The organism is Photorhabdus viridis (genome assembly GCF_040256935.1).
In the GTDB taxonomy this organism is placed as follows: Bacteria; Pseudomonadota; Gammaproteobacteria; order Enterobacterales; family Enterobacteriaceae; genus Photorhabdus; species Photorhabdus viridis.
In genome coordinates, this window is sequence record NZ_JBEJZY010000012.1 from 57,672 (window position 1) to 115,342 (window position 57,671).

The 57,671-nt window shown below is 44.0% G+C and carries 46 protein-coding genes and 1 other RNA gene (2 of these 47 cut by a window edge); 36 read left to right on the plus strand and 11 right to left on the minus strand.

The annotated features are described in order from the left end of the window. The 3 genes from gspE to nadC all read right to left on the minus strand — a co-directional run. Positions 1–370 carry the start of a type II secretion system protein GspE gene (gene gspE / locus ABR397_RS06880; protein WP_350305111.1) on the minus strand. The gene continues 1,076 nt to the left of window position 1, outside the view, so the window shows 370 of its 1,446 coding nt (coding positions 1–370); the start codon lies at positions 368–370; its stop codon lies off the left edge, out of view. A 41-nt stretch (positions 371–411) separates the two neighbouring features. Then, a complete protein-coding gene (gene ppdD / locus ABR397_RS06885; RefSeq protein ID WP_350305062.1) occupies positions 412–837 on the minus strand; it encodes a prepilin peptidase-dependent pilin in 426 nt (141 codons plus the stop codon). A gap of 201 nt (positions 838–1,038) precedes the next feature. Further along, entirely contained in the window at positions 1,039–1,929 is an 891-nt protein-coding gene (gene nadC, locus ABR397_RS06890) for a carboxylating nicotinate-nucleotide diphosphorylase (RefSeq protein WP_350305063.1), read from the minus strand. A gap of 167 nt (positions 1,930–2,096) precedes the next feature. Here nadC and ampE point away from each other — a divergent pair, with 167 nt between their 5' ends. The 10 genes from ampE to acnB all read left to right on the plus strand — a co-directional run bounded on the left by ampE (position 2,097) and on the right by acnB (position 15,422). Continuing rightward, on the plus strand, positions 2,097–2,951 hold the full coding sequence (gene ampE, locus ABR397_RS06895) for a beta-lactamase regulator AmpE (RefSeq protein WP_350305064.1): 855 nt from the start codon (positions 2,097–2,099) through the stop codon (positions 2,949–2,951). 284 nt (positions 2,952–3,235) lie between these two features. Continuing rightward, positions 3,236–3,760: a hypothetical protein gene (locus tag ABR397_RS06900; protein ID WP_350305065.1), complete on the plus strand. Its 525-nt coding sequence runs from the start codon at positions 3,236–3,238 to the stop codon at positions 3,758–3,760. 8 nt (positions 3,761–3,768) lie between these two features. Beyond that, complete coding sequence (locus tag ABR397_RS06905) at positions 3,769–3,990, plus strand: helix-turn-helix domain-containing protein (RefSeq protein WP_350305066.1); 222 nt, start codon at positions 3,769–3,771, stop codon at positions 3,988–3,990. 344 nt (positions 3,991–4,334) lie between these two features. Next, positions 4,335–4,610, plus strand: a complete 276-nt coding sequence (locus ABR397_RS06910) for a hypothetical protein (protein WP_350305067.1) — start codon at positions 4,335–4,337, stop codon at positions 4,608–4,610. 48 nt (positions 4,611–4,658) lie between these two features. Continuing rightward, positions 4,659–5,027, plus strand: a complete 369-nt coding sequence (locus tag ABR397_RS06915; protein WP_350305068.1) for a hypothetical protein — start codon at positions 4,659–4,661, stop codon at positions 5,025–5,027. Between the two features lie 489 nt (positions 5,028–5,516). Next, positions 5,517–6,281 (plus strand): pyruvate dehydrogenase complex transcriptional repressor PdhR, encoded by a 765-nt coding sequence (pdhR, locus tag ABR397_RS06920; protein ID WP_350305069.1) that lies wholly within the window; start codon positions 5,517–5,519, stop codon positions 6,279–6,281. A 188-nt stretch (positions 6,282–6,469) separates the two neighbouring features. Further along, positions 6,470–9,133, plus strand: coding sequence for a pyruvate dehydrogenase (acetyl-transferring), homodimeric type (gene aceE / locus ABR397_RS06925; protein ID WP_350305070.1), 2,664 nt, complete (start codon positions 6,470–6,472; stop codon positions 9,131–9,133). A 13-nt stretch (positions 9,134–9,146) separates the two neighbouring features. Beyond that, entirely contained in the window at positions 9,147–10,739 is a 1,593-nt protein-coding gene (aceF, locus tag ABR397_RS06930; RefSeq protein WP_350305071.1) for a pyruvate dehydrogenase complex dihydrolipoyllysine-residue acetyltransferase, read from the plus strand. Positions 10,740–10,945: 206 nt separating this feature from the next. Beyond that, the gene (gene lpdA, locus ABR397_RS06935; RefSeq protein WP_350305072.1) at positions 10,946–12,373 is read left to right on the plus strand and encodes a dihydrolipoyl dehydrogenase; all 1,428 of its coding nucleotides are present in this window, start codon (positions 10,946–10,948) and stop codon (positions 12,371–12,373) included. A gap of 451 nt (positions 12,374–12,824) precedes the next feature. Then, a complete protein-coding gene (acnB, locus tag ABR397_RS06940) occupies positions 12,825–15,422 on the plus strand; it encodes a bifunctional aconitate hydratase 2/2-methylisocitrate dehydratase (protein ID WP_350305073.1) in 2,598 nt (865 codons plus the stop codon). 344 nt (positions 15,423–15,766) lie between these two features. On the opposite strand, the gene ABR397_RS06945 is transcribed toward acnB, so the two are convergent. Continuing rightward, a complete protein-coding gene (locus tag ABR397_RS06945) occupies positions 15,767–16,063 on the minus strand; it encodes a Dabb family protein (protein WP_350305074.1) in 297 nt (98 codons plus the stop codon). A gap of 378 nt (positions 16,064–16,441) precedes the next feature. Between ABR397_RS06945 and ABR397_RS06950 the strand changes: the two genes are divergently transcribed. Both ABR397_RS06950 and mscS read left to right on the plus strand, forming a co-directional pair. Beyond that, the gene (locus ABR397_RS06950) at positions 16,442–16,813 is read left to right on the plus strand and encodes a YacL family protein (protein ID WP_350305075.1); all 372 of its coding nucleotides are present in this window, start codon (positions 16,442–16,444) and stop codon (positions 16,811–16,813) included. Positions 16,814–16,945: 132 nt separating this feature from the next. Then, positions 16,946–17,818, plus strand: coding sequence for a small-conductance mechanosensitive channel MscS (mscS, locus tag ABR397_RS06955; protein WP_350305076.1), 873 nt, complete (start codon positions 16,946–16,948; stop codon positions 17,816–17,818). Between the two features lie 121 nt (positions 17,819–17,939). Here the strand turns inward: mscS and ABR397_RS06960 are convergent, their stop codons facing one another. Continuing rightward, the gene (locus tag ABR397_RS06960) at positions 17,940–18,320 is read right to left on the minus strand and encodes a hypothetical protein (protein WP_350305077.1); all 381 of its coding nucleotides are present in this window, start codon (positions 18,318–18,320) and stop codon (positions 17,940–17,942) included. Positions 18,321–18,555: 235 nt separating this feature from the next. Here ABR397_RS06960 and argO point away from each other — a divergent pair, with 235 nt between their 5' ends. Next, on the plus strand, positions 18,556–19,179 hold the full coding sequence (argO, locus tag ABR397_RS06965; RefSeq protein WP_350305078.1) for an arginine exporter ArgO: 624 nt from the start codon (positions 18,556–18,558) through the stop codon (positions 19,177–19,179). A gap of 114 nt (positions 19,180–19,293) precedes the next feature. Then, complete coding sequence (locus ABR397_RS06970) at positions 19,294–20,013, plus strand: oxidative stress defense protein (RefSeq protein ID WP_350305079.1); 720 nt, start codon at positions 19,294–19,296, stop codon at positions 20,011–20,013. Here the strand turns inward: ABR397_RS06970 and ABR397_RS06975 are convergent. Beyond that, a complete protein-coding gene (locus ABR397_RS06975; RefSeq protein ID WP_350305112.1) occupies positions 20,010–20,912 on the minus strand; it encodes a LysR family transcriptional regulator ArgP in 903 nt (300 codons plus the stop codon). The genes ABR397_RS06970 and ABR397_RS06975 overlap by 4 nt on opposite strands. 127 nt (positions 20,913–21,039) lie before the next feature. On the opposite strand from ABR397_RS06975, the gene rpiA reads away from it, so the two are divergent. Continuing rightward, positions 21,040–21,699: a ribose-5-phosphate isomerase RpiA gene (gene rpiA / locus ABR397_RS06980; RefSeq protein WP_350305080.1), complete on the plus strand. Its 660-nt coding sequence runs from the start codon at positions 21,040–21,042 to the stop codon at positions 21,697–21,699. A gap of 277 nt (positions 21,700–21,976) precedes the next feature. Continuing rightward, a complete protein-coding gene (gene serA, locus ABR397_RS06985; protein WP_350305081.1) occupies positions 21,977–23,218 on the plus strand; it encodes a phosphoglycerate dehydrogenase in 1,242 nt (413 codons plus the stop codon). Between the two features lie 49 nt (positions 23,219–23,267). Here the strand turns inward: serA and ABR397_RS06990 are convergent, their stop codons facing one another. The 3 genes from ABR397_RS06990 to zapA form a co-directional block, all read right to left on the minus strand. Then, the gene (locus ABR397_RS06990; RefSeq protein ID WP_350305082.1) at positions 23,268–23,864 is read right to left on the minus strand and encodes a 5-formyltetrahydrofolate cyclo-ligase; all 597 of its coding nucleotides are present in this window, start codon (positions 23,862–23,864) and stop codon (positions 23,268–23,270) included. A 37-nt stretch (positions 23,865–23,901) separates the two neighbouring features. Beyond that, a non-coding RNA gene (ssrS, locus tag ABR397_RS06995) (6S RNA) lies at positions 23,902–24,087 on the minus strand. 118 nt (positions 24,088–24,205) lie between these two features. Next, positions 24,206–24,535, minus strand: a complete 330-nt coding sequence (gene zapA, locus ABR397_RS07000; protein ID WP_046975469.1) for a cell division protein ZapA — start codon at positions 24,533–24,535, stop codon at positions 24,206–24,208. Positions 24,536–24,721: 186 nt separating this feature from the next. Here zapA and ABR397_RS07005 point away from each other — a divergent pair, with 186 nt between their 5' ends. The 7 genes from ABR397_RS07005 (at position 24,722) to gcvP (ending at position 34,036) form a co-directional block, all read left to right on the plus strand. Next, positions 24,722–25,297, plus strand: a complete 576-nt coding sequence (locus tag ABR397_RS07005) for a YecA/YgfB family protein (protein ID WP_350305083.1) — start codon at positions 24,722–24,724, stop codon at positions 25,295–25,297. A gap of 48 nt (positions 25,298–25,345) precedes the next feature. Then, positions 25,346–26,662: a Xaa-Pro aminopeptidase gene (gene pepP, locus ABR397_RS07010; RefSeq protein ID WP_350305084.1), complete on the plus strand. Its 1,317-nt coding sequence runs from the start codon at positions 25,346–25,348 to the stop codon at positions 26,660–26,662. An 8-nt stretch (positions 26,663–26,670) separates the two neighbouring features. After that, on the plus strand, positions 26,671–27,849 hold the full coding sequence (ubiH, locus tag ABR397_RS07015; protein ID WP_350305085.1) for a 2-octaprenyl-6-methoxyphenyl hydroxylase: 1,179 nt from the start codon (positions 26,671–26,673) through the stop codon (positions 27,847–27,849). Positions 27,850–27,887: 38 nt separating this feature from the next. Continuing rightward, positions 27,888–29,120, plus strand: a complete 1,233-nt coding sequence (gene ubiI / locus ABR397_RS07020) for an FAD-dependent 2-octaprenylphenol hydroxylase (protein ID WP_350305086.1) — start codon at positions 27,888–27,890, stop codon at positions 29,118–29,120. Between the two features lie 358 nt (positions 29,121–29,478). Beyond that, positions 29,479–30,573, plus strand: coding sequence for a glycine cleavage system aminomethyltransferase GcvT (gcvT, locus tag ABR397_RS07025; RefSeq protein WP_350305087.1), 1,095 nt, complete (start codon positions 29,479–29,481; stop codon positions 30,571–30,573). Between the two features lie 107 nt (positions 30,574–30,680). Further along, entirely contained in the window at positions 30,681–31,073 is a 393-nt protein-coding gene (gcvH, locus tag ABR397_RS07030; protein ID WP_350305088.1) for a glycine cleavage system protein GcvH, read from the plus strand. An 86-nt stretch (positions 31,074–31,159) separates the two neighbouring features. After that, complete coding sequence (gcvP, locus tag ABR397_RS07035) at positions 31,160–34,036, plus strand: aminomethyl-transferring glycine dehydrogenase (RefSeq protein ID WP_350305089.1); 2,877 nt, start codon at positions 31,160–31,162, stop codon at positions 34,034–34,036. 174 nt (positions 34,037–34,210) lie between these two features. Here gcvP and ABR397_RS07040 read toward each other — a convergent pair whose 3' ends face one another. Together ABR397_RS07040 and ABR397_RS07045 are read right to left on the minus strand one after the other, a co-directional pair. After that, on the minus strand, positions 34,211–34,960 hold the full coding sequence (locus ABR397_RS07040; RefSeq protein WP_350305090.1) for an SDR family oxidoreductase: 750 nt from the start codon (positions 34,958–34,960) through the stop codon (positions 34,211–34,213). A 427-nt stretch (positions 34,961–35,387) separates the two neighbouring features. Then, positions 35,388–36,239, minus strand: coding sequence for a hypothetical protein (locus tag ABR397_RS07045; protein WP_350305091.1), 852 nt, complete (start codon positions 36,237–36,239; stop codon positions 35,388–35,390). A gap of 1,296 nt (positions 36,240–37,535) precedes the next feature. Between ABR397_RS07045 and ABR397_RS07050 the strand changes: the two genes are divergently transcribed. The 13 genes from ABR397_RS07050 to ABR397_RS07110 form a co-directional block, all read left to right on the plus strand. Then, a complete protein-coding gene (locus ABR397_RS07050; protein ID WP_350305092.1) occupies positions 37,536–38,969 on the plus strand; it encodes an NAD(P)/FAD-dependent oxidoreductase in 1,434 nt (477 codons plus the stop codon). Next, a complete protein-coding gene (locus tag ABR397_RS07055) occupies positions 38,966–39,817 on the plus strand; it encodes a HemK/PrmC family methyltransferase (protein WP_350305093.1) in 852 nt (283 codons plus the stop codon). The genes ABR397_RS07050 and ABR397_RS07055 overlap by 4 nt, the downstream gene beginning before the upstream one ends. Before the next feature lie 24 nt (positions 39,818–39,841). Beyond that, positions 39,842–41,116: an aminotransferase class I/II-fold pyridoxal phosphate-dependent enzyme gene (locus ABR397_RS07060; RefSeq protein WP_350305094.1), complete on the plus strand. Its 1,275-nt coding sequence runs from the start codon at positions 39,842–39,844 to the stop codon at positions 41,114–41,116. Positions 41,117–41,159: 43 nt separating this feature from the next. Further along, on the plus strand, positions 41,160–41,516 hold the full coding sequence (locus ABR397_RS07065; protein ID WP_350305095.1) for a chorismate mutase: 357 nt from the start codon (positions 41,160–41,162) through the stop codon (positions 41,514–41,516). Next, a complete protein-coding gene (gene pabB, locus ABR397_RS07070) occupies positions 41,497–43,563 on the plus strand; it encodes an aminodeoxychorismate synthase component I (protein WP_350305096.1) in 2,067 nt (688 codons plus the stop codon). Before ABR397_RS07065 ends, pabB begins: the two co-directional genes overlap by 20 nt. After that, the gene (locus tag ABR397_RS07075; protein ID WP_350305097.1) at positions 43,560–44,432 is read left to right on the plus strand and encodes a prephenate dehydrogenase dimerization domain-containing protein; all 873 of its coding nucleotides are present in this window, start codon (positions 43,560–43,562) and stop codon (positions 44,430–44,432) included. The genes pabB and ABR397_RS07075 overlap by 4 nt, the downstream gene beginning before the upstream one ends. Before the next feature lie 22 nt (positions 44,433–44,454). Continuing rightward, positions 44,455–45,987, plus strand: a complete 1,533-nt coding sequence (locus tag ABR397_RS07080; RefSeq protein WP_350305098.1) for an MFS transporter — start codon at positions 44,455–44,457, stop codon at positions 45,985–45,987. 390 nt (positions 45,988–46,377) lie between these two features. Further along, a complete protein-coding gene (locus tag ABR397_RS07085) occupies positions 46,378–47,634 on the plus strand; it encodes a hypothetical protein (RefSeq protein WP_350305099.1) in 1,257 nt (418 codons plus the stop codon). 677 nt (positions 47,635–48,311) lie between these two features. Beyond that, positions 48,312–52,760 (plus strand): C-type lectin-like domain-containing protein, encoded by a 4,449-nt coding sequence (locus tag ABR397_RS07090; RefSeq protein WP_350305100.1) that lies wholly within the window; start codon positions 48,312–48,314, stop codon positions 52,758–52,760. Beyond that, positions 52,753–54,012 carry a hypothetical protein gene (locus ABR397_RS07095; protein WP_350305101.1) on the plus strand — a complete coding sequence of 420 codons (1,260 nt, stop codon included), beginning with the start codon at positions 52,753–52,755 and terminating at the stop codon, positions 54,010–54,012. The genes ABR397_RS07090 and ABR397_RS07095 overlap by 8 nt, the downstream gene beginning before the upstream one ends. Before the next feature lie 15 nt (positions 54,013–54,027). Continuing rightward, a complete protein-coding gene (locus tag ABR397_RS07100) occupies positions 54,028–54,681 on the plus strand; it encodes a hypothetical protein (protein ID WP_350305102.1) in 654 nt (217 codons plus the stop codon). Positions 54,682–54,685: 4 nt separating this feature from the next. After that, positions 54,686–57,157, plus strand: coding sequence for a pentapeptide repeat-containing protein (locus tag ABR397_RS07105; protein WP_350305103.1), 2,472 nt, complete (start codon positions 54,686–54,688; stop codon positions 57,155–57,157). Between the two features lie 477 nt (positions 57,158–57,634). After that, positions 57,635–57,671: the 5' portion of a hypothetical protein gene (locus tag ABR397_RS07110; RefSeq protein ID WP_350305104.1), read on the plus strand. The gene runs 209 nt beyond the window's last position; 37 of the gene's 246 nt are visible here — the first part of the coding sequence; the start codon lies at positions 57,635–57,637; the stop codon falls past the right edge of the window.

Sequence of the window (57,671 nt, forward strand, 5' to 3'; positions counted from 1 at the left end):
TATCAGATGCACGCCGTTGAATTGCAGTTAATAAAGTTTGATTAATAAGTTGAATGACTGGTGCGTCATTCTCATCTGCATTGATATCAGTTGTGAGGGGTAATAAAGATGTCTCCTCCTCGGGTAAGTGATTGAGTGAAATATTTTGGTGCAATACTGATTCAATTTTTGCCCGTGGCCAAATCTCTACATTAACGATACGTCCGGAAATAAAGCGTAATGCTGATAATAAATCATCATTAAGTAATTCGCTGCTGGCAATTGTTATCGTATTATCATCTTTTTTTATCACAACAGATTGATGGCGCTGACAAATATCATGAATTTCTCTTTCTATCAATGTATTTTCTGTTTCTGAAGGTGAGTTCATTATTGTTTCCTGCGTAAATATATGTTTATAAGAATGATGAATTAAAATTTGAATACTTCCTGACACCGGTTCTTTAATGATACACTTGCTGACTCACATTTATTAATCCATCTAATCGTACCTATTTGTATATTTTGTGTCGGACTTAAGATAACCTTGATGTCTTTCAGGCTTTGCTGACCATTAATAGTAATTTCTCCATCTTTAACTGAAATGCTTCCGATATATCTGCTATTATGGTTATTGGGAATTGATGCTGCCCCTGAATTGCAACCTTTAAAATCTTCAGTTTCAAAACTGCAAAGTTCTATGCCTGACTTGTAAGGTACAATAGCCTGTAACATATCTGTTAAGGCGGCTTTCTGAATATATCCCTGATAACTGGGAATACCGATAGCACTTAAGATGGAAATAATGGCAATAGCAACCATAATTTCCATTAATGTGAATCCTTGTTGTTGGCTCATGTTTTTTCTCCACGTTGTTGTATTGCGACATAAATAATGAAGGAACAGGAAAAAAATAAAATAGAATATATAGAGATTATGGAATTGACTCGAAAAAAAATTTTTGGATTGCAATGTTTTCAAAAATATTTACGGTGGTGTTCGCAAATCTGTTAGTTATGGATTGCTGATTTACACCACCATCAATATTATTGTTGATGTTTACTGAAAGCGCATAGATAGATCTAATGCTTTGATATGTTTGGTTAATGCTCCAACGGAAATGAAGTTAATGCCTGTTTCGGCATAGCTGCGCAGGGTATCCAGGGTTATATTACCTGATACTTCTAAAGCGGCTTTACCTGATGTGATAGCGACGGCTTCTTTCATCATTGGAATAGTAAAATTATCTAACATAATAATATCAACATTGGCTTTCAGTGCCAGAATCAGTTCATCCAAGGTTTCGACTTCAACTTCAACAAGGACATCAGGGTGAGAATAACGGGCTTTATCTACGGCTTGTTTAATAGAACCGTTGGCAATAATGTGGTTTTCTTTAATAAGGAAAGCATCAAATAACCCAAGACGGTGATTATTTCCCCCACCGCAAAGTACTGCATACTTTAGGGCTGTGCGTAATCCTGGCAGTGTTTTGCGGGTATCGAGTAGCTGGGTTTTTAAACCGGCAAGAAGGCGGACATAATGACTGACTTCTGTTGCAACACCAGAGAGAGTTTGAATAAAGTTCAGAGCGATGCGTTCACCGGTCAGCAATACAGGTGCAGGGCCCCGTAATACACAGAGTTTTTGGTTGGCGGTGATTACATCACTGTCTTTTACCAACCATTCAATGGAGGTTTGGTCACCTAACTGAGTGAAAACTTCATTCAGCCATTGTTGCCCACAGAAAATACCTTCTTCCCGGGTAATAATTATTGCTGTGGCTTGTTTATCTGCCGGAATTAACTGACCGGTAATATCAGAAGTGAAATCTGTATTACCGCCCAGATCTTCTTTTAGTGCGAGGGTTACACTGGCAGGAATGTCGTTCTGTAAGCGCTCCATCAGAACAGCACGGCGCTGATCTGCACTGTAATTTTGTTTTGTCATTAAAAAGCTCCAGAAGTGATAACAATATTGATGGTCTTAACATGCTACCCTGTTGTGTAGTGAACAACTACTATCTTGGTTTTGTTATCAGATTGCCTCCAGAGAAGTTTGGTGGCCCTTATTTCGATTGGATACATTATCAGCAATTGTTGCAGGAGTAGGAAAGAATGACCCTCTTTATACTGTTGTTAGTGTTGGCATGGGAACGAGTGTTTAAAATGGGTGAACATTGGCAATTGGATCATCGTCTTGAACCATTTTTTACCAACATGAAGTCTTTTTCATTATGGAAAAGCCTATTGATGACATTAGCTGTCATGCTACTTACATGGCTATTGATTGAAATGTTTGATGATCTTATATTCGGGATCTTTGAGCTGATTTTATGGGTGTTGATTTGTTTACTGTGCATAGGCGCGGGGCGCTTACGGCATGATTATCGTGAATATTTTCGTATTGTTCATCAGGGGGACAGGAAGCAATTAAGAGAACATCTCGCTCGCCTCGCCATCATTCATGGTTTAACCTCTGATGCCAGTAAAGAAAATGAGTTACGGGAGATGCAAAATGCGCTTCTATGGATAAATTTTCGTTATTACCTGGCACCGATTTTTTGGTTGATTGTAGCGGGTCAATTAGGGCCGGTTGCTTTGATGGGATATTGTTTCTTAAGAGCTTATCAGGGGTGGTTGGCACAATATGGTACTCCACTTCAGCGCGCGCAATCTGGCGTTGATAGTCTATTGAATTGGCTAGACTGGATCCCTGCTCGCTTAGTTGGAATTACTTATGCCTTATTAGGGCATGGTGAGCGGGCTTTACCGGCGTGGGTTGCCTCTCTTAGCGATTTGAGAACTTCACAATATAAAGTGGTATGTCAGCTTGCTCAGTTTTCATTAAGCCGCGACCCTCATCTTGACCCAATTCTGACGCCTGTTGCAGCGGTGACACTGGCGAAAAAGGTGACTTTTTCTATCATTGTCGTCGTTGCTTTTCTGACAATTTATGGCGCATTGGTTTGATTTGTTTGTAGTCTCAATAAGTTAATTATCTATAAAGGGAGCCGTGTAAATAGCTCCTTTTTTCTTTTCTATCAATAAATTAATTATATCTGCCAACTGTAATCACGGTGATTTACATATCATCCGAGGTAATATTCTGTTTATTAAATGATAAAAACTTATTGTAATACGATAACTTTTGAAGTACTTTAACAAAAGTTTAGTTGAACATGTATATGGAATGACACAAAATGTGTGGTAAACAAGAGCTTGTAACTAATCCCAGAATCAGGCTACTTAGCTTTTTGGCTATTATTATTGCTTCCGTTATGGCAATTGGTGATATGGGGTTCCATATTGCTTCTTGGTCGTTATGGCATGACACCACTCGTCAGGCTGCCCTTCAGATGTGTAGCGATTTTATGCCGGCATTGGTTGCAAAAGGATTTAAGCAATCTTTATTAAGTCAAGTGCTTTATATCTCACTGGATACGATACCCCCGATTATATCAACGTCATCCTACGTATTAATTGGCATTATGTTTTTCCGGTTTGCTAAAGGTGAAATATGGAGTAACCGTAATATTTCCGGTTCATGTATTATTGGCTTTCTGATGATTCTGGAGCAACTTCTTTACCCTGTGATTAATATGTTAAAAGGAATGGCTCTATCTGTGGATTTAGTAAAAGGGCAACGGGTATTTAGTTTCTCGTTTGGCGTTGGTTCAGAGTCTCTGTTTATTATTATGTTTGGTGTGTTCCTTCTGATAGTTAGCTTAATTATGCGTGAATCAAAGAAAATAAGCGATGAGCAGCGTTATTTTATCTGAGAATCGTCATGAGTATTATAATAAGACTGGATGTGATTTTAGCTAAAAGGAAAGTAAAGTCTAAAGAACTGGCTGCAATTATTGGTATTACCGAGCAAAATCTATCATTGCTGAAAAATGGCAAAATAAAAGGTATCCGTATAGAGACGCTGGAAAAAATTTGTAAATATTTACAATGTCAGCCCGGAGATATATTGGAGTATGTGGAAGATGGAGAGGATAACCGTTAATACAACAGATAAAGTCACTGTATGTCTTTTGGTATCTTATAAGATGGGGTTTTATATTCATTAATTATTTTTAACTGTATGAAAACATTAATTATTTCATGCTTTTTATCTGGCCTGTTATTCTTTGGTGTTAATGAAGTACCAATAAAGCAGATTCTTCCCAGTGATAAGAATATATATTTTTCTCTGGGGGAATATTGTTCTGATATTCGGTGGAATGCCAGAAAGATAAAATGCATATGTAGATATTATTTACTTGATCGTAAGAAATGATCTCTCTTTTTATATGGTTTTAATTTAAGTTAAATTTTTATAATATATACAGCAAATTAAGGATGTTAAAAATGAAGAAATTTCTCATTACTTTATTATCAATATTTGTGATTACAGGATGTTCTTCTATGCCACGTCTTACTGATGGCTATGTTTCAACCTGTGATTATTTTGAATGTAATGTCAAAGATATAATTTCGGGTACTGAAGTTAAAGTAAATAATCCGCATCCGGTGACTGATTTTGATAAAAATACATCAATCCAAGACAGACAAATTATACAATCTGGTGGAAGACTACCTATTGAAGATAATAGTTACCGTATTAGGGGAACTTTTAAATTCTAATTTAATTTCCTTGATTATTTTTTTTGGTTTTGTTTGGAGCATTTTTTTATGAATTCTATAAAAAAAATCACTATTATTCCTTTAATTATATTATTTACTTTATTAACCGGTTGTACATCGTGGGAAAAACCAGGAGCAACTCAGTATGAAAGAGACAGGGATTATGCTGAATGTAAGGCATTTGGTTATTCTCAATTACCATCAGACTGGACCAGCGAAGTTGTTCATTCTTTCGAGACAAAACGTTTTTCCTGCAAAGATGAAGACAAGAAAGAAGATAAATCTTGTAATCATTACGTTACTGTGCCAAAAACTGAAGTTAATCGTTGGGATAAAAATGAATCTTCAAGACGTTGGGTAATTTCATCCTGTATGTATAAAAAAGGGTGGAATGAACAAACCCGCTATTGGTTTTAATATAGTACGTCTTTCCATCAGCAAGAGTTATGTAGGACTATTGCTGGTGGTTCCTCACATATTTTGCAAATATTCCTTTCTGATCACAGGTTTTAACCATTCTGTTTTGCTGATTTGAGCTACATTTATAATCTAATGAAATAGTCGTTGTGTTTAAAATCAACAAGTGATGATTTGGTATCTACACTTTTTAAATAAATATTCAACTATTTCTTTGCTGTAACGATTCATTATATCTATTTATACGTTTCAAAAGATTAGGTTAAAATATCATTGCAGAGGATTTATTAACCTATTAGTTATCAATTTTTGCTAATTTTTAAAAAAAATTGTTAAAATTTGCAGGTTTTTATGATTTAGCTCAAGGTCTTTATGGACAGCTGGTGAATACTTTGTTACTTTTATGGCCCTGTAGTTTAAATTGGTATTACCAATTGACTCTGGTAGGGACCGAAGCAGTGTTTATCCATTAACTGGCTTACAGTAAATATGGCTTATAGCAAAATCCGCCAACCAAAATTATCAGATGTTATTGAGCAGCGTCTCGAGCATCTCATCCTTGAAGGATCTTTACGTCCGGGGGAGAAATTGCCGCCTGAACGTGAGTTGGCGAAACAGTTTGATGTGTCACGCCCTTCACTGCGCGAAGCTATTCAACGGTTAGAATCCAAAGGTTTTCTCTTTCGCCGTCAGGGTGGGGGAACATTTGTTCAGAGTGACCTATGGCAAAGTTTCAGTGATCCACTGGCGCAACTGCTAGCTGGTCATCCAGAATCTCAGTTTGATCTCCTTGAAACCCGCCATGCTTTGGAAGGTGTCGCAGCCTATTACGCGGCATTGCGTGGAACTGACGAAGATTTTGAACGCATTCGGGAACATCACCTGATTATTCAACAAGCACAGCAAAGTGGTGATGTTAATGCTGAGTCCGATGCTGTTCTGCAATACCAGCTCGTTGTTACCGAAGCGGCGCATAATGTGGTTCTCCTTCATTTATTGCGCTGTATGGCATCTATGCTGGAACAAAATATCCGGCAGAATTTTGAGTTTTTGTATACCCGCCGGGAAATGCTGACAGCAGTTAGCGATCATCGAGCGAAAATTTTTGAAGCTATTATGGCGAGGCAACCAGAGAAAGCCCGTGAGGCTTCCCATCGCCATTTAGCCTTTATTGAAGATGTTTTATTGGATCTCAGCCGTGAGCATACCCGCCGGGAGCGATCATTGCGGCATCTCCAACAACATCCGGAATAAAATTAGCTGTGCAGATCCTGAAGTTTGCTGCGTCTGCATAGCTAGTCGAGTCCCTTTACTGAGGGCGCTAGCGGCAACAACAGTGAGGGCCTATCTTCCAGTCATGACCGGCTGAACGTCAAAGGGTATGACGGGAAGATAGGCTCCAAAACAATCATTAGAAACAGATAACAGATAAGGAATACACCATGTCAGACATTTTGAAAAATGACGTGGATCCGATCGAAACTCGCGACTGGTTACAGGCGATCGAATCGGTCATCCGTGAAGAGGGTGTTGAGCGTGCCCAGTTCCTGATTGATCAGGTATTAAACGAAGCACGTAAAGGTGGCGTGAATGTTGCGGCAGGCGCTGCTAACCGCGATTATATCAACACCATTGCTGTTGAGGATGAGCCTGCTTACCCTGGCAACCTGGAGCTGGAGCGCCGTATTCGCTCTGCTATTCGCTGGAATGCTGTGATGGCTGTTTTGCGGGCATCTAAAAAAGATCTGGAATTAGGTGGTCATATGGCTTCATTCCAGTCTTCAGCGACCATGTATGAAGTTTGTTTTAACCACTTTTTCCGTGCCCGCAATGAAAATGACGGCGGTGATTTGGTTTATTTCCAAGGCCACATCTCTCCTGGCGTCTACGCGCGTGCTTTCCTTGAAGGCCGTCTGACTGAAGAGCAGATGAATAATTTCCGTCAGGAAATTCATGGTAACGGTTTGTCTTCTTATCCGCATCCGAAATTGATGCCTGAATTCTGGCAATTCCCAACGGTTTCAATGGGATTGGGGCCAATTGGCGCTATCTATCAGGCTAAGTTCCTTAAATATCTGGAACACCGTGGTTTGAAAGACACCTCCAAGCAAACCGTTTACGCATTTCTGGGTGACGGTGAAATGGATGAGCCGGAATCCAAAGGTGCGATTACTATCGCAACCCGCGAGAAACTGGATAACTTGGTATTTGTTATCAACTGTAACCTGCAACGCTTGGATGGCCCGGTTACGGGTAATGGCAAAATTGTTAACGAGCTGGAAGGTATCTTCAACGGCGCGGGCTGGCAGGTTCTTAAAGTTCTTTGGGGTGAACGTTGGGACGAATTGCTGCGTAAAGATACCAGCGGCAAACTGATCCAACTGATGAACGAAACTCTGGACGGCGATTACCAGACGTTCAAATCCAAAGATGGCGCTTATGTCCGTGAGCATTTCTTCGGCCGTTACCCAGAAACGACAGAATTAGTCAAAGACATGACTGATGATCAGATTTGGGCGCTGAACCGTGGTGGTCATGATCCTAAGAAAGTATTTGCTGCCTTGAAAAAAGCGCAGGAAACCACTGGAAAACCAACCGTTATCCTGTCTCAGACCATCAAAGGTTACGGTATGGGTGATACGGCTGAAGGCAAAAACATTGCTCATCAGGTTAAGAAGATGAATATGGAAGGCGTTCGCCATTTCCGTGATCGTTTCAATGTTCCTGTTGCTGATGAGCAAATCGAAAATCTGCCATATGTGACTTTCGATAAAGACTCTGAAGAGTACAAATACCTGCATGAACGTCGTGCAGCGCTTGGTGGTTATTTGCCAAGCCGTCGTACGCATTTTGAAGAAAAGCTGGAACTGCCAACGCTGGAAGATTTTGGTGCATTGCTGGAAGAACAAAACAAAGAGATTTCTACCACTATCGCTTTTGTTCGTGCACTGAATGTGATGTTGAAGAATAAGTCAATCAAAGATCGTCTGGTTCCAATCATTGCCGACGAAGCGCGTACCTTCGGTATGGAAGGTCTGTTCCGTCAGATTGGTATCTACAGCGCTAATGGTCAGCAGTATACTCCGCAGGACCGTGAGCAGGTTGCTTACTATAAAGAAGACGCGAAAGGCCAGATCCTGCAAGAAGGTATTAATGAGCTGGGTGCCGGTTCATCATGGTTGGCGGCGGCGACTTCTTACAGCACCAACAACCTGCCAATGATTCCGTTCTACATCTACTACTCTATGTTCGGGTTCCAGCGTATTGGCGACCTATGCTGGGCAGCAGGTGACCAACAGGCTCGTGGCTTCCTGATCGGCGGTACTTCAGGTCGTACAACCCTGAATGGTGAAGGTCTGCAACACGAAGATGGTCATAGTCACATTCAATCTCTGACTATCCCTAACTGCATTTCTTACGATCCGGCGTTTGCTTATGAAGTTGCTGTGATTATGCATGACGGTTTGGAGCGTATGTATGGTGAAAAACAAGAGAATATTTACTACTACATCACTACGCTGAACGAAAACTACCACATGCCGGCAATGCCACAAGGCGCAGAAGAAGGTATCCGTAAAGGTATCTATAAACTGGAAAGTCTGGAAGGCGGCAAAGGTAAAGTTCAGTTGTTAGGTTCTGGTTCTATCTTGCGTCATGTTCGTGAAGCGGCGCAGATTCTGGCTAACGATTATGGTGTAGGTTCTGACGTATACAGCGTCACTTCATTCACTGAACTGGCGCGTGATGGTCAGGATTGTGAACGCTGGAATATGTTGCACCCAACAGAAACGCCACGCGTACCTTATGTTGCTCAGATTATGAGTGAAGCACCGGCAGTGGCTTCTACTGACTACATGAAACTGTTCGCAGAACAAATTCGTAACTTCATCCCTGCAAGCGAATTCCGCGTATTGGGTACTGACGGTTTCGGTCGTTCCGACAGCCGTGAAAACCTGCGTCATCATTTTGAAGTTGATGCTTCCTACGTGGTAATTGCTGCTCTGGGTGAGCTGGCTAAACGTGGTGAAATTGATGTGAATGTTGTGGAAGAAGCAATCAAGAAATACAACATTAATCCAGAGAAAGTTAACCCGCGTTTGGCATAAGAGGTAAAGATCAATGACTATCAAAATCAACGTACCGGATATCGGTGCAGATGAAGTTGAAGTCACCGAAATCATGGTGAAAGTTGGCGATACAGTGGAAGCTGAACAATCGCTGATCACGGTAGAAGGTGATAAGGCTTCGATGGAAGTTCCATCCCCTCAGGCGGGTGTTGTTAAAGAAATCATCGTTGCGGTTGGCGATAAAGTTGAAACCGGCAAGCTGATTATGATTTTTGCTTCCGCAGAGGGTGCTGTAGAAGCTGCACCTGCTGAAGAATCAGCGGCGATACCATTATCCTCTCGTATGGCAGAGCCGGAACCTGTGGTTTCTGCGGCTAGAGATGTTCATGTACCCGATATCGGCGGTGATGAAGTTGAAGTTACCGAAGTGATGGTCAAAGAAGGCGATACGGTTACAGCGGAACAATCACTGATCACCGTAGAAGGCGATAAAGCCTCTATGGAAGTACCCGCACCGTTCGCCGGTACGGTTAAAGAAATTAAAATCAAGATCGGTGATAAAGTGAAAACCGATTCTATGATCATGGTCTTCGAAGTCGCGGGGGCAGCGCCTACTCCTGCGGCCTCTACTCCTACTCCGGTGGCTGAATCTGAGAAAGCAGTCCCTGTTCTGGAGAGCAGAAGCTTCGTAGAAGAAGATAAAAACGATTTCATTGAAAATAGTGCTTATGTTCATGCAACACCGGTGATCCGTCGTCTGGCGCGTGAATTCGGCGTTAACCTGGCTAAAGTGAAAGGTTCAGGTCGTAAAAACCGTATTCTACGTGAAGACGTTCAATCTTATGTAAAAGACGCGATTAAACGTGCTGAATCTGCGCCTGCATCAGCTGGTGGCGGTTTGCCGGGGATGCTGCCTTGGCCGAAAGTGGATTTCAGCAAATTTGGTGAAATTGAAGAAGTTGAACTGGGTCGTATCCAGAAAATTTCGGGTGCTAACCTGAGCCGTAACTGGATGATGATCCCGCATGTTACACAGTTTGACGAAACGGATATCACTGAAGTTGAAAATTTCCGTAAACAGCAGAATCAAGAAGCTGAGAAGAAACAGCTTGGCGTGAAGATCACCCCACTGGTGTTCATCATGAAAGCGGTTGCAAAAGCGCTGGAAGAGATGCCGCGTTTTAACAGCTCTATCTCGGAAGATGGTCAGAAACTGACGCTGAAAAAATACATCAACATTGGTGTGGCAGTTGACACACCTAATGGTTTGGTGGTTCCGGTGTTCCGTGACGTCAATAAGAAAGGTATCATCGACTTATCCCGCGAGCTGACAGAGATGTCTAAGAAAGCCCGCGCAGGTAAACTGACTGCATCTGATATGCAGGGTGGATGCTTTACTATTTCAAGCCTGGGCGGTATCGGCGGCACAGCATTTACGCCAATCGTTAACGCACCGGAAGTGGCTATCCTGGGCGTATCCCGTTCATCCATGAAGCCGGTCTGGAATGGTAAAGAGTTTGTACCACGCCTGATGTTGCCTATGTCACTCTCCTTCGATCACCGCGTGATCGATGGTGCTGATGGTGCGCGTTTCATTACATTTATTAATCATGCAATGAGTGATATCCGCCGTCTGGTGATGTAATCTCAAAGGCCGGCCATGCGCCGGCCTGATTGTTATTGCTGTGGCAGGGAAACAGCTTGCATCTGGTTGGTTTGTTGCGAGTTCTGTCACGTTAACGCGCTTTTCAGGTTATTAACAATTCTGTAAACTGCTCGCGGTGTGTAGGTCCCGGTGGAATATATCGTTTTTGGCGTCTGACCCGCCGGACAAACAATTAAGAGGTCATGATGAGTACTGAAATTAAAACCCAGGTTGTGGTGCTTGGGGCAGGTCCAGCAGGGTATTCTGCTGCTTTTCGTTGCGCGGATTTAGGTTTGGAAACCGTCCTGGTGGAACGTTACTCTACCTTAGGTGGTGTTTGTCTTAACGTTGGTTGTATCCCTTCTAAGGCATTGCTTCATGTAGCAAAAGTTATTGAAGAGGCTAAAGCTCTGGCCAATCACGGCATCGTTTTTGGTGAACCAAAAACCGACATCGAAAAAGTCCGTGTCTGGAAAGAAAAAGTTATCAATCAGCTGACCGGTGGTCTGGCTGGTATGGCTAAAGGCCGCAAAGTTAAAGTTGTTAATGGTGTTGGTAAATTTACCGGTGCTAACACACTGGTTGTTGAAGGTGAAAGTGGCGCAACAACGATTAATTTTGATAATGCCATTATTGCCGCAGGTTCCCGTCCTATCCAATTACCATTCATCCCTCATGATGACCCTCGCGTATGGGATTCTACAGATGCACTGGCGCTGACAACGGTTCCTGGGCGTCTGCTGGTGATGGGCGGCGGTATCATCGGTTTGGAAATGGGAACCGTTTACCACGCTCTGGGTTCGCAGATTGATGTTGTTGAAATGTTGGATCAGGTGATTCCTGCGGCTGACAAAGATGTGGTGAAAGTATTCACTAAGCGCATCAGCAAACAATTCAACCTGATGCTGGAAACGAAAGTGACGGTAGTAGAAGCCAAAGAAGATGGTATCTACGTCACGATGGAAGGCAAAAAAGCACCGGCAGAACCACAACGTTATGACGCAGTTCTGGTTGCTATCGGTCGTGTACCTAACGGTAAGATGCTGGATGCAGGTAAAGCAGGCGTTGAAGTTGATGACCGTGGCTTTATCCATGTTGATAAGCAAATGCGTACCAACGTACCGCACATTTTTGCTATCGGCGACATCGTTGGTCAGCCAATGCTGGCGCATAAAGGTGTTCACGAAGGTCACGTTGCGGCTGAAGTTATCTCTGGTAAGAAACACTATTTCGATCCAAAAGTGATTCCATCCATTGCTTACACTGAACCAGAAGTTGCATGGGTTGGTCTGACTGAGAAAGAAGCGAAAGAGCAAGGTATCAGCTATGAAACAGCAACTTTCCCGTGGGCCGCTTCTGGCCGTGCGATTGCTTCTGATTGTGCTGACGGTATGACCAAACTGATTTTTGATAAAGAAAGCAACCGTATTATCGGTGGCGCCATTGTAGGTACTAACGGTGGTGAACTACTGGGTGAAATCGGTCTGGCAATTGAAATGGGTTGTGATGCAGAAGATATCGCGTTGACTATCCATGCTCACCCGACGTTGCATGAATCTGTCGGTCTGGCGGCTGAAATCTTTGAAGGCAGCATTACTGACTTGCCAAATGCTAAGGCGAAGAAAAAGAAATAATTTCTTAAATCGTTTGATGTAATTAACTAAGCGGCTTTCATTTATGGAAGCCGTTTTTTTATGTCTGGTATGACCTGTTCAAAAAATAGGGTATAAAAAGTATGGTTTTTGTGGGTGCTACTGGCAAAAATCAGCGGATTAATCTACTTTAATAGCGTTATCTACTGCTAATTCAGAATATTACTATCAGTTAATGTTACTTTTATGTGAACGAATTAACATCGCATTCAAATTTTGGTATACTGGGTGCCCGAAGCTCGGCATAACTTAACTTGAACTGATTAGGTTATGCCGGCAATCCTCTGACCTGGCACCCAGAACCATAACTAACAGCCTGTCCCAGTGGGCGTTGCGTTATTGTTGCGAAAACACAATAGCCTGATGATACAGGTTCTAAGGCGGGTGCAGACAGCCGGGTAGATAAAATGACAATGAGAGCGAGGAGAGAGTCGTGCTAGAAGAATACCGCAAGCACGTAGCCGAGCGTGCAGCCCAAGGCGTCGTCCCTAAGCCATTGGACGCGGCGCAAGCGGCGGCGCTGGTTGATTTACTGAAGAGCCCACCAAAAGGTGAAGAAGATTTCCTGTTAGATCTACTGATTAACCGTATTCCCCCCGGTGTTGATGAAGCGGCATATGTCAAAGCCGGTTTTCTTGCCGCCATTGTAAAAGGTGAAACCACTTCACCGCTAATCACGCCAGAAAAAGCGGTTGAACTGCTTGGAACTATGCAGGGTGGTTATAACATTCACCCCCTGATTGATGCTCTGGATAATGAAGAACTGGCTCCCATTGCAGCTAAAGCGCTCTCTCATACTTTGTTGATGTTTGACAACTTCTATGATGTAGAAGAAAAAGCGAAAGCCGGTAATCCACAGGCTAAACAAATTATGCACTCTTGGGCAGATGCCCAGTGGTATCTGGAACGTCCTGAACTGGCGGAAAAAATCACAGTCACTGTATTTAAAGTGACTGGTGAAACAAACACAGATGACTTATCTCCTGCGCAGGATGCATGGTCACGTCCTGATATTCCACTGCATGCTCTGGCTATGCTGAAAAACGCCCGTGAAGGTATAGAACCAGATCAAGCTGGCACCGTTGGCCCAATCAAACAGATTGAAGAGCTGAATACAAAAGGCCACCCATTGGCTTATGTCGGCGATGTTGTCGGTACAGGTTCTTCCCGTAAATCAGCCACTAATTCAGTGCTGTGGTTTATGGGCGAAGATATCCCATTTGTGCCAAACAAGCGCGGTGGTGGCGTTGTTTTGGGCGGTAAAATCGCGCCAATCTTCTTCAATACGATGGAAGATGCGGGAGCATTGCCAATCGAAATAGATGTTACCAAGCTGAATATGGGTGATGTGATTGATATCTATCCCTATAAAGGTGAAGTATGTAATCACGAAACCAATGAGTTATTGGCTGAATTTGAACTGAAAACCGATGTGTTGCTGGATGAAGTTCGCGCGGGTGGTCGTATTCCGCTGATTATTGGTCGTGGTTTAACCAGTAAGGCGCGTGAGTCGCTTGGCTTACCGCAAAGTGATGTATTCCGTCAGGCGAAAGCGGTTGAGAAAAGTAACCGTGGTTTCTCCTTAGCTCAGAAAATGGTTGGCCGGGCATGTGGTACTGTGGGTATTCGCCCGGGTGAATATTGTGAACCTAAAATGACCTCTGTTGGTTCTCAGGATACTACCGGTCCAATGACCCGTGATGAGCTGAAAGACTTGGCATGTCTGGGTTTCTCTGCGGATTTAGTGATGCAGTCATTCTGCCATACGGCTGCTTATCCTAAGCCGGTTGACGTCACTACCCACCATACTTTGCCGGATTTCATCATGAACCGTGGTGGTGTTTCCCTACGTCCGGGTGACGGCATCATTCACTCATGGCTAAACCGTATGTTGTTGCCTGATACCGTAGGTACGGGGGGTGATTCTCATACCCGTTTCCCGATAGGTATTTCCTTCCCGGCAGGTTCTGGTTTGGTGGCATTTGCGGCTGCGACGGGTGTAATGCCTTTGGACATGCCTGAATCTGTGCTGGTTCGTTTTAAAGGGCAGATGCAGCCGGGCATCACTTTACGTGATTTGGTGCATGCGATTCCTTACTATGCGATTCAGCAAGGTCTTCTGACCGTTGAGAAGAAAGGTAAGAAAAATATCTTTTCTGGCCGTATTCTTGAAATCGAAGGTTTACCAGATCTGAAAGTTGAGCAAGCATTTGAACTGGCGGACGCTTCTGCGGAACGCTCTGCCGCAGGTTGTACGATTAAACTGGATAAAGCGCCGATTATCGAATACCTGCAATCCAATATTGTATTGCTGAAATGGATGATTGCCGAAGGTTACGGTGACCGCCGGACACTGGAACGTCGTGTAACAGGTATGGAAAACTGGCTGAAAGATCCTCAACTGTTGGAAGCCGATGCTGATGCGGAATATACCGCTGTTATCGAGATTGATCTGGCTGAAATCAAAGAACCAATTCTGTGTGCACCGAATGATCCGGATGATGCGCGTTTACTGTCTGATGTGGCTAACAGCAAAATCGATGAGGTCTTTATTGGTTCTTGCATGACTAACATTGGTCACTTCCGTGCTGCCGGTAAATTACTGGATCAGCATAAAGGCCAATTGCCAACTCGCTTGTGGGTTGCTCCACCAACCAAGATGGATGCGGCTCAACTCACTGAAGAGGGTTATTACAGCATCTTTGGTAAGAGTGGGGCACGGATTGAAATACCTGGTTGTTCCCTGTGTATGGGTAACCAAGCGCGCGTTGCTGACGGTGTAACGGTGGTTTCTACTTCAACCCGTAATTTCCCGAACCGTTTAGGAACGGGAGCGAACGTCTATCTGGCATCGGCTGAATTGGCTGCGGTGGCTTCTCTGTTGGGACGTCTGCCTACACCGGAAGAATATCAGCAATTTATGGATAAAGTTGATGAGACAGCAGAAGATACCTACCGTTATCTCAACTTTGACCAATTGAATCAATACACTGAAAAAGCGGATGATGTGATATTCCAAACCGCAGTGTAACTTAGCTGATTTCAATATTAATAATGGGAGGGAAGCCTCCCATTTTATTATTTTTCCTGATTATATGTAGTGAATTAAATCTCAATTAAGTTAATGACTTATTGGAAAATGTGGTTGGCCTTTATTGTGTAATAAAGATTGGCTATCGGATTTTTTGTATGATTTAATTGTTATCTATGATTTGGAGAGTGTATCCGGGTCGTAACTTGTAGACAGGTGTGACCGATAGTCGGCGTGCCTGATTATTATCAGACGCGCCGGTAATATTTGTTATGTTGGTCACTGATTAGCAGATATGGTTTTCTGGTGGTTCAAGTGCTTTCTTTAAGATTATCTATGCTGCCTTATACTTCATAATCAAAGACTACGATGTCTTCGACAGAATCCATAATGAGCTCTTTTATTTTGTCATGTGCTGGATGAGACAGATAGTTTGAAATAGTTTTATGATCATCAAATGTCATTGTGACAGCGTGTGTGAAACCTTTGTTCTTGTTTTCACTACTTATATTATTTCCCCACTCAACAGAAAAAATACCTTTGATTTGATGCTGTATGGTAATAAAGGCTTCTTTTATCGCCGCTAATTGTTGTTCTTTTATATCGGATGTGAATTTTAACAAAAGGATATGTCGTATCATACATGGCTCCTGAAAGTGTTTTTTCCCCAGACAAGATAGAAAATAAGTAGCTGTATTGCAATATTCTTGAATGTATCTCATCAATCAGAGGCAAAGCGTTCGATTTTGCTGTTTTTGTTTCCCTGAGATATTATTAAGAATAGTACCATTTTCCTGCTTCGCACTAACTGCCATAAACATACAAGGCTTTGAGGCTGAATTCTCTTCCAATGAAAGTTAGACATAATATCTTGGGGATACACATTGCGGTCATCTAAGTGCAGTACCACACTGTTGTGTCAGTCTGGAAATCTCCTATTCTAGCCAGTTTGTGGGCTGATTCTGGGGCGGAATTGCTGGGGAAATATTAAAACGAAGAAGAGCGCACCGGAGGTAATGATGGACTACGAATTTTTGCTAGGTGTCACTGGGCAGGTGACTAGCCGATTCTCAATGGATCACGAAGCTATTGGTCAGTGGCTGAATGAAGAGGTTAAAGGTGACTTGACTGTGCTGGATAAGATCACCATGGCGCTGGCTGAAATCAAGGGCAGTGAACGCCAATGGCAACTTGTGGGTCATGAATATACGCTGCTAATGGATGACGAAGAAGTTATGGTTCGTGCTAATCAGCTTGAGTTTGAAACTGATGAGATAGAAGAAGGCATGAGTTATTACGATAATGAGAGTCTGGCTTTTTGTGGTACTAAGGATTTTATTGATATGTTGTCCGATTATCGGGATTTTATTTTGCGAAAAAATTACTGGTAACTATTTGTATATGAACCAGAATAATTTTCTGGTGCGATAGGTTTTTCTTGCTATCGATACTTGCTATGAAGAGTAGCAATGAGGTAATTTTGTTAATTATAGTTTAATAGCTAAATAATCAAGGTGGTTTTAATGGAAGATATCAGTCTGTCTGGTGGTATTAATGAGGCTACAAGCTGGTTTATTAATCATCAGGATTTAATCATTCAGTATCTGGTCGATATGGTTGCTGCTGTTCTAATCCTTGTTTTGGGGTTGATGGCGGCAAAATTGATCAGCAAGGGTGTGAAAAGAGTTATGTCGTTGCGTGACATTGATGTAACTGTGTCAGATTTCCTGGCTGCGATTGTCCGTTATTCGGTAATTGCGTTCACGATTATCGCTGTTTTGGGCAAATTAGGGGTTCAGACAGCGTCGGTGATTGCGGTTATTGGTGCCGCAGGTTTAGCCGTTGGTTTGGCTTTACAGGGTTCTTTGTCCAACTTTGCTGCCGGTGTCTTGTTGGTTGCTTTCCGGCCAATCCGGGCCGGTGAATATGTTATCTTGGGCGCAGTTGAAGGCACTGTGGTTCAGGTGCAGATTTTCTCTACAACATTGCGTACAGCTGATGACAAAATTATTGTTATCCCGAATGGGAAAATTATTGCAGATAATGTTATTAATACCAGCCGTGAACCGAACCGTCGGACGCAAATAATGGTCGGTGTTGCCTATAATGCGGATATTGATGAAGTCAAAAAAGTACTGGGTGATATTATTGCGGTAGACAGTCGCATTCAACATGATAGAGGTGTGACAATCCGTTTGCATGAAATGGCGCCTTCTTCGCTGAATTTTATTGTGCGTGTATGGACGACCAATGGTGATGCTTGGGATGTTTATTGGGATTTAATGGAAAACTTTAAACGTACATTGGATAAACACAATATCGGTATTCCTTATCCGCAAATGGATGTTTATTTGCATCAGAATCAGGCTACGGTGCAGAATAAAATGATCGGTTAGTCAAGCGATGGGTTTGATGATGATAATCCGATTATGTAAAGAGGCTATAAGCTTTTGTCTGTAAATTAGGTGCCGCGCCGTGAATGGCGCGGACTATCCAGCTTATTCCAGCAGGTTTATTTTATTGACATAGAGTATCAAGATTGTTTTTAACAAAATCATCGTTGATATCTTCTGTCAGTGTTATTTTCTTGTTATCGGGCAAGCAAAGTACAGCAGCTAAAACACTTGAGTCATGTAAATTAATATCGGCAGCGATGGACCCATAGCCTTTTTCACCTTGTATTTTAAGGATAAAACGCTCACAGCCTTTTTTACATAAGAAAGGCTGATAATTACTGAGCTCTACATCGGTAATATTTGCTGTACCAATATAGTATTCAATTATTTCAGATTGGTTTAATGTTTCTTCAACATCATTCCGAATTAAATAGTAGCTTCTGATAGTAAGTGCAGTAATAATAATGACTGCTAACAACATGAAACCAGTAATTTTTTTCAAAATAACCTCTTCCTCTTATTCTTACAGAATTAATCGATTAATTAATGTTTTAAGTGTGTATTTGCCTAATTTCCTTTGAATTAACTAAATGTTTTTCCCGTAATAGCCGGTTTTTTAGCTGACTATTAAAATTTCTTATGATCGATTAGAAGCATTTATTTCCTCTAATGAGCTATTCTTCTTAATATTCTGAACATTGGAAGAGCAAAATGAATAATTATTGAGGAGTTTTTTTATGTTATCGACATTTTTGCAGGGTTTTTTTCTCAGTGCTGCAATGATTTTACCTCTTGGTCCACAAAATGCCTTTGTTATGCAGCAAGGGAGCCGAAAACAATTTCATCTGATGAGTGCAACTTTGTGTGCTATCAGCGATGGTTTTCTGATTGGCGCCGGCGTATTTGGAGGGAGTGCATTGCTTGGTCAGTCAACTTTACTACTGCAATTTGTCACTTGGGGAGGGGTTGCTTTTTTATTGTGGTATGGCTGGAGAGCTTTTCGTATGGTCCTGCTTGTGAATGCGGAACTCACACAGACTGACAATATAGCGAGGAGTCGCTGGCGGGTAATTGCGATTATCTTTGCTGTTACTTGGTTAAATCCACATGTCTATCTGGATACCTTGGTTATACTGGGAAGTATTGGTGGTCAATTATCTTCAGAACTCAGGCCCTGGTTTACTTTTGGTGCTGCAAGCGCTTCCATTAGCTGGTTTTTTGCTCTGGCATTCCTCGCTGCCTGGTTTTCCCCTGCACTGAGTAAACCATGTTCTCAACGAATTATTAATGGATTTATCTGTATTGTCATGTGGTATATAGCCTGGCAACTTGCTAAACAGGGATTGATAATTTCTGGTTAACTTGGACACTTTTTTTGCATACAGTGGGTGTGTTAGTGTTTTATTTATCCCATGCATGTTTCGGTTTTTCCGGGGATAAACTCTTTTTGTGACAGATTTTATACGGAGGTTGTGGTGAAATTAAAATCATTAGGGTTGGCTGCAATGTTAAGTGCAGGAGGCGTACCGCTCTCTGCGCAGGCAGCTGATTTACCCGTGGTCCCTCATATTGTGACTTCTGGTAATGCGGTAATTAAAGCAGAACCGGATATGGCAACATTGATAATTAACGTCGATATTTCCGCCAAAGAGGCTTCTGGCGCTAAAAAACAGGTTGATGAGCTTGTTGCTAAGTATTTTGATTTTCTAAAAGAGAATGGTATTGAAAAGAAAGATATTAATGCGGCGAATCTGCGTACTCAACCTGACTATGAGTATGACAGAGAATCCGACAAGTCTGTGCTAAAAGGTTATCGTGCAATCCGTTCGGTGGAAGTGAAGGTCCGTAAGTTGGATCATCTTAATATTTTGCTTGATGGTGCATTAAAAGCTGGCTTGAATGAGATCTCATCTGTTCAGTTTGGTGTGGTCGATCCACAAAAATATCGTGATGAAGCCCGACAAAAAGCCATTCAGAATGCGATTGAGCAGGCTGATATATTAGCGAAAGGCTTTAGCAGTAAACTTGGCCCGATATACAGCATCAATTATCGAGCGCCAGATATTTCCTATATGAAATACCGCAATAATGATGTCGTGCTGGCGGGAGGGGCTGCTGGTGTGAATGAAACTTACCAACAGGACACCATCAGTTTTAGCGATCAGGTTGATGTTGTGTTTGAGCTAAAACCTTAATTCATGTCATCTTGCCTTAACATCTGACGCCCAATTTTCAACAGGGCGTCAGTCACTTTTTTCATTGTTCTGCTTTCCGGTGCGAAACGATGCCAATAGAGCATCCGGCGCTGACATAAACCCGGCGTCAAGTCGATCAGTTCATCCTCTTTCAGTTCCTGACTAATTTGTAAATGAGGGATCATACAACAGGTAGAACTTTGTTTTGCCAGCTGCACAAAAGCTTCAGATGAGTTGACGATATGGCATGGAACACTGCCCGGCGATAAATCGAAGTTCTGCTGTAAAAATGCCTGATGCATATCATCCAGGTGATCGAATGCTACCGCGGGCGCCTTCAATAATGCTGAACGGGTAACCCCATTTGGAAAATATCGGGTAGCAAATTCTGGCGACGCAACAAACAGGTAATCTAGGGCTCCTAGTTTATCCACCAGACAACCGGGTAATGGTTGTGGTTGAATACTGACTGCCCCAACAACTTCGCCTCTTCTTAATTGTTCTTGAGTACGGGTTTCATCTTCAACCTGAATATTCAGCCGAATCGGTAAATCACCGAGCACTGGGTGCAGTGCCGGTAACAGCCAGGTTGCCAGGCTATCGGCGTTAACTGCCAGTGAAAGCAGCAGTGGAGTATCTGTACCAGATTCATCACCTAGCCATTGTTCCTCCAATAATTCTACTTGATGCAGTAGCGCCAGCAGCTTTTGCCCTTGTTCGGTGGGGCGTGGAGGAACGGTGCGCACTAACAGAGGCTGACCGAACAAATTTTCCAACTGCTTGATACGTTGAGAAACTGCGGATTGGGTGATACAGAGTTTCTGGGCTGCGCGTTCGAAACCGCGCTCACGGATCACAGCATCCAAGGCTTGCAGTGTTCGGTAATCAGGGCGTTTCATTACAGAAAGATTCTCCATTGATTGTTCTGCATAGCACTATGCCATATTTTTCCAGTAGATGAGGCAAATTATTGTTTATACTGGCTGACAGGCTTTTCTTGTAACTGATATAGGTTGGTGAATTGATATGACTCAGGACGAACTGAAAAAAGCAGTAGGTTGGGCAGCGCTCGAATTTGTCACTCCCGGGACGATTGTCGGTGTGGGGACGGGTTCAACGGCTTCGCATTTTATTGATGCCCTTGGCTCAATTAAAGATCAGATTAAAGGGGCTGTATCCAGCTCTGAGGCTTCTACCGAAAAGTTAAAAAGCCTGGGAATTCCTGTATTCGACTGTAATGAAGTGGATTCTCTTGATATTTATGTTGATGGTGCGGATGAAATCAATGGCAATATGCAGATGATTAAAGGCGGCGGCGCCGCATTGACTCGCGAAAAAATTATTTCTGCAATAGCGAAAAAATTCATTTGTATTGTTGATGCTTCTAAGAAAGTTGATGTATTGGGTAAATTTCCTTTACCGGTTGAAGTGATCCCAATGGCCCGTTCATATGTTGCCCGTGAATTGGTTAAATTGGGTGGTTTACCAGAATATCGCCAGAACGTTGTGACTGATAACGGCAATGTGATCCTGGATGTGCATAATTTAGCAATTATCGATCCTGTTGAGTTAGAGAATAAAATTAATCGTATCGCCGGTGTAGTCACTGTCGGTCTGTTTGCTAATCGGGGCGCGGATGTTGTATTGATGGGAACATTAGATGGAGTGAAAATCATCACCCAATAATATTGCTCATAGAGGGCGGAGTCTTTCGCCCTTAAAAATTTTTTACTTTTAATAATCAGTGGAAATTTAGTGATATATCTCATATATCTAATTATTAGATAACCTAAATCCTGACTTTATTCTTCTCCATATCATTTTATTCCGCATAATAACTATCTTATTAAGACTTATTTGGTAGGAATAGCAATCGTTTGTATTGCCGTGTCTGTTTTTTTTGTTATGTTGAGAGAATGAAACTTAAATGTAATGAAAATTGACGTAACAATAGGCAGGGTAAATGGTTAAGGTATCTCTAGAAAAAGACAAGATAAAATTTTTGCTATTGGAAGGTGTACATCAGAGCACGGTGGAAAACCTGCGGGGAGCGGGCTATAGCAATATCGAATATCATAAAGGGGCGTTAGATTCCCAGGCGTTAAAAGAGGCAATTCGTGATGCCCATTTTGTTGGGATCCGTTCTCGCACACAATTGACAGAAGATATTTTCCAGGCAGCCGAAAAATTGGTTGCTGTGGGTTGCTTCTGTATCGGCACCAACCAAGTTGATCTAAAAGCAGCGGCCAAACGGGGTATCCCCGTCTTTAACGCACCATTTTCTAATACCCGTTCTGTTGCTGAGATGGTACTTGGTGAGCTATTGTTACTACTGCGCCGTATTCCTTTAGCAAATGCTAGAGCGCATCGCGGCGTATGGGATAAACAGGCCAAGGGCTGTTATGAAGTGCGCGGTAAAAAACTGGGTATTATCGGTTATGGTCATATTGGTACTCAGCTTGGTATTTTGGCTGAAAGTATTGGTATGGATGTCTACTTCTACGATATTGAGAACAAACTGCCATTAGGTAATGCCCATCAGATTCGTCATTTATCAGAATTACTGAATATGAGTGATGTGGTCAGTTTACACGTACCAGAAACGCCATCAACGAAGAATATGATGGGTACGCAGGAACTGGCATTGATGAAACCGGGTTCTATCCTGATCAATGCTTCACGCGGAACAGTGGTGGATATTCCGGCGTTGTGTGAAGCGCTGGAAAGTGAACACCTGTCAGGGGCGGCTGTAGATGTATTTCCAGTTGAACCCGCAACCAATAATGATCTGTTTGAGTCGCCTTTGCTGAAATTTGATAATGTATTGCTGACTCCGCATATCGGTGGTTCTACACAGGAAGCGCAGGAAAACATTGGTTATGAAGTAGCAGGAAAGTTAGCGAAATACTCTGATAATGGTTCTACCTTATCAGCCGTCAACTTCCCGGAAGTTTCTCTTCCTGCTCATGCTGATGATACCAACCGGTTTTTACATATTCATGAAAATCGTCCAGGTATATTGAATAGCATTAACCAGGTGTTTGCTGCACAGGATATTAATATCGCCGCTCAGTACCTGCGTACCAGCGGGGATATGGGATATGTGGTGATTGATATTATGACTGAGAACCCTGCTCAGGCGGAAATGGTATTCCAGGAATTGAAAGCTTTGCCGGGTACCATCCGTTCTCGCCTGCTTTACTGATTATTTTGCTATGTCGTAAATGGGCGCTTTATGTAAGGCGCCTATTTTTTTACTGCCATTGCCAGATTTTTTCGGGAGTGATGATTTCTGGTAATGGGATATCCCACTCGGCTGAAGGTAATGTATCGACTAATTGGCAGTTATGAGCCAGGCCAATCGGATAGAAATTTTTTTGTCGCCATTGGCTCAATGTACGATCGTAAAAGCCACCCCCCATTCCAAGTCGCTGTCCTGTGTGGTCGAAAGCAACCAGCGGGATCATCATGATATCCAGCTCAGATAATGGTAAAAGCTGCTGAACATCCAGTGGCGGTTCTTCTATATTGAAACGATTTCTGACAAGTGGCGTATTTGGTTGATAGCTTAAAAACAGCAGATGGCGGCGATTGAAAGGGTGAAGTACAGGCAAATAGATCTGTTTATTTTGTTGCCAGAGTTGCTTGATTAGCGGTCGGGTGTCAAGTTCACCATCAAATGAAAGAAATAGTGCAATTTTATTGGCTTGGTGAATTCTGGGGTGGTTGACAGCTTTTTCCGCGGCTTGGTTCGCAAAAAGGGCTTGTTGTTCAGGGGGGAGTTCACGGCGTTGCCGGCGTATTTTCTTTCTGATGCTCTGTCTGAGTGATAACAGGGGAGCTGATAGCATGGAACCTGCCTGTTAATGCGAGTAGTGATTAAAGTTGGGGTTCTCCAAGATGCCGTTACAGGTAGTAACCCTTGAACCCTTGGTTCAAGGTGAACGCAGCATCGCATCCTTAAGGCTTCTCGGACGGACCGAGCATGCACACCGGCTGCGGAGCACTACATTCTATCATGTATGAAATATCGGCTCAGGGGACTTTCCCCGTTCACGAACATCTCAGAGAAATTTATTCAGCGCTTACGCTTACTAAGCAACTTTATGTAACCTATTGTATGAAACTAAACACAGAAATCAACTAAATTATAGAATGATTCACTCACTACTGTATGATTTATCAATAGAATTCATTCATTTGACGCAATAGTGCGCTCAGTGATGCGACCTTGCTCAACTAATGCTTGTTCTATAGTCTGTTGAAGCATCTTTATTTTTTGTTCCATATTGTAGGCATAGTCACGAGTTTTCACTTTTTCTTGTGCCAGCTCATGACAGATATTCAGTGCCACAATAAAAACCAGTTGTTCAGTATTGGTTACTCTGGTGCGTTCTTTTAAATCTTCTAAACGTTGTTCAAGTTCCACCGCGGCAGCCAGCAATGCTTCTTTTTGCTCTGATGGACAATTGACACGTAATGACCGCCCAAAAATCTGGATATCTACTGGTTGTGCAGACATGACCCCTTCCTGACTTATTACTGCGCCTTGGCTTTTATTCCTGATGATAGGATAAAGCAAGACGCCAATCGTTACAGTGCGATACCGACAGACAACTCACGATTAGCTATGACTGCTGTCTGGTATAGCGACTCCCCTTGGTGGTAGCATAGCATGAACTTACACCGTCAACGATGACCAATACACATGTCTATACAGAATTCATTACCAGATTATCAATCTTTTGACGAAATATTACATCAGCAGTCAGTGGCGCTGACAGCGGCTGAGATGCATGGGTTGATTAGTGGCTTACTGTGCGGTGGCGCCCGTGATAGTAGTTGGCAAGCTTTAGTTCATGATTTAGCCAATGATGGAATGGCTTTTTCCCATCCATTAGCTCAACAATTGCGTGAATTACGTGAAATTACATTTGAATCATTGGATGACAATCATTTTGCATTCCATTTACTGTTGCCCGATGAGGAAGATAATGTGTTTGAACGGGCGGATGCCTTGGCTGGTTGGGTGAACCATTTCTTGTTGGGGTTGGGTGTTGTGCAACCAAAACTCACCGATAAAAAAGAGATCGGTGAGATTGTGGGTGATTTGCGTAATATCGGTCTGCTTGGCTATGAAGAAGGGGATGATCAAGAAGAGCTGGCTCAGGCGCTGGAGGAAGTGCTTGAATATGTGCGGGTTGCCGCTCAGCTTTGCTACATCGCTTTTACTCAGCCTAAAGCTGTTTTAATTGCAAAAAATGATAAGCCAACATTGCATTAATTGCTGTTTATTGAACTCAAAATAATTAACTAAGTCGCAGGAGAGGGTATGATCAAACAAGAATATTTATCCCGCCGTCAGGCTTTACTGGCAAAAATGGCTCCGGCCAGCGCAGCGATTATTTTTTCTGCCCCGCCTGCGTCCCGAAATTCGGATAATGAATATCCCTATCGTCAGCACAGCGATTTCCTTTATTTGACTGGATTCAATGAACCGGAAGCTGTGCTGATATTAATTAAAAGTGATGATAAGCATAATCATAGTGTTCTTTTTAATCGAACACGTGATTTGACGGCGGAAATTTGGTTTGGCCGCCGTCTTGGGCAAGAAGCGGCGCCAGAAAAACTGGGTATTGACCGAGCTTTGCCTTTTGATGATATCCAGGAAGAGCTTTATCAGCTGTTAAATGGTCTGGATGTGGTTTATCACGCACAGGGTGAATTTGCTTATGCGGATGACATTATCTTCCAGGCGCTGGATACACTGAGAAAAGGCGGTCGCCGTAATCTTTCAGCCCCTTTAACGATAACTGACTGGCGTCCTTGGGTACATGAAATGCGGTTATTCAAATCCAAGGTAGAAATTGAAATTATGCGCCGAGCCGGTGAAATCAGCGCACAAGCACATACGCGTGCGATGAAGATTTGCCGCCCAGGCATGTTTGAATATCAACTGGAAGCTGAAATTCATCACGAATTTACGCATCAGGGTGCGCGTTATCCTTCTTACAATACGATTGTCGGGAGTGGTGAAAATAGCTGTATTCTGCACTACACCGAGAATGAAAGCAGGATGAAAGAGGGTGACTTGGTGTTGATTGATGCAGGTTGTGAATATCTGGGTTATGCCGGAGATATCACCCGTACTTTCCCAGTGAATGGCAAGTTCTCCCGCGCCCAGCGTGAAATTTACGATATCGTACTGAAAACGCTGAAGGTTTCATTGGAATTGTATAAACCGGGCGTCAGCATCAACAAAGTAACAGAACATGTTGTGCGGATTATGGTGGAAGGACTGGTGAAACTGGGCATTATGCACGGTGAAGTTGAACATTTAATCGAAACCAAAGCCTATCGCCAATTCTTTATGCATGGCCTCAGCCATTGGCTGGGTCTGGATGTGCATGATGTTGGGCGCTATGGTGCAGAACGTGACCGTATTCTGGAGCCGGGAATGGTATTAACGGTTGAACCCGGACTTTATATTGCACCGGATGCCGATGTGGCGCTGGAATATCGAGGTATCGGCATCCGAATTGAAGATGACATTTTGATCACTGAAACCGGTAACGAAAACCTGACAGCCAGTGTGATTAAAGAAGCTGATGAGATTGAAGCTCTGATGGCGAAAGCAAAACAGGGTTAAGTTAAGATATGAACGTGATTATCGTTGGAGGGGGCATGACCGGCGCGACACTTGCGCTGGCAATATCTTCCCTGAGCAAGGGGCAGATTCATGTTTCCCTGATTGAAGCAGCAGAGCCGGAGCAGAAGCACCCCGGCTTTGATGCCAGAGCGATAGCGCTGGCTTACGGTACTTGTCAGCGTTTACAACAGATCGGGGTTTGGTCTGTACTGGAAGATTATGTGATACCAATAACTCACGTTCATGTTAGTGACCGTGGTCATGCAGGGTTTGTGAACCTTTATGCGAAAGAATATCACATTCCGGCTTTAGGTAATGTTGTCGAACTGTATGATGCTGGCAAGTGCTTGTTCGGCTTACTGAAAAATGCTCCCGGCGTGACATTATATTGTCCATCCAAAGTTTTGACCGTTGAAAGAACGATATCATCAGTGACCGTTACCCTAGACAGTGGCGATCAACTGCAAGGTGAATTGCTGGTCGCCGCAGATGGCAGCCATTCCGCGATGGGTCAATCCTGTAATATTCAGTGGCAGCAGCACCCTTATGGACAGATTGCCGTGATTACTAATGTACTGACGTCAGAGCATCCACAGGGCAGGGCATTTGAGCGTTTCACGGAATATGGCCCACTGGCTTTGCTGCCAATGTCTGGGGGGCGGAGTTCATTGGTATGGTGCCATCAGTTGGATCGGCGAAAGGAAATAGCTGGCTGGGATAATGAGCAGTTTCTGAAGCAGTTACAGCGGGCATTTGGCTGGCGACTGGGCAAAATGTTGGAAACCGGCTGGCGCCACAGTTATCCACTCACACTATCCACTGCAAATCAACAAGTCAGCCACCGATTGGCGCTGGTGGGTAATGCCGCACAAACATTACACCCGATTGCCGGTCAGGGTTTTAATCTTGGTATGCGGGATGTGATGACACTGGCTAAGATTATTTCTGAGGCTTTTGCGACTGGTCAGGATATTGGTGCTTACCCGGTGTTGGCTAATTATCAACAGCAACGGGTTTTAGATCGGGAAAATACCATTGGTATTACTGATGGATTGATCAGGATATTTGCCAATCATTATTTTCCATTAAGAGCTGGGCGCAATCTTGGTTTGATGGCGATGGAAAAATTTTCTCCTGTGCGGGATATGCTGGCCCGTCAGACTCTGGGCTGGGTCATCCAAAGATAACCGCAGATAAAGCAGACAAAATAAGAGGACGTTATATTATGCAATCATTTGATGTGGTTATCGCTGGTGGCGGTATGGTGGGTCTGGCGCTTGCCTGTGGCTTACAGGGCAGTGGTTTGCGGGTGGCGGTGGTAGAAAGCTATCCGCCTGCTCAATCGGTTTATGCCGGAGAAGAGTATGCTTTGCGGGTTTCTGCAATTAATGCTGCCAGTGAGCGCCTGTTACAGCATCTTGGCGTGTGGCGACATATTCTGGATATGCGAGCCAGCCCTTATCAGGGAATAGAAGTTTGGGACCGGGATAGCTTTGGCCGCATTCGGTTCAACGCGGCTGAATATGGCCTGGAATATCTTGGTCATATCATTGAAAACCGGGTTATCCGTGAGATGTTATGGGAAAAAGCGGAAAACCTGCCGGACGTGACTATGCTGACGCCTGCGGCTTTACAACATATTGCCTGGGGAGAAAATGAAGCTTTCATGACATTATCCGATGGTCGCATGCTAACAGCCCGTTTAGTGGTTGGCGCTGATGGCGCTCATTCATGGTTGCGTCAGCATGCGGATATCCCCCTGACATTCTGGGATTATGAACATCATGCGTTAGTGGCGACTATTCGCACTGAAGAGCCTCATGGCAGCGTTGCCCGTCAGGTCTTTTATGGTGATGGTATTCTGGCGTTTCTGCCTCTTGCTGATCCACATTTGTGTTCTATCGTCTGGTCACTGCCGGGTGAAGCGGCAGATCAGTACAAACAGCTTGATAACACGCTTTTCAACCGGCAACTGGCGGTGGATTTTGATATGCGTCTTGGTCAGTGTGAGCTGATCAGTGAACGCCAGACAATTCCACTGACCGGCCGTTATGCCCGTAACTTTGCCGCTCATCGTCTGGCCTTAGTGGGGGACGCTGCTCATACCATTCATCCATTGGCAGGACAGGGCGTGAATCTGGGCTTTATGGATGTGGCTGAACTCATAGGTGAATTGCGTCGTCTGCATTGCCAGGGAAAAGATATTGGTCAGCACTTCTATTTACGTCGATATGAACGCCGCCGTAAACACAGTGCTGCTGCCATGTTGGCTGGCATGCAGGGGTTTCGTCAGTTGTTCGACGGCAATAATCCAGTGAAAAAACTTTTGCGGGATGTCGGGTTATCACTGGTAGACAATTTACCCGGAATTAAACCTCCATTACTTCGTCAGGCAATGGGGTTGAATGACTTACCGGGTTGGCTCTCTTCGCCATCCTGTTCAGCTGAAAAAATCTAATTTAGCTTCTTCTTATCGATTATTTTTTCTCATGCATTACTGAAATATGGATAGGTGATTTTATTCATATTTCAGTCAGCTCTTAATGGAAAATGTGTGTTTTCTAAAGTTAATTGTTAATTTTGAGTATTATGGCTCATTTTAATAGTTAAAAATTCTGCATACTCATAGCATGTTTTTTTATTGTTACTGAATTGGACCCTATTTTTACTTATGGTTCATTTTTGTTTTCAGTGATAACTTTTATGTTAAGACATCGTTTGCGTCGCGTTTTTTAGCCGCTTTTTGTTCATGATTCACAGTAGCTGTCGGTTAATACGCGGTATGTTTTCATGTAGGAAATGAAAAGAGGGAAATAATGGCAAAACACACTCCATTGTATGACCAGCATCTGGCTTGCGGTGCGCGCATGGTGGATTTTCATGGCTGGATGATGCCTTTGCATTACGGTTCACAAATGGATGAGCATCACACTGTCCGCACTGATGCCGGTATGTTTGATGTTTCCCACATGACGATTGTGGATCTGCATGGTACTGGCTGCCGTGATTTCCTGCGTTATTTGCTGGCAAATGACATTGCTAAACTGACAGAAAAGGGCAAAGCCTTATACACCGGGATGCTTAATGCTTCTGGTGGTGTCATTGATGACCTGATTGTTTATTACTTTAGCCATGATTTTTATCGGATGGTGGTCAATTCTGCGACCCGTGAGAAAGATCTGGCTTGGATCAATGAACATGCTGCCAATTATCCGGTTGATATTCAGGTGCGTGATGATCTGGCATTGATTGCTGTTCAGGGGCCTGAAGCTCAGGCAAAAGTAGAGTCTCTGCTGAATGATCAACAAAAACAGGCTATTGCTGGAATGAAACCCTTCTTTGGTGTTCAGGCTGGCGATCTGTTTATCGCAACAACGGGTTATACCGGCGAAGCGGGCTATGAAGTGGCGATGCCAAAAGAGCAATCAGCAGATTTCTGGCAAAAATTGCTTAGTGTCGGCGTTAAGCCCGCAGGGCTAGGCGCCCGTGATACTTTGCGGCTTGAAGCGGGTATGAACCTCTATGGACAGGAAATGGATGAAACCATTTCTCCATTGGAAGCCAATATGGGCTGGACAATCGCCTGGAAACCAGAAGATCGCCAGTTTATAGGCCGTGAAGCGCTGGAAAAACAGCGTGAAGATGGCACTGAACAGTTGGTTGGCTTGGTGATGAGAGAAAAAGGTGTGTTACGTGGTGGTTTGACGGTCAGTTTTACTGATGAAGAGGGCACCTTACACACTGGCGTTATTACCAGCGGTACATTCTCCCCAACATTAGGATTCAGTATTGCCCTTGCCCGTGTGCCACAAGGGATTGGTGAACAGGCAATTGTACAAATCCGCAATCGTGAGATGCCGGTTCAGGTAGTCAAACCCAATTTTGTGCGGGCGGGTAAACCTCTCGTATAGTCTAATAATTTGATGAAAAATAGTACCCTATCTCAGTAGTCGTAATTGGTGCAGGAAAACAAAATAGCCTAATGAGATAAGTTCTAAGATTGAAGGAGACAATGGTGATGAGTAATGTACCCGCAGAGTTAAAATATGTTGAATCACATGAGTGGGTTCGTGCAGAAGGCAATGGTGAATACACGGTAGGTATTACCGAACATGCGCAGGAACTATTAGGCGATATGGTTTTTGTTGATTTGCCAGAAGTCGGTGATGAATTTAATTTTGGTGATGAATGTGCCGTTGTTGAATCAGTAAAAGCCGCTTCTGATATTTACGCGCCACTGAGTGGTGAAGTGATTGCCGTTAATGAAGCGTTGGGTGAAGCGCCTGAATTGGTTAATGGCGAGCCTTATAATGAAGGTTGGCTGTTCCGAATTAAAGCCTCTGATGAGAGTGAATTTGCTAATCTGCTGGATGCCGCAGGATATCAGGCGCTTCTGGACGAAGAAGAATAATAGCCCTCCGTCGCCCTGCTTTACATTGTGAGCAGGGCGTTTTTATTTGTATGCCATTTCTGGCCAGCTTCAGGAATCAGTAACAAATGACCCAAACATTAAGCCAACTCGAGAACCGGGGCGAATTTATCCGCCGTCATATTGGCTCTTCCACTGAACAGCAGAAAGAGATGCTGGCAACAGTGGAGGCAAGTTCCCTCAATGAATTAACACAGAAAATTGTTCCCCGCGATATCGCGTTACCAGAGCCGCCCGATGTAGGCGGTGGTGCGACTGAACAGCAAGCACTGGCTGAACTGAAAGCTATTGCCAGTCAGAATAAGCGTTACCAATCCTATATTGGTATGGGATATGTACCTTCTATCCTGCCGCCGGTTATTTTACGCAATTTATTAGAAAATCCTGGCTGGTATACCGCTTATACACCTTATCAGCCGGAGGTTTCACAAGGGCGTCTTGAATCACTGTTGAATTTCCAGCAAGTGACGATCGATCTGACGGGTTTAGATCTTGCTTCTGCTTCTTTGCTGGATGAAGCCACTGCGGCGGCTGAAGCAATGGCAATGGCAAAACGTGCCAGCAAACTGAAAAACGCTGATCGTTTCTTTGTTGCTGATGACATACACCCTCAAACGTTGGATGTTGTTCGTACCCGCGCTGAAACCTTTGGTTTTGACGTGATTGTGGATAAAGCCGAAAAAGCCCTGGAGCTGGAAGGTGTATTTGGTGTGTTGTTGCAACAGGTAGGGACAAAAGGTGAAATTCATGATTACACCGACCTGATCGCGCAACTGAAACAACGCAAAATCATTATCAGCGTTGCTGCTGATTTGATGGCGCTGGTGGTGCTGACTGCACCGGGCAAACAAGGGGCGGATGTGGTGTTTGGTTCTGCTCAACGTTTTGGTGTACCGATGGGTTATGGCGGCCCCCATGCGGCATTTTTTGCCTGCCGTGATGAATTCAAACGTTCTATGCCGGGACGAATCATCGGCGTTTCCCGTGATGCGGCGGGTAATACCGCACTGCGCATGGCAATGCAGACCCGTGAGCAGCACATTCGCCGTGAGAAAGCGAACTCCAACATCTGCACTTCTCAAGTGCTGTTGGCAAACATCGCGGGTATGTATGCGGTATATCATGGCTCGAAAGGACTGAAACGCATTGCTGGCCGCATTCATCGTTTGACTGACATTCTAGCTGCTGGATTACAGCAAGCCGGATTTACTCTGCGCTACAAAACTTGGTTTGACACCTTGACCGTTGAAGTTGCCGATAAAGCTGCGGTACTGGCACGGGCAGACAAAGCGGAAATCAACTTGCGTAGCGATATTCACGGCGCAGTGGGTATCACATTGAGTGAAACCACCAGCCGAGATGATTTGGTCAAATTATTCTCTGTACTGACAGGCACAGATAGCAAATTGGATGTTGAGGCGCTGGATGAGAATGTGATAACGGAAAGCCATTCCATTCCTGCATCAATGTTGCGTAATGATGACATCCTCCAGCACCCGAATTTCAATCGCTATCACAGCGAAACAGATATGATGCGCTATATGCACCGTCTTGAGCGCAAAGATCTAGCACTGAATCAGGCCATGATCCCACTGGGTTCTTGCACCATGAAACTCAATGCTGCGGCAGAAATGTTACCGATCTCCTGGCCTGAATTTAATCAGCTGCATCCATTCTGTCCGCCGGAGCAGGCGCAGGGCTATCAACAGATGATAAGCCAGTTATCTCACTGGCTGGTTCAATTAACAGGTTATGATGCTGTTTGTATGCAGCCAAATTCCGGCGCACAGGGTGAATATGCGGGTCTGCTTGCTATTCGCCGTTATCACGAAAGCCGTGGAGAAGAGGATCGTCATATCTGTTTGATCCCAAGTTCTGCTCATGGCACCAACCCGGCTTCGGCTCATATGGCGGGTATGACCGTTGTGGTGGTGAATTGTGATAAAGAGGGCAACATTGATCTGGTAGACCTGCGCGAAAAAGCGGAAAAATCCGGTGACGAGCTTTCCTGCATCATGGTGACTTACCCATCAACACACGGCGTATATGAAGAAACCATCCGTCAGGTGTGTGAAATCATTCATCAATCTGGTGGTCAGGTTTACCTTGATGGTGCAAATATGAACGCACAGGTTGGAATCACTGCGCCCGGTTTTATCGGCGCTGATGTTTCACACCTCAACTTGCACAAAACATTTTGTATCCCACATGGCGGTGGCGGCCCAGGCATGGGGCCGATTGGCGTAAAAGCGCATTTGGCGCCGTTCTTACCAGGACACTCGGTAGTTCAAATGGATGGCATTACTGAACAGAGAGCGGTCTCAGCGGCGCCATTTGGTAGTGCTTCTATTCTGCCTATTAGCTGGATGTATATCCGTATGATGGGTTCGCAAGGGCTGAAACAGGCAAGTCAGGTGGCGATTTTGAATGCCAACTATATTGCTGCCCGCCTGAAAAATGATTATGACGTGCTGTATACCGGCCATAACGGTCATGTAGCGCATGAATGTATTCTGGATATTCGGCCACTGAAAGAAGAGCTTGGTATCAGCGAGATGGATATTGCTAAACGCTTGATTGACTACGGCTTCCATGCACCAACCATGTCATTCCCGGTTGCCGGCACGCTGATGGTGGAACCAACAGAATCAGAAAGCAAAGTGGAAATTGATCGCTTTGTCGATGCAATGCTGTCGATTCGTGCTGAAATTAACAAAGTTGCACAAGGTGAATGGTCATTGGAAGATAACCCATTGGTCAATGCGCCTCATGTACAAACTGAGCTGGCTTCTGATTGGAATCATAATTACAGCCGTGAAATTGCTGTTTTCCCAACCACAGAAACCAAAGCCAATAAATATTGGCCTGCCGTTAAACGCCTGGATGATGTTTACGGTGATCGTAATCTGCACTGCTCCTGTGCACCTGTCAGCGATTATCAATAATTGCTAAATAATGTGGCAACATCGGTATAATTACTGGTGTTGCTATTTATCTCTATTGACATTGGTGCAATTTTCGTGATGTTCACTCATTCTTAAATACTCGTTCACCCCGGTCATATAGTTCGCTATGCTCCCGGGGACGTCCATCACATCACTACACTTTTCAATATGTATCTATTTTCCTCCCGCCAGATCGATGAAACTACCTGTGACATATGAAGCCTCATCAGACAATAACCATACTATTGCTTGGGCTACCTCCTCAGGTTGACCGCCACGTTTCATCGGCAAATTATCTTTTATTCGATCAACCCGCGTTGCCTCACCACCATAAGCATGCATCTCGGTATAAATGAATCCAGGACGAACAGCATTAACGCGAATTCCTTGGTCGGCCACCTCTAGAGATAGACCAATGGTTAAGGTATCAATAGCGCCTTTTGAGGCGGCATAATCCACATATTCATGTGGTGAGCCAAGTCGAGATGCTGCTGAGGATACGTTAACAATGGCTCCGCCCTGACCACCATGACGAAGGGCCATACGTTTAACCGCTTCGCGTGCGCAGATAAAACTGCCGCTGACATTAGTGGCAAATATAGTGGCTAGTCGCTGTGCATCCAACTGTTCGATGGATGCTTGGGGCATAAGTATTCCTGCGTTGTTCACTAATCCGGAAATTGGACCGAGCTCTTTATCTATTTGCTGAAACATTTCTACGATCTGTTCTTCTTGGGCAATATCGGCCTGTACGGCAATGGCTTTCCCGCCAGCATGAAGAATCATATCGACAACCTCTTGCGCACAGGCTTTACGCGTATGATAGCCAATGCAAACCTTATGTCCTTTGCTCGCCAGACATAACGCGGTAGCCCGACCAATGCCGCGATTGCCGCCAGTGATCAGGGTGATTTTATTTTTCATGTTTTATTTATCCAGTCTTATCCAGTCGCAAATTTATTTTTGATTTATTTATCAACATCAAAATAGCAATTGCTAAAAGTTTTCTACTCAGAAGACGATTTTCCAGTGATGGCTTAAACAGAATTCGGGGTAATTACACTGAGAGTAAACAAGTTCGTATTTCTTTAAAATCGACTATCTTTCTGTTTCAGTCAATTGATTATAGGCCATGAGTGCATTTTCTTTGGCGGGAAAAAGGCTAAAATATAGCAAGTGACTACTTCACCATATTTCCGGTGGTGTGGGATAAGGGCTGACTGTGAAGTCAGCCCTTATCCCGATTCGCATTGGACGAGGACTTACGGTGGTTTTTGCTAACCGCCTCCCCTGAAAAATTCACCGAATTAATTGAATTAACTGGTTGTTAATAATTCAATGCATCAAGAATTTATTTCTTCAACAAGGCGATTTCATCCGCATTTTTTTGACTCAACAGAGTAAGATTAGTAATAGAATGGATAAGATTGTCTATCGTGTTTTTCAACGTTTTAATATCCGTTTCCAGTTGCTTATTTTTTTTATCCAATGCACTAATTTTTACCGATTCAGAATATAATTGCTGACCATTTACCGCCTCGGTGCTGTTATTTGAAATATTCCCAGCAGCAACATTCACAATCTTACGTGGATTATTCGGTTTTCCGACAGAAACAATATTTGGTTTGTTGGCAACAGAATTTGCACCTAATGCAATGCTCCCACTTCCTGTTACAGAGGCGTTTTGACCAATCGCAATTCCCTGAGATCCACTGACAATAACTTTTTGCCCAATAGCAATAGAAGACGAACCGCTGGATGAGGAGTTTTGACCAATTACAACTCCTTGGTACCCACTGGCATTAACCTTTTGCCCCAGAGCAATAGAAGCCGAACCGCTGGATATAGAATTTGCACCTAATGCAATGCTCGCATTGCCTGTAGCAGAGGAGTTTTGACTAATTGCTACTGCCTGAATCGCACTGGCAACAACTTTTTGCCCAATAGCAATAGAAGCCAAGCCAGAGGATACCGAATCAGCACCAATCGCAATTGGCCAGATAACTTTATAATCGTTAGGTTCCTCTTTCCTACCCGCCTGTTGATTTTGCCCAATAGCAATAGCTGATTCACTAATTGATTTAGAATTTAGTGGTGAAGCACCAATTGCTATAGCATGTATTGCTGGTGCTTCTGCCTTGCCAACGATAACTGAATCTTTACCAACTGTTTGATCAGTTATATTCATATTTTCTGTAGACATATATACCTCTCAATTTAGAAATTAAATTACTATCCCCTTCATCTTTCAAGTTACTGCTTTGTTGGCTGCTTTCACTTACCCCAGTCACATCGTTATTTATGCTCCTGGGGATGCGTTCACTTGCCGCCGCGCTGCGGCTTGAAATCTATTGGGTATATAATTTTTACTTATCGGTAAAATAAATATTATACGTAAAATTAAGGTTGTAAATAAATTAAAATTATGAGGTTTTAAATATATTTCATGGGATTTATTTAATGTGTCACTAAGCTTTTAATAATGTATTTTTTATCAAGTTTACCATGATTAATTACCTGTAATTATATTATTTCCATATGCTTTAATTATTATCTGAATAATTTATTAATATAATAAATCCAAGTAAATTAAGTAAAATTTATTGATTATAAATGATTTGTTTGTGCTCATTAATACTACCCCTGTTTTTGATTTTTTCTCTTCTTTCATAACAGTAAACCGCGTCAGTGAAGATAAAAAGCGAGTATGATTAACATCCGTTTTTGAGACTAGAGAACGATATCTTCAATGTGGAAAAATAAAAGAGAAATCAGTCACAGGATAATCTGAAAAATTGGCGATTATCTCAACTATTCGATCACTATCCATAATAGTCAATTTCGGTATAATAACATTTGTCTCTATTTTATATATTTTGGTGAAAATTGATGGCGAATATAAATTTAAAAAAACACCTTTCTTGAGAATTTTTGTTTTTTTATTGAAGAGTAAAGGGTATTTATAATATTGTTCCCCGTAACAATTAGAATATAAATTATTTTTATTTTATACTGAAAACATTTATATGATTTTTTTATTTATAATATAAGACTAAATTTATTTGACAGTTTTGTATTTGATGACTATTGTTCTCTCCTGATTTGTGAATGTTATTTCAAATCTAATAATACCCTTTGTTATTATTTATTTTAAATAGAAATAGTCTCTTTAAGAAATAATTTAATTTATTGTTTTTATTTTGTTTTTTTGAAATTACAACGTTTGTTAAATTGATTTTTATGGGTGATTATATATGTCTGATAATGATTTGAAACTATTTCTAATGTGATAATTTGTTATCGCATGTTTGTTTTTAGATTCAGCGTAAATCTGAGTGTGATTCGTCATTTTAATTACTGATGCACACAAGGCTATTTCTTTACAATTGATGTAAAGCAGTAAAAATATCCTCACTGTAAGAGGGTAATAATTATTTGTCCGTCATTGTTGACAAAATATTTAAAATAAATGGGCCATAGGCCATACAGGAGTAAATAAGTGAAATACGACTTTATTGTGGTTGGTTCAGGGGCAATTGCAGGTTCAATCGCCTATGAGCTGGCAAGCAGAAATCTTTCGGTTTGTAGGGTTGGCAGTACTGATCGAACTAATGCCGCGTCCAAAGCAGCAGGTGCGATGAATGGTTGTTTTGGCGAAATTACCAGTGGCTTATTAGCGAGTGAACACGGTAAGTTGAAATTGAATATGGATTGTATTTCCAACGCGCTTTGGCCTGATTGGGCGCAGCGGTTAGCTGATTCTTCTGGTGATACGCGATCTCTGTTCACCGCTAAAGGGACCCATGTGATACTGAATACTGCCGGGATGGAAGAGATTGACAGTGTCAATTATGACGCTATCGAACAAACCCTGAACGAATATGCAGCCCCTTATGAAACCGTTGATCCGCGTGAAATTGCGTGGTTAAAGCCTAACGATCTGGTACGTCCGCTTCGCGCTTTATATATCCCTGATGAACATGCTCTGGATTCGCATTTACTGCTGGAAAAGCTGGACGCGGCATTGGTTGCTGAAGGTGGCGTTCTCAAAGATGAGAATGTTAAGAATGTACTGATTGAAGACGGTTTAGCCATTGGCGTCGAATTGCTGAGTGGTGAGCGTTTAATGGCGGATAAGGTGGTGGTTGCCGCCGGTGCGTACTCGTTGGATCTGTTATCAAATATCCCTTCTATTGTTCGGCAGATCCCGCCGATATTTGCCGGTTACGGGGTATCTATTCTGGTCAAGATGCCAAAAGGCAGAGAATTACCGACATCGGTTATTCGTACTCCTAACCGAGCATTTGCTTGTGGGCTGCATTGTGTACCCCGTGGCGATGATATTCTGTATCTGGGTGCGACGAATATTCTGGCTGAAAAACCACGCAGTCAGGCACTGATTTCAGATGTGCAGTTCCTGCTGGATTGTGCGTTAGATCAGTTGGATATTAACTTACATGATGCTGAGATCCTGTCAATCCAGGTTGGTAACAGGCCAATCCCTGCTGATGGGTTCCCGTTGATTGGTGAATGTGGCGTGGATGGCCTTTGGCTAGCTACCGGGACTTACCGTGATGGCTTACATCAGTCGCCGTTACTGGCGGATTATGCTGCTAATGCATTGACTGGAATAGAAAATACGCAAATTAACTTGGACTCCTTCAACCCGGTTCGTCCTCCGTTAGTGGGTTTCTCCCGTGAAGTGATGGCTAAAGAAACCGTTCAGCAAATGCTTGCCACAGGTTACGAATATCGCTGGGATATCAAACCTTATTGGCTGCCGCTGCTGAATGAAGGCATGACACGCAATTATCAGGATTTGATTGAATCGCTTCATCCTCAGTTTACTCCACCGCCAGAACTGGTTGCTTTCTCTTATATTTATGAATCTATGCGTGAACGGTTACGTATTTACTACGAGGCATGGTCATGAATTTTTCGCTGAAAGATCAGGTTGCTATTGATAGGGCCAGGGAATTACTGGCAGAAGCTGGCGTTTGGGATGTGGAAACCGATCTTGATTGCCTGATTGATCGTTATCTGGAGAGACGCTGTAAGGATCGCGCTCGTGATGAATTTATGCTTGCGGTTCATGAGCGCTGTAACCGGATCCCACTTGGTCATATTGTCGGCATTGCGGATTTTGATGAACTGCCTTTGGTAGTCGGTACGGGAGTATTTATTCCGCGTCCTCATAGTCGGATTATCCATAAATGGCTAGAGAATGAACATGAAGTACCTCAGGGATCAAGGGTTCTGGATTTATGCTCGGGGAGTGGCGCTATCGGTTTAGCCATTGCTAAACGTCGCCCGGATTTAAAGGTCACTTGTGTTGAATATGACGACATCGCTTTTCAATACCTGACGCGCAATATCTCCCGGTTGGTTAGCTGGACGGTTAAAGCGGATGCATTAAAAGCCGATTTACGGGATTGGCAGGCGTTTTCTCAATTTAACGGGTCGGTAGCGTTAATTGTCGCTAATCCGCCTTACGTTCCAGAGCAGCAGGCAATATTACCGGAGTGGGAGGAGCATCATCCTTATGTTTCGGTATATTCCGGGGATGATGGACTCGATTTAACGCGGTTGATTATCAAACAAGCCAAACAGCTACTGCAATCAAATGGCTGGTTGGTCATCGAACATGGTGAAAGTCAGGAGGAGAGCGTCAGAACATTATTTTCAGACGCCGGTTTTTCTTTAGTCCGGACAATTATTGATAAAGATATTTCTGACACAACAGGCAGTTCGGTAATCACTGTAGGTTGTCAGCTTATTTGAACTCAGACAGCAGGAGTCTAGATAATGGATGTAAAACAGAAGCAGGATTGGATGACGATTCGCAAGTCACGGACAACCGGCGCTTTAGCGCAAGCTATTGATGAAGGGCTGACCAATTTCACGGTAGTAGAACGTCATGGTAAGCAAATTACGACAGAAGAAGGCAAAGTTTTTACCGAATTTGTTTCCTGCTCTTATTTGGGATTAGAACATCATCCTGTGTTAATTGAAGCAGCAAATCAGGCAATGGCCCGGACAGGGATACATTTGTCATCGTCCCGTGGTGCGATGCGCCCGCAATATTTGAGGCAACTGGAAGAGCTGCTGGAAGAAATTTATCAAGGCGGCTCCGTTGCTGTTTTCACTTCCACTAGTAATGTTCACCTGGGTGTATTACCGTTATTGGGCAGTGGTTCTTTACCTAACTATCCACTTACCCGGCCAGTACATTGGTTGATGGATAAAACTGCTCATGCGTCTATGCAGGTATTACGCGGTATTCTCGAACAGTTCGGGCCAGTATCGCGGGTTGATAGTGCTGATGAACAGTCGGTACAGCAAGCTTTGCAGAACTGTGGAGAGAATCAACGTACCCCCATCTTGCTGATTGATGGTATTGGTTCAATGAATGGTCTGATTCCGGTTGCAGAATTAACCCGAAAATTGGCTGCCGCCGGAGGCTATGTCTATGTTGATGATGCTCATGGTATTTCCATTGTAGGGCGCAATGGTGCGGGTTATGCCTTTGCTGCACTTGACTATATTTTACCACCTAACCTCATATTGGCAGGTTCGCTATCCAAAGCATTTGGCGGTGCGGGCGGTTTTGTGGTTGTTGCGGGTGCTGATGATGTTGAAGTGATTAGTACTTTGGCTAATCCTTTGGTTTTTGGTCATTCGATTATGGTGCCGATGTTGGCCGCTAACGTTGCCGCAGCAAAACTTCATCTTAGCCTTGAAATAGAAATACGGCAGGAACAGCTATGGAAAAACGTCAATCTGTTTGATTCCCTGACGGGTAATAGTTTGATGAATGCCGGTGTGCAATCTCCTGTTCGTGGTGCTTTATTTGAAAATGAAGCTGAAGGGCTTGAAGCTGCACGTCTGTTGCGCGATAACGGTATCTTATTGTTCCCGGTGTTTTATCCACTGGTCCAGGATGGCAATGCTATGTTGCGTTTTGCCTTCTCCAGTGAGCATAAGGAGAGTGAAATCAGGTGGTTAGCAAATACTTTACTCAAAATACGGGAAAAAGGGCTGAATTGGTCTGAGCCACAAGCCATCGCTCCACAGGTATAAGTGACATAAATTTATTGATGAAAAGGATTGAAATAAACCCGTGATGAAGACCAAATATATGACGCAATCCATAATAGATAAGCAGGACATATTGCAACCTCACAGGGAGTCTCTGGATGTTATTAATATGCAAATATTGGCGCTTCTTTCTGAACGTATGAAGATCTGTATGAAAATTGCTGAGATAAAGGCGGAACAGGATATTCCGATGATGCAGCCACAACGTATCACTTCGTTATTGGCTATGTTGAGGGATAAGTCAACGGATTTTGGGTTACGGCCTGAATATACTGAATCAATATTTCAACTGGTTATTGAAGAAACCTGCCGTCGAGAAGAAGAGCTGATTGATCAGTTGCTACACGAGAAAGCAAAGAATAATGAAAATACTGCTTATTGATAATTATGATTCTTTTACGCAAAACATTGCTCAATATCTGTATGAAGTTACCGGGAGTGTGCCATCTGTCGTCACCAATTCTCTGACTTATGACGAGCTGGCGATAGACAATTATGATGCTGTTGTGCTTTCTCCTGGGCCAGGGCATCCGGCTGAAAGCAGCGATTTTGGTGTCTGTGCTGAAGTCATTGCCCGCGCCGAAATTCCATTATTGGGTATTTGCCTTGGTCATCAAGGAATTAGCCTGGCATTTGGCGGCTTTGTAGAACATGCGCCTAATCCGGTACATGGTTATCGCAGTCGCATCAGGAATACCGGGGAAGGGTTGTTCCTCGGTTTGCCTGAACAATTTGAAGTGGTCAGATATCACTCGCTGGTTTGTACCCGGTTGCCTGATAATCTTAAATGTACTGCCTGGACTGATGATGGCTTAATTATGGCAATTGAGCATACCCAAAGGCCGATTTGGGGTGTTCAGTTTCATCCTGAGTCGATTGATTCTGAATATGGGCGTGAATTACTGAGTAATTTTGTTCATATAGCAAAGACGCATAAAGAGAATAACGGGCAGGAAATTACCGCTCAGAATAAGTGTATTTCTGCCCATGAAGCTTATCTGGCGGTGGGCGGAAAGCCGCATCTCAACCTGAATTACCGTGAATGTCAGGGCATCATCGATCCTGAATCTCTGTTCATTCAACATTATGGCAATGATACTCACTCTTTCTGGCTGGACAGCGAAAAATCGGATAGGCCCAATGCCCGCTTTTCAATCATGGGAAGTGGTAATGAACCGGGTGCTGTCAGGCTTGAATACCGCGTACAGACTGAGAGTTTGCGTTTAACCGGTCCTGATGGTGAAAAGATTGTTCAGGGTGATTTTTTCTCATTGATGTCTGAATTGCTTGATCTGGTGAAAATTTCCACGTCAAAACAGATGCCATTTGTCTTCAAAGGCGGCTTTGTTGGTTATTTGGGATATGAATTAAAGGCGTTGACAATTGGCAGCAGTAAATATCATTCAGAACATCCTGATGCCAGTTTAATCTTTACTCCGCACTTTTTTATCTTTGATCATCAGCAGCATAAGCTTTATGAGTGTCTTATCACGCCCGTAGGTCAGCCACAAAATTGGCCGTCGGAACCGGTGATCATGGCAAAAAATACCGGTGGGGTGATACCTGACTTTATTCCTGGCGCTGTCGATCAGAACAAAATTCGTCTGGAATATGGGGCTCAGAAGTATATGGATGAGATCCATAAATCACTTCAATACATCACCGATGGCGAATCTTATGAAATCTGTCTGACGAATAGAGCGAAGATGGCTTATTCAGGGTTGCCATTGGACGCTTATCGACGAATGCGTCATGCCAGCCCCGTGCCTTATGGCGCCTATCTGGCATGTGGGGATTTTTCCGTACTCAGCGCATCGCCGGAGACGTTTTTACGCATTGATGAGGCTAGAGGTATTGAATCCAGACCGATTAAGGGAACCCGGCCACGGGGAAAAACGGCAGCTGATGATCAGCATTTTCAGGTGGAATTGAGTCAGTCAGCCAAGGATAGAGCTGAAAACCTGATGATAGTGGATTTAGTGCGCCACGATCTTAATCAGGTGTGTCGTCCTGGCAGTGTTCATGTACCTGAATTATTTAAAGTTGAGAGCTTCTCTTCTGTACATCAATTGGTTTCGACAATACGCGGTGAATTACGTGAAAGTACTTCATCAATGGAAGCCATCCGGGCATGTTTCCCGGGAGGATCGATGACTGGCGCGCCGAAGAAACGCACAATGGAGATCATTGACGCTTTGGAGTCATCGGCACGCGGTGTCTATTCTGGCGCGCTTGGATGGTTATCTTTCAGTGGTGAAGTCGAATTGAGCATTGTTATTCGAACGGCGGTGTTACATCAAGAATGTGCTGAGTTCGGCATTGGTGGCGCCATTGTCGCTCACTCCGATCCTTATGGTGAATTTGAAGAAACATTGGTGAAGGCCAGTGTGCCCTATTTCAGTTTTAGTCATATCGCGGAGGAAGTGTGAGTAACCATAAAGTCGTCATTCTTGGTGGGCAAGGTGCTATTGGCTCTTTATTGGGGCGCCTTTTTACTCAAAGTGGTTGCATAGTATACCGTGTTGACCAACGGGCGCAGGGAGAGCATTCTCTCTGCCGCCAGCTTGATATCTTAAATCCCGCAGCTGATTCTGAGGCGATTTTTACTGAGGCGAAGGCGGTCGTCTTTGCCTTACCGGAAGCGGTTGCAATACAGGCTCTGCCTTGGGTGCTATCGGCGGTTGGTGATGATGTACAGATAGTGTCAACCTGCTCGGTTCAGGCGCCTTTCCATTCCGCTTTAAGAGCTGCCGCCCCTGGGCAGCCTTTCATCGGTGTTAACCCGATGTTCTCGCCATCCTTGTCGGAGCAAAAAAGGCCAGTTGCAGTCATTCTTGATAACTGTCATGTTAACCAGCATTGGATTGAGTTGGTATTGACGCAGGTGGGTATGCGCATCAATAGAATGACGCCGGAGGAACATGATCGGGTGATGGCGTTTTGTCAGGCTTTACCCCATGCCGCGATATTGATTTTTGGCCTGGTTCTGGCGAGAAGCCCGTTGGATATTGGTACCCTGGCGACGGTTGCACCGCCGCCAATGCGTACCATGCTGGCGTTATTATCAAGGGTTTTACTCAATCCAATGGAAGTGTACTGGGATGTTCAATATGAAAACCCTATAGCGGCTGAACCGCGTCGGGAATTACTGCATGCCATACAACAGTTAGATTCAATAGTGCAGGCTGGCGATCAAACTGCATTTGGCAATAACCTCAGACACATTGCACAACAGCTGGGGGAACAGCTCAATATTAGTGCTGCTGATTGCCAGCATATTTTTTCAACGCTTGAATGATAATAGGAAAGGAGTTGAGGGGATGTCATTAAATAGAGTTGCTGAGGCTAACGGGCGGGCAGGACTCAGAAATTGGCTGGGATTACTGATATTGATGTTGCCGGTATTGTTGGTGACGGTGGACAATACGATCTTAAGCTTTGCTTTACCGAAAATTGCTGAAGCGCTGGGACCCAGCGCCAGTCAGCAATTATGGGTAATTGATGCTTATTCACTGGTGTTGGCGGGTTTGCTGGTATCAATGGGGAGTATTGGTGATCGTGTTGGCCATCGTTCATTGCTGTTATTTGGATCTTTGGGATTCACCGTTATTTCGGTGTTAACCGCGCTGTCAACTTCACCTGGACAATTAATTGGAGGACGAGCCGTACTTGGGTTTTTTGGTGCGATGCTGATGCCTTCAACTTTGGCTTTAATCAGCACTCTTTTTGAGGATCGTGAACAGCGTCGGTTAGCTGTTGCTATCTGGGCGACAACATTAACTGTCGGTTCGGCGTTGGGGCCTGTCATTGGTGGTGTTCTGTTGCAATTCTTTGACTGGAATTCCATTTTCCTATTGGCAGTACCGGTATTGGTGCCATTGTTGATCTTCGGACCGATGTTATTGCCGGAGTCCGATAAAAAACAGACGGGTATTATTGATGGGTATAGCGTTGTGTTATCGATCATTGCCATGGTTGGTATTGTTTACGCGATTAAACATCTTGCCAGTGACGGGTTTGAAGTAAGTGTCATACTGGAATTGTCTGTTGGTTTGGTTGCTGGCGTGTTGTTTGTTCGCCGGCAGCGGCATCTTCCTGTACCGTTAATGGATCTCTCACTGTTCCGTAATGGTATGTTCACCGGTTCGATTATGGTCAATTTATTGAGTCTGGCCTTGCTGGTTGGCTTTGTCTTTTTTGCCACTCAGGTCTTGCAAATCGTATTGGGTATGAAGCCGATTTCGGCCAGTTTAGCGCTGGTTCCCGGACAAATAATGGCGATTATTATTGGCATGGCGATAGTGCCTGTCGCTCAACGGATGCCAGCTTATTACCTAGTGCCAATGCTGCTTGCTTTTGCAGGTATTGCATTTCTTCTGGTAGCCAGTTTTGGCAGCGATTTAACCACGCTGGTGGTTGCTTTCGCATTATTGAATGTTGGTGTAGGTGCAATTGCGTCGGTGTCTAATGATCTGGTGCTTTCGTCAGTGCCGTCATCTAAAGCTGGGGCAGCATCGTCAATAAGCGAAACTGCTTATGAAGTGGGTGTTGTACTTGGCACGACAATTATCGGTGGATTGGTGACCGCCTTCTATCGCGTCACTCTGCAATTGCCGGATGGGATCTCTCATGAACAGACTGGGTTGGCACTAGAAACTCTGGCTGGCGCTTACGTTGTAGCGAACTCATTAGCCGAGGTGGAAGGGCAACAACTGATGACTGCGGCAGCGGAATCTTTCACCAGCGCTATTCATATGATGAGCTGGATGGCAGCGGTATTGACCGGCGTCGTGGTATTAATCGCCTGGCGTTTACTGAAAGCGCCGCAGAAACAACAAGTGCTTGAGTATTGATAATCTTATGTGCAGCCGTTGGTAATGGCTGCACCGCGTTATGTTGATTATATTTTCATTTGGTTGTAATTTAATTAAAAATATTATTTAAAATAATTGATCGCCTTGTTTTTATGTGCTGGAAATATTTAATTTTATAGAATTTAAATTGAAATAATTAATAAAGTAATTATGCAATAAAATAAGGTAAGAGTGAAAATACACATTGTGAACAACGATAGAAAATAAATTATCTTTGTCTATAATTCTCTTCTCTAAACGGAGATAAATATATCATTGAATGGTTAATGTTCTAGATTTAAAGGGATTTTGTGAGAGTAAAATATCGTGGGGAGTTATATAACGGAAAGATGATTCTAAAACTACACATTTATACTCAGGAGATTTCTTATGAATAAAGTAAAGATTGTTGCTGAAACTTTGGCTGAATTGCGTGAACATTATTATCTGATGGGGATAGAGCAGCAACCAAAACAATTGAAGACTGCGGATTTTGACGGAGCGGTCATATTTTCCGATGATCCGAAAATAGCCACTATTCCACCTGCGTTTTTTACCGTACAGACTATACAAGAACTGAAGAAGTTAGGCGGGGTGCCTGACAGCGATTATGGTCCTGGAAAAATGGAGCCCCATCATCCATTACCTGAACCGTTTTCTGCTGAACGGCTGGCAAATGTCATGGGTAATCATATTGATTTGTGCAAAGCCTTTCGTGCCTATATTTATGGTAATTCTGCTTTGGTCAAAGATTATGAAGACATTATTAATACTAAACGTTTTCCGATGAAAGTGGCGCTATACAGTGGTGATAGTATTACTGTTGCTGCAAGTAATCCATTGATCGTTCAAAGTCAAGATGGTCACGGTGAGCCTGTTGTATTGGTTTATGAGCAGATAACTATTGAGCCTGGCGGACAAATTATTTATCGCACTAATGGTACTGTTCAAACGAATATAATAACAAAGGTTAGCATTTCAGATTCAAATGACGAACCGAGCAATATCATTAATCAGGGAGGTAATGGGAGTAATGGCGGTAATGGGAATAATGGATATGATGGGAAGAGTGGCAGTAATGGTAACGCTGGGCAGGATAATAAAAACTCCTGTGCAACGGGAGCTACAGCAGGTACTAACGGCTCTAACGGTATAGATGGCGGTGTCGGAAGCAATGGTGAAAATGGTAGCAATGCATACGATATTAATCTTAACGTTAATCACATTACCGGCTTAGTGAACTTAGAGACGATAGGAGGTAATGGTGGTGATGGCGGTAATGGGGGTAATGGCGGAATAGGAGGAAGTGGCGGTAATGGGGGGTATTCTACCAATTATTGTAGTGCAGGAAGGGGAGGAAACGGGGGGCGTGGAGGAAATGGAGGAGATGGGGGAAATGGCGGTAAAGGAGGGAATGGGGGTAATATCTATTTTAAATATACTAGCGGTATTCCAACCATTAGCGCTAAGTCCGTAGGTGGTTTTGGCGGCGCTAGAGGTTATGCGGGTTCTAGAGGGATTGGCGGTTATGGTGGTAGTGGTTCTCCCAGTGGGAGCACGGGTCCAAATGGTGTATCGGGTAAAGATGGAATTGTCGGAGCAACCGGTGCCGTGGGCTCTGTCTATATTAACGGTAAAAAGCAGTAATAACACGAGATACTTTTATAGAAGAGTCACGGATATTGCTCGCCTGTGGTTGCAGGCGGGTAATGATCAATTAGAAAATATTGTAAACAGAGTGGTTTATGATTATTAATAGAATGATATTCTGGTATGTCATTTAAAAATTTATTTATGAGATTAATTTATTTAAGAGTTGGGTTTTTATCGTTGAAATTCAGTTTTTATAATTTTGTATAATTACTTTACTATATTGATTTAATTCATGTTTATAATTTCATTATTAAACAACATCTGTGTTTTTATCTTATTGTAATTATTGGTAAATACCATTATGTCTTATTGCTGTTCTTTTGTTTTTATTTGTTAATAATAGAGTTGTGAAATTAAAAATTCTAATTGGTTAACATTAAAAATTAGCTATGTGTCACACAAATATCTACCTTAGTTAATGGAAAAAACTGGAAATCACATTAATATTATTAATTGTGAAATTTAAATGTCACATGCAATTGCTTTCTGTAAAGTAGATAAATATTTTTCTACTTAATTCTAGGTGTTTATCATTTGAAAAATAAGTTTGTAGGGGGATGTTTCCATTCTCATGATAATTATTTTTTCAGAGTTTTCTGCCGAATTACTTATACGGTTGTTGAGTATTTATTGTGATAACAAAAATAATCATTAAGAGAGATAAAATCTAAATGAAAACGCAAATTCTACATTTTGACCTAGCTCAAGGCCATTTACGTACCCAATCCAGTCAATTAAGCCTTTGGGTTGGTGAACATAATATACCGTTGCAAGAACATGATGAATCAAGTTTAGCCAAGTCAGCTGCCGAGAATTCAGCTCTCGATATGGTTTTACGTTACGGTTCGCACAATATTAGCCATTTTGCTGAGATCCCTGAACACTATTTTTTACCTCATCACGTTACTCTGATTAAAGTGGTTGGTGATAAGTCCGGACCTTATCGTTCCTCATTGCCGGTTCTTTACCATATTTCCTACCATGTCCCTAATGCTCATTTACGTCGTTATGCTAAACGTAATATAGAAAAGCTCGCAGTAAATAATGTGGGTATGGCTTTACCGGGTAAGCTCAGTGCTTTTGGTGTTAATAGTCAACATTTGGCGCTAAATTCTATTCATTGCAGTGATCTGTTGGTTGCAGCTAATGAAGTGAAAACGCCGTGGGATGTTGCCTGCTCTATTGTGTTTTCCCATCCGGAATTGGCTAACAGCCAGGCCTATTCGGCATCAATTGTCATGAATGCACATATTGCCCCTCCGGAGGCAATAGACCCGCAGCAATATAACCGGGTTTATGAACTGGCTATATCGATATCGAGTCAAGGGCCAGCGACGGAAACCGGGGGTTTTGCCACTTATGGGCAATTGGTTGCTCCTGATGGCAGCGAAATGTTCTACGAGTTTGATTGGGTTGGTCAAGATGGACAGGTGATTTTTCCCGCCGGTGATCCGGTGATGCAATATAATTTATCGGATGAAACAGAGGGAGGATCAGGTTCACCTGCGTCCAATGCGTTGAGAACTTCGCGTGATGATGGCCGCCTGCAAAATCATAATTGGAGTGTCAGCCAAAGTGCGTCTCTGGACGTTGCCGAATTCAAAGATCAGGCAGCAGCATTGTCTCTTCAGCGGGACACCAGCCAAATCTGGACTGCCACCAACCGTACTCCTAATCACGGTATGGATGTGTATGCCAACAGCATCCGTTACGATAGCAGCCAAAGCCATTTTTCCATTGACTTTAAGAACAACTACTTACGTCAGCTAGGTGTCTATATACAATTCTTTAAAGACACGAAGATGGAACAGCCGATCGATAATCCAAAGGTTGACGGTGATTGGCCATTTTATTTCCCTAAAGAGTTGGCGGCATTATTCGAAACGCCATCACAAAAAGCCCTTGGGGTGTTGGCTAATGTCAATACGATCATGGGAATTCCGATGCCCACGGATCCCACTAAATTTGGCTTGCCTTGGCCGGCTGAAGCTCAGGCGGCTAAATTCTTGTTTGGCGGCTTGGGAACCTCCCGTTGGGAGAACCCAATTGTTTGGCCGGGTGTGATTTTGACCGGTATGTTCCAATACGGTATTCCGGCCCTGATGATGTTAGCTGGGGCCATGGTAACTAACAGCCAGTGGTATAAAGATTTTATTTCTAATAAGGATAACGTTGCCATACTGGCTGGTATTGCTTTCCCATTAATTGGCGGCGGCGCCGCTGTCGGTTCAGCGTTATTCAATACTAAAAAGGTGCTTACCAGTTTAGCCAGTATTGCCATTGGTATTCTGGCTAAAAAAGGGATGGAAGCGTTAGCGATTTATGTTACAGCCCAGGTGGCAGCCAGTGCGGCCGCTCAGGCGGTTCCGGTGGTTGGGTGGGCGTTCCGGTTAGCTGCGATTGCGCTGGATGTGGCACAGATCGCTGTAACCACGGGTGAATTACTTTCCTCGCCCGCCACATTGGAAGTGGATATCAAACGTCAGATGACGCTTGCTTTTACTCTGCATCCTGATCCTGCTCATGGTGAAGTGGGCCGTCCGGAAACCGCAATTTGGCCGCCGGTGGCAGTACAGTGCCAGGTGACCGTTGAATATACCAACGGCACCTACTATACCCAGACTATTCCATTACCCGCGACGGGTTCCAGTACACCACTATCTTTTAATTTCAATTCAGTTGGCTGGGGTGGAACACTCAAAATCAAGGCTAATGTCTATTCAGCCACTGGCTGGTTAGCGGGGAGCTACACCAGTGATCTGCTGAATGCCCAGCCAGACGACCCTAATGAAGGCATCATGCGCGTCAGCGGTAATATAAAAGAGATGTTGGTGCCGCTGACTCAGGTGACTCAATACGAATATTGGGAACAGCTGTCTTACGATAGCGGTAAAAAAGAATACCAGTGGATTGAAGGCAGCGTGCCGTTGGAAACCCAGTCTTCACTCAATTGCAGCAACGTGGGCAAGAACATCTGTAAGCTGGTCAATATGACAATATTGGATTCAGATTATCAGGTTGGTTATTGCTATCAAGCTTCCGGTCAGGATATCCCACTAGAAGATCCATTAAGTCCACCAAATAGCGGCCAGATGTATGTGTTGCAAAACATTTCCACTCTGAGCAACGACACGTTGAATGAGCGTCTGAAATTATCTGAGGTGGGTTTCAAAGTACAACCTCTGATCAGTTATAACAGCTTTGGCGCTGGACCGGACGAAAAAACCATCACGCCTTATAACTTTATTATTGATTCACGGTTTGGTGAATATCACTTACGTCGGGTGGACTTGCGTGATGGCAGCCATAATTTTGGTTTGACGGATAATCCGCTGTCGTGGGGAACTTTCACCATTCCACATCTTGATGCGATGGTGGTTCATCCGAGCGGTTATGTCATTGCAGTCAGTTGGCAATATAGCAAGATGCAGATCCTCGCGTTGGGTGATCAGGGCTATCCGGATGATCAGGCTCCAGCGGCACAGATTGTCTCTGGAGAAGGGGTTCGGCAAGGGCTAACCCATGGGCCAATTGCCCTGACCGTAACGCCAGATGGCCGCATACTATTATTGGAGACAATTAATACCCGTATTCAGGCGTTTGATACTAAAGGGAACCCATTCCCGAGTTTTGCGGGTGCAACACTGTTTCAACTTGCTACTGCTGATTATCGGGCAACACTGGATGCTCAGGAGTTTTCCCCGGCATTACAGCAAGCATTTCGTGAGCAGGGGTTGACATTCCTGTTCAGTAACAGTGATCCGAACTTTATACGTTCGCTGAATGCTGGAGTACTGGACGAGCAAATTATTGCCGCCTTTGCTGAAGATGGGATCTACCTGAGTTATAACCAGACGGCGGACGGTAACATTGACCCAGTCGGCAGTACCGTTGTTAACGTAATACAGCAGGGGCAGAGCTGGTCGGTATATGATCCGCAAAAACCCGCGACTTACACGCTGACAGCCAAGGGACAAACAGTATCTGTATATAACGATTTGAGTAATGTGCGGGTTATCGCTATCGGTCAAGGCGTCAAATGGCAAATTGATGATCTTAGCGGCGCCCGATCCTGGCTGTTAACCCTTAATGCAACGGATCCTGCTCAGATTACGGTAGCGGATTATCTATCCTATATGCCGCTGAATAAGCCTGCCGGGATTACTTATCTGGATGTTGCGGTTGAGTCGAAGGGATATATTTATGTCTTGTCATATCGTAACGAAGGACGGGATCCAACGGATTATATCCTTGATATCTATAATCCTGACGGTACTTTCCTGGTAACTGTCCCTGATTCGACATTAGTGCCTGATCCAGCTAAACGCCAGCATATTGTTGCTGCGCATCTGGCGATAGATTCGTTCCGTACTCTGGTGGCGATGAATTACGGCAAGTTCTTGGGCGAAAATCAACGTACCCAACCACAGATCAGCCAGTGGACGCCAACTACACCAATATTCGATCTGAGTATCGATCAATTACCGATATTCCAGCAACACGATATGGGTAAAATTCGCGCAGTTTTTGCTGACAACAAACACCCTCTTAGTAACAAAGCAACTATCGAAACTATCAATGAAAATGGTTATTTCATCATTACTGATGTTAATACCCGTTACCCAGTCATTTGCACTGTGGATGGCGATAATCAGCAGATTATTTCTGTTTACAGTTTCTCGGAGACAACTATGCCATTAAAAAACTATAGCTCAGGATTTAAAGAGGTCTTGCAATTATTAGGTATCCCAGAGAGCAATGTAACGGAGAAAGTTGTTGTTGCATCTTCGTCGCAAGGCTCTTTACGGCCTGACGACCCACAGTCGCTGGCTCCTTCTTATACGGCAGAAGTGTCGTCAGCAGCAGAGCTGTTGATCCTTTCTGGCATCCCTCCTGTTGAAGCGCCGATATCCTTTCCGGCAACCGTTGATGTTTTTGCGATTGCTGAACTGGAAATTGCTGATGACGGGGTTCTGAACATTAGCAATCCGACTTCAAGACCGATAGTGGTGGTGGTTGACACTTTGGCGCTTAAGCAAGGTGGGCAACTGATATGTGACGCCGCTGTGATTCTAAACGTACAAACCTATACCAAAACTCAGGAGAATTCCCATGAATGAAATGAAAACGGTTAACGAAACTTTGGCTGAATTGCGTGAGCATTATCATTTGACCGGTACCGAGCGGCAGCCAAAGCAATTGAACACTTCAGACTTTGACGGGCCAGTCATATTTTCTAACGATCCGAAAATAGCCACTGTGCCGCCCGCGTTTTTTATCGTACAAACCATACAAGAGCTGAAGGAGCTTGGGGGAGTGCCTGACAGTGAGTATGGACCAGGCGGAATGGAACCACACCATCCATTACCTGAACCCTATTCTGCTGAACGGTTGGCGAATGTCACCGGTAATCATGCTGATATATGTAAAGCTTTCCGCGCTTATATCTATGGTTATTCTCCTTTGGTCAAAGATTATGAAGATATTCTGAACGCTAAACGTTTCCCGATGAAAGTCGCGTTATACAGTGGTGAAGATATCGTTGTCACTGCCAGTAATCCATTGATTGTTGGAAGTAAAGGGAGTCACGGAGAACCTGTTAACTTGAGTTTTAATAAGATAACGATTCAACCTGGCGGTAAAGTGATTTATCTCACCAATGGCACGGTTCAGGCGAACGAAGTGATCATCGTTAGTACCTTAGGTACGGATAATGATGGCCCGAACATTGAAAATATTGGCGGGAACGGAGGCAATGGCGGGAACGGAAACAATGGCTCCAATGGAAAAGACGGCAGTAATGGTAACTCGGGTAAAGATAATAAAAACTCCTGTGCAACGCAGGCTACGTCGGGTACTGCGGGTGGCGGTGGTACTGATGGCGCCAGAGGAAGTGACGGTGAGAAAGGAGGGGATGCAGAGGATGTCAATTTTAAAACCGGCACCATTACAGGCTTTGTGAATATGCTGACACAAGGCGGTAATGGTGGTAATGGCGGTAGTGGCGGCAATGGTGGGAATGGCGGGAATGGCGGGAATGGCGGTGGCTCTACCAGCGAATGTAGGGCTGGAAACGGCGGTAATGGCGGTAATGGCGGCAATGGCGGCGCCAGCGGTAATGGTGGTAACGCGGGTAACGGCGGTAACATCTATTTTACTTACGACGAAGGGGGGAGCGCATCCTTTAAGGCCAGGGCAATTGCCGGCAATGGCGGTAATGGCGGCAATGGTGGTTCTGGTGGTGTCGGCGGCGGCGGCGGTAGTGGTTATTTCAGTGGTAACTCAGGTAAAAATGGCACATCGGGGAGCACAGGAACGGCCGGAAAAGCAGGTACCGTAGGCTCAGTTTATGTCAACGGCAAAAAACAATAACGGCAAGGAGGAGTTATGGACGCAGATATTCAAATTTGGGGTACTAATGGCGTGAATGGCGCCGATGGAGCCAATGGCGCAGATGGTCAACGGGGAGTTGATGGTCAGAATGGTTCTCGCCGCAAGCCACCCACCGCCGGCGGCCCTGGTGGCGATGGTCAATCCGGTCAGAATGGCCTGGATGGTCAATCCGGTTCTAGCTGGTGGTTTGCCCTGCGTTGTAATCGTTTTGACGTACAGAGTGTGGTGCGTATTAACAGCAGTGGCGGTAATGGCGGTAATGGCGGTACGGCGGGTTATGGCGGCAATGGTGGTGATGGCGGTAATGGCGGCCGTGGTAGTTCATCATCGTCAGGGATGCCGGGTGGTACTGGCGGTAACGGCGGCGATGGTGGAAATGGAGGCAATGGCGGTTATGGCAGCGATGGCGGTAATGTTTGGGTCAGATATGTCCAGACTAGCTTACCGAAACCGGTAGCAGCCACTTCTGATGGCGGGGATGGCGGCGTCGGACAGCCGGGTGGCGCTGGGGGGATTGCTGGGCGCGGTGGTGTAAATGGTGATGGTTCACATGCACCCGATGGGGGATATGGCATTGGCGGTATTAGCGCCAGTGGTGGTCAGGCCGGGAGGGCCGGAAAGGTTTCTGTAGTTCAATCAAGAGGATAATGACATGAGTGAATCCAGATCTTTTGCCGGTAAATGGCAATTTGCAGCGACTTCCGGCCAACTGATTACTGTTCAGGCGGATGGTACGCTCAGTCTTTCAGCCAAGCAATCAGGGGCGATAAACCAAATGATTAATGCTTATGGCATGACTATCTTTTGGTTACAGGCGGGCAATGGTCAATACTTGGCCGCGAGCGGTAATACTCCTCAAGCTAATCAATCGCGCAATGGTGCGGTTGCCGAGATCCGGTTGGAAAAGATGGGATCTGGATTTCGCCTGTGTCGTATCAGTAGCAGCGGCGACAGCTATTTGGTGGCGCAACAATCTGGGTTGGTCTGGCAAGCGGTCAGTGACAATCCGCCCCAGACAGCCCAATTTATTCGTACTATCGTGACAAAAGACTTGGAATTTCTAAAAGATTGGGGAGCGATGGGCTCAGATCTGCGCTTAGCTTATCTTGCCGGAGAAAATTTGAATGATATGGTGATGATGGCCGTCGATTTGTCCAATGCTGACCTGCGTGGTTCGACATTGCTTGACACTGATTTAACTAATGTCAAAGCTGATGGTTGCAATTTTAGTGGTTGTGATTTAAGCAAAACTGATCTAACGAATATTCATGGTAAGAATACGCTTTTTGAAAAGTGTATCGTGGGTGGTAATACCAATATGCCTGACGCTGAACTACCCAATGCCATTTTTCGTGGCTGTGAGAACAGCGGCGGTCAGCCTATACTTAATCGTCTAAAAGCGCCTGGTGCGGATTTCTCTGGAGCGTTGTTATCTTCAGTGATAATGGAAAATGCCGATTTATCTCAGGCGAATCTGGTTAATGTTGATCTAAGCGACGCCAGTTTGGCTTCCTGCAACTTTACCAAGGCAATCATGACATTGGTGAATTTGCAAAATACGACCTTGCAAGCGACTAATTTTAGTCAGGCCACATTAGCCGGTACTGATTTTACTGGGGCGAATATCAATAATGTTAATTTCAGCGGCGCTAATCTGACCAATGCCCGTCTATCGTTAACCACCGGTTATAACCAACTAAACCTCAGCGACAGCACCTTATTGGCTACGGTACTGACAGGGATGAATTTGGTTGATGCCACTATTACCGCTAAAACCGATTTTACTCAGGCACAGATGGATGGAGTCAATCTGAGCGGACAGAAGTTGGATCAGGTTATATTCCTGATGGCGTCTATGAAGAAGGCGAATCTGGATAATGCATCACTCAATGGCGCTGTTTTGGTAGGCGCTAATCTGGCCGGCGCCACTATCTTGGGTAATGTCTCCTTGGTAGGCGCTAATTTGTCCAATGCTAGCCTGGAGAATGTTAATCTGACCGGCGCTCAATTTGGCGCCTTATCCACAGTGGCATGTTTGGATGACGCCGATGCTCAGTCGCTGGATAATCAGCAACTGCCTGAACAATTACGCAATCAGTTGTATCAGGGTAACGTGCTGATTAACGGCCAGGCGGAGGTGCTGGTTCGTCAGCCAGGTCAGGACTGGTTGGTCGAACATGATGGTAAACCGTTATTTATCCACCGGCAGAATGGGCAATTGGATGTTATTCAAGACAATGGCGGCGACGCTGCGATTCTTGCCAACACGTTTATGCCTAATGCTATCCTGACTGGCGCTAATCTCTATGCGGTTGATATGTCTGGCGCTCATTGGTACGGCAGTAATGCCAAAGCCGACAACGCCAATCTGGAACAGGTCAACTTATCGAATGCAAACTTAGCTACCATGAATTTCACTCAGGCGCGATTATATGGGGCGAATTTATCCTATGCCAACCTGGTGGGAACTAACTTTAGCAAGGCGATGTTGGAGCCAACCCAAGGTCTTAAACCGGCATCTCTGGCCTTTGCTTCAATTCAAGGCACTATCTTTACTGAAGCTAAATTGACCGGCGCTAACCTGACTAATGGCGCGGTGACTTTATCATTTGAGGAAGCGGGCAAGAAGTTGACAGGCGTTCCCTTATTCAGTGCCGCTCTTAAGCTGGCGAGCTCATTAGATAGTGGCGTTATCTCAAAGGAATTGCGTCAGGTATTTACTGATAATGGCTATAGTTTGCTGTCTGGCGCCAAAATCATTGATAAACAAAATGATAAGTATTGGGTCATATCCAATCAACCGCCGGATACTGATTTGAGTTATCGGGGGTACTGTAACTTTACTGTGATTCGGGTAAGTGAAATCGGCAATAATCACCTACAAATCTGCGGTGGATCGCCATTACGTGTTATCCGTACTGCGGCTGATAATACATTACAGCCGGTCAATATCGCTTTTGGGGTAACGATCGATATCATTCAGGCGATGAATGATGCCACCACTTGTCCAAGTGGTTTGCGTTATCAGTTACTGAATAGTGGTATCAGCTATCAGTCATTGATGACGCCAGGATTGCCGCCTCATCCGCCGAAATGCATTCCCAGCCCGACTGAATGGTGTTAATGAATGAGCACAATAATCTGGTAAACGGCTAACTGGAGTAAAGAATATCACTATGGGTTGCTGTTTTCTGGGGGGCGTTAGCTCCCCAGAAGAATTTTGACATCTGTTGTGTGGTTCAAATGATGCTATGTAAAGCTCCGGTTATTTAGGTAAATTATTAGAAAATATTTTGTGACATATGTCACATTTTAAAGATTGAACGGAAATTAGCCAACCAAACAAACGAGACACCGTAAATTTTTTGTTATATTTTACTCTCTCTTAGGTCACCGATGGCATAACAGCCCAGGTTACCTGTTCAATGCAGGTTATCAATACAAGACTAACAGCAACAGACTGCTAGCAGCCTCATTGTCTTAAATGTTCTTCCTCAAGGCGGGTCTCTTTAACCCCTTGATTATTAATGACTACACGCAAGAAAGCGCCGGACCGAAGGTCTGTGCGTTGAATATCCTCATGAAAAATTAAGGGGACGTGATGTCATTCCAGAAAAATCCACCCAGGCCATCGGGCG

Coding starts and splice junctions, on each gene's coding strand:
- gcvT (WP_350305087.1), top strand. CDS start 29,479: ATGGCAAAACACACTCCATTGTATGACCAGCATCTGGCTTGCGGTGCG.
- gcvP (WP_350305089.1), top strand. CDS start 31,160: ATGACCCAAACATTAAGCCAACTCGAGAACCGGGGCGAATTTATCCGC.
- ubiI (WP_350305086.1), top strand. CDS start 27,888: ATGCAATCATTTGATGTGGTTATCGCTGGTGGCGGTATGGTGGGTCTG.
- ABR397_RS06910 (WP_350305067.1), top strand. CDS start 4,335: ATGAAGAAATTTCTCATTACTTTATTATCAATATTTGTGATTACAGGA.
- ppdD (WP_350305062.1), bottom strand. CDS start 837: ATGAGCCAACAACAAGGATTCACATTAATGGAAATTATGGTTGCTATT.
- aceE (WP_350305070.1), top strand. CDS start 6,470: ATGTCAGACATTTTGAAAAATGACGTGGATCCGATCGAAACTCGCGAC.
- ABR397_RS07055 (WP_350305093.1), top strand. CDS start 38,966: ATGAATTTTTCGCTGAAAGATCAGGTTGCTATTGATAGGGCCAGGGAA.
- pabB (WP_350305096.1), top strand. CDS start 41,497: ATGAAAATACTGCTTATTGATAATTATGATTCTTTTACGCAAAACATT.
- ABR397_RS06915 (WP_350305068.1), top strand. CDS start 4,659: ATGAATTCTATAAAAAAAATCACTATTATTCCTTTAATTATATTATTT.
- mscS (WP_350305076.1), top strand. CDS start 16,946: ATGGAAGATATCAGTCTGTCTGGTGGTATTAATGAGGCTACAAGCTGG.
- pepP (WP_350305084.1), top strand. CDS start 25,346: ATGATCAAACAAGAATATTTATCCCGCCGTCAGGCTTTACTGGCAAAA.
- zapA (WP_046975469.1), bottom strand. CDS start 24,535: ATGTCTGCACAACCAGTAGATATCCAGATTTTTGGGCGGTCATTACGT.
- aceF (WP_350305071.1), top strand. CDS start 9,147: ATGACTATCAAAATCAACGTACCGGATATCGGTGCAGATGAAGTTGAA.
- ABR397_RS06905 (WP_350305066.1), top strand. CDS start 3,769: ATGAGTATTATAATAAGACTGGATGTGATTTTAGCTAAAAGGAAAGTA.
- ABR397_RS06990 (WP_350305082.1), bottom strand. CDS start 23,864: ATGCTATCAGCTCCCCTGTTATCACTCAGACAGAGCATCAGAAAGAAA.
- serA (WP_350305081.1), top strand. CDS start 21,977: ATGGTTAAGGTATCTCTAGAAAAAGACAAGATAAAATTTTTGCTATTG.
- ABR397_RS06945 (WP_350305074.1), bottom strand. CDS start 16,063: ATGATACGACATATCCTTTTGTTAAAATTCACATCCGATATAAAAGAA.
- lpdA (WP_350305072.1), top strand. CDS start 10,946: ATGAGTACTGAAATTAAAACCCAGGTTGTGGTGCTTGGGGCAGGTCCA.
- ABR397_RS06950 (WP_350305075.1), top strand. CDS start 16,442: ATGGACTACGAATTTTTGCTAGGTGTCACTGGGCAGGTGACTAGCCGA.
- ABR397_RS07060 (WP_350305094.1), top strand. CDS start 39,842: ATGGATGTAAAACAGAAGCAGGATTGGATGACGATTCGCAAGTCACGG.
- ABR397_RS07100 (WP_350305102.1), top strand. CDS start 54,028: ATGGACGCAGATATTCAAATTTGGGGTACTAATGGCGTGAATGGCGCC.
- rpiA (WP_350305080.1), top strand. CDS start 21,040: ATGACTCAGGACGAACTGAAAAAAGCAGTAGGTTGGGCAGCGCTCGAA.
- ABR397_RS07005 (WP_350305083.1), top strand. CDS start 24,722: ATGTCTATACAGAATTCATTACCAGATTATCAATCTTTTGACGAAATA.
- pdhR (WP_350305069.1), top strand. CDS start 5,517: ATGGCTTATAGCAAAATCCGCCAACCAAAATTATCAGATGTTATTGAG.
- ABR397_RS06975 (WP_350305112.1), bottom strand. CDS start 20,912: ATGAAACGCCCTGATTACCGAACACTGCAAGCCTTGGATGCTGTGATC.
- ABR397_RS07095 (WP_350305101.1), top strand. CDS start 52,753: ATGAATGAAATGAAAACGGTTAACGAAACTTTGGCTGAATTGCGTGAG.
- ABR397_RS07045 (WP_350305091.1), bottom strand. CDS start 36,239: ATGTCTACAGAAAATATGAATATAACTGATCAAACAGTTGGTAAAGAT.
- gcvH (WP_350305088.1), top strand. CDS start 30,681: ATGAGTAATGTACCCGCAGAGTTAAAATATGTTGAATCACATGAGTGG.
- ABR397_RS07040 (WP_350305090.1), bottom strand. CDS start 34,960: ATGAAAAATAAAATCACCCTGATCACTGGCGGCAATCGCGGCATTGGT.
- nadC (WP_350305063.1), bottom strand. CDS start 1,929: ATGACAAAACAAAATTACAGTGCAGATCAGCGCCGTGCTGTTCTGATG.
- ampE (WP_350305064.1), top strand. CDS start 2,097: ATGACCCTCTTTATACTGTTGTTAGTGTTGGCATGGGAACGAGTGTTT.
- ABR397_RS07085 (WP_350305099.1), top strand. CDS start 46,378: ATGAATAAAGTAAAGATTGTTGCTGAAACTTTGGCTGAATTGCGTGAA.
- ABR397_RS07090 (WP_350305100.1), top strand. CDS start 48,312: ATGAAAACGCAAATTCTACATTTTGACCTAGCTCAAGGCCATTTACGT.
- ABR397_RS07065 (WP_350305095.1), top strand. CDS start 41,160: ATGAAGACCAAATATATGACGCAATCCATAATAGATAAGCAGGACATA.
- argO (WP_350305078.1), top strand. CDS start 18,556: ATGTTATCGACATTTTTGCAGGGTTTTTTTCTCAGTGCTGCAATGATT.
- ABR397_RS07080 (WP_350305098.1), top strand. CDS start 44,455: ATGTCATTAAATAGAGTTGCTGAGGCTAACGGGCGGGCAGGACTCAGA.
- ABR397_RS07105 (WP_350305103.1), top strand. CDS start 54,686: ATGAGTGAATCCAGATCTTTTGCCGGTAAATGGCAATTTGCAGCGACT.
- ubiH (WP_350305085.1), top strand. CDS start 26,671: ATGAACGTGATTATCGTTGGAGGGGGCATGACCGGCGCGACACTTGCG.